The sequence below is a fragment of the Promicromonospora sp. NPDC090134 genome, assembly GCF_044746965.1.
In the GTDB taxonomy this organism is placed as follows: Bacteria; Actinomycetota; Actinomycetes; order Actinomycetales; family Cellulomonadaceae; genus Promicromonospora.
This window is the reverse complement of sequence record NZ_JBIVCZ010000004.1, coordinates 393,720-449,989: the sequence shown is the minus strand read 5'-3', so window position 1 is coordinate 449,989 and position 56,270 is coordinate 393,720. Positions and strand designations below refer to the sequence as shown.

At 70.5% G+C, this 56,270-nt stretch carries 55 protein-coding genes and 1 pseudogene (2 of these 56 cut by a window edge); 27 read left to right on the top strand and 29 right to left on the bottom strand.

Annotated features, from left to right (window positions below):
• Window positions 1–662: the 3' portion of a MobF family relaxase gene (gene mobF, locus ACIPN7_RS14335; protein WP_400543049.1), read on the top strand. Its footprint begins 4,675 nt before the window's first position; the window shows 662 of its 5,337 coding nt (coding positions 4,676–5,337); the start codon falls outside the window, past its left edge; its stop codon occupies window positions 660–662.
• 86 nt (window positions 663–748) lie between these two features.
• Here the strand turns inward: mobF and ACIPN7_RS14330 are convergent, their stop codons facing one another.
• From ACIPN7_RS14330 to ACIPN7_RS14275, 12 genes are all read right to left on the bottom strand, one after another.
• The gene (locus ACIPN7_RS14330; RefSeq protein WP_400543046.1) at window positions 749–4,510 is read right to left on the bottom strand and encodes a hypothetical protein; all 3,762 of its coding nucleotides are present in this window, start codon (window positions 4,508–4,510) and stop codon (window positions 749–751) included.
• Between the two features lie 451 nt (window positions 4,511–4,961).
• Window positions 4,962–6,131, bottom strand: coding sequence for a hypothetical protein (locus tag ACIPN7_RS14325; RefSeq protein WP_400543043.1), 1,170 nt, complete (start codon window positions 6,129–6,131; stop codon window positions 4,962–4,964).
• A 54-nt stretch (window positions 6,132–6,185) separates the two neighbouring features.
• Window positions 6,186–6,473 carry a hypothetical protein gene (locus ACIPN7_RS14320; RefSeq protein WP_400543040.1) on the bottom strand — a complete coding sequence of 96 codons (288 nt, stop codon included), beginning with the start codon at window positions 6,471–6,473 and terminating at the stop codon, window positions 6,186–6,188.
• A gap of 22 nt (window positions 6,474–6,495) precedes the next feature.
• Entirely contained in the window at window positions 6,496–7,407 is a 912-nt protein-coding gene (locus ACIPN7_RS14315) for an IS5 family transposase (protein ID WP_400543267.1), read from the bottom strand.
• Between the two features lie 38 nt (window positions 7,408–7,445).
• On the bottom strand, window positions 7,446–7,814 hold the full coding sequence (locus tag ACIPN7_RS14310; RefSeq protein WP_400543037.1) for a hypothetical protein: 369 nt from the start codon (window positions 7,812–7,814) through the stop codon (window positions 7,446–7,448).
• Window positions 7,815–8,564: 750 nt separating this feature from the next.
• Window positions 8,565–9,713 carry an AI-2E family transporter gene (locus ACIPN7_RS14305; RefSeq protein ID WP_400543034.1) on the bottom strand — a complete coding sequence of 383 codons (1,149 nt, stop codon included), beginning with the start codon at window positions 9,711–9,713 and terminating at the stop codon, window positions 8,565–8,567.
• A 5-nt stretch (window positions 9,714–9,718) separates the two neighbouring features.
• Window positions 9,719–10,054 carry a carboxymuconolactone decarboxylase family protein gene (locus ACIPN7_RS14300; RefSeq protein ID WP_400543031.1) on the bottom strand — a complete coding sequence of 112 codons (336 nt, stop codon included), beginning with the start codon at window positions 10,052–10,054 and terminating at the stop codon, window positions 9,719–9,721.
• A 156-nt stretch (window positions 10,055–10,210) separates the two neighbouring features.
• Window positions 10,211–12,229 carry a beta-galactosidase gene (locus ACIPN7_RS14295; RefSeq protein WP_400543028.1) on the bottom strand — a complete coding sequence of 673 codons (2,019 nt, stop codon included), beginning with the start codon at window positions 12,227–12,229 and terminating at the stop codon, window positions 10,211–10,213.
• A 51-nt stretch (window positions 12,230–12,280) separates the two neighbouring features.
• Window positions 12,281–13,171 carry an aldo/keto reductase gene (locus ACIPN7_RS14290; RefSeq protein ID WP_400543025.1) on the bottom strand — a complete coding sequence of 297 codons (891 nt, stop codon included), beginning with the start codon at window positions 13,169–13,171 and terminating at the stop codon, window positions 12,281–12,283.
• On the bottom strand, window positions 13,168–14,067 hold the full coding sequence (locus ACIPN7_RS14285) for a carbohydrate ABC transporter permease (protein ID WP_400543022.1): 900 nt from the start codon (window positions 14,065–14,067) through the stop codon (window positions 13,168–13,170). The genes ACIPN7_RS14290 and ACIPN7_RS14285 overlap by 4 nt, the downstream gene beginning before the upstream one ends.
• Entirely contained in the window at window positions 14,064–15,002 is a 939-nt protein-coding gene (locus ACIPN7_RS14280; RefSeq protein WP_400543019.1) for a carbohydrate ABC transporter permease, read from the bottom strand. The genes ACIPN7_RS14285 and ACIPN7_RS14280 overlap by 4 nt, the downstream gene beginning before the upstream one ends.
• A 77-nt stretch (window positions 15,003–15,079) precedes the next feature.
• Entirely contained in the window at window positions 15,080–16,390 is a 1,311-nt protein-coding gene (locus ACIPN7_RS14275; protein ID WP_400543016.1) for an ABC transporter substrate-binding protein, read from the bottom strand.
• Between the two features lie 221 nt (window positions 16,391–16,611).
• On the opposite strand from ACIPN7_RS14275, the gene ACIPN7_RS14270 reads away from it, so the two are divergent.
• Window positions 16,612–17,658, top strand: a complete 1,047-nt coding sequence (locus ACIPN7_RS14270; RefSeq protein ID WP_400543013.1) for a LacI family DNA-binding transcriptional regulator — start codon at window positions 16,612–16,614, stop codon at window positions 17,656–17,658.
• Between the two features lie 52 nt (window positions 17,659–17,710).
• Here the strand turns inward: ACIPN7_RS14270 and ACIPN7_RS14265 are convergent, their stop codons facing one another.
• On the bottom strand, window positions 17,711–18,073 hold the full coding sequence (locus ACIPN7_RS14265) for a DUF4267 domain-containing protein (RefSeq protein WP_400543010.1): 363 nt from the start codon (window positions 18,071–18,073) through the stop codon (window positions 17,711–17,713).
• 86 nt (window positions 18,074–18,159) lie between these two features.
• Between ACIPN7_RS14265 and ACIPN7_RS14260 the strand changes: the two genes are divergently transcribed.
• Window positions 18,160–18,741, top strand: a complete 582-nt coding sequence (locus ACIPN7_RS14260; protein WP_400543007.1) for a TetR/AcrR family transcriptional regulator — start codon at window positions 18,160–18,162, stop codon at window positions 18,739–18,741.
• Between the two features lie 50 nt (window positions 18,742–18,791).
• Window positions 18,792–19,550 (top strand): hypothetical protein, encoded by a 759-nt coding sequence (locus ACIPN7_RS14255; protein ID WP_400543005.1) that lies wholly within the window; start codon window positions 18,792–18,794, stop codon window positions 19,548–19,550.
• A 21-nt stretch (window positions 19,551–19,571) separates the two neighbouring features.
• On the opposite strand, the gene ACIPN7_RS14250 is transcribed toward ACIPN7_RS14255, so the two are convergent.
• On the bottom strand, window positions 19,572–19,721 hold the full coding sequence (locus ACIPN7_RS14250) for a hypothetical protein (protein ID WP_400543002.1): 150 nt from the start codon (window positions 19,719–19,721) through the stop codon (window positions 19,572–19,574).
• A gap of 292 nt (window positions 19,722–20,013) precedes the next feature.
• Window positions 20,014–20,994, bottom strand: a complete 981-nt coding sequence (locus ACIPN7_RS14245) for a cation-transporting ATPase (RefSeq protein ID WP_400542999.1) — start codon at window positions 20,992–20,994, stop codon at window positions 20,014–20,016.
• Between the two features lie 168 nt (window positions 20,995–21,162).
• Here ACIPN7_RS14245 and treY point away from each other — a divergent pair, with 168 nt between their 5' ends.
• The 4 genes from treY to ACIPN7_RS14225 are packed head-to-tail and all read left to right on the top strand — an operon-like array spanning window position 21,163 to window position 26,482.
• Window positions 21,163–23,667, top strand: a complete 2,505-nt coding sequence (gene treY / locus ACIPN7_RS14240) for a malto-oligosyltrehalose synthase (RefSeq protein ID WP_400542996.1) — start codon at window positions 21,163–21,165, stop codon at window positions 23,665–23,667.
• Entirely contained in the window at window positions 23,664–25,475 is a 1,812-nt protein-coding gene (treZ, locus tag ACIPN7_RS14235) for a malto-oligosyltrehalose trehalohydrolase (protein ID WP_400542993.1), read from the top strand. Before treY ends, treZ begins: the two co-directional genes overlap by 4 nt.
• Window positions 25,476–25,516: 41 nt before the next feature.
• Window positions 25,517–25,900, top strand: a complete 384-nt coding sequence (locus ACIPN7_RS14230; protein ID WP_400542990.1) for a hypothetical protein — start codon at window positions 25,517–25,519, stop codon at window positions 25,898–25,900.
• Between the two features lie 45 nt (window positions 25,901–25,945).
• Window positions 25,946–26,482, top strand: coding sequence for a hypothetical protein (locus ACIPN7_RS14225; protein ID WP_400542987.1), 537 nt, complete (start codon window positions 25,946–25,948; stop codon window positions 26,480–26,482).
• Between the two features lie 239 nt (window positions 26,483–26,721).
• Here the strand turns inward: ACIPN7_RS14225 and ACIPN7_RS14220 are convergent, their stop codons facing one another.
• A complete protein-coding gene (locus tag ACIPN7_RS14220; protein WP_400542984.1) occupies window positions 26,722–27,549 on the bottom strand; it encodes a tetratricopeptide repeat protein in 828 nt (275 codons plus the stop codon).
• Between the two features lie 42 nt (window positions 27,550–27,591).
• Between ACIPN7_RS14220 and ACIPN7_RS14215 the strand changes: the two genes are divergently transcribed.
• Together ACIPN7_RS14215 and ACIPN7_RS14210 are read left to right on the top strand one after the other, a co-directional pair.
• Window positions 27,592–28,638 (top strand): hypothetical protein, encoded by a 1,047-nt coding sequence (locus ACIPN7_RS14215; protein ID WP_400542981.1) that lies wholly within the window; start codon window positions 27,592–27,594, stop codon window positions 28,636–28,638.
• 60 nt (window positions 28,639–28,698) lie between these two features.
• Window positions 28,699–29,661 carry an ADP-ribosylglycohydrolase family protein gene (locus ACIPN7_RS14210; RefSeq protein ID WP_400542978.1) on the top strand — a complete coding sequence of 321 codons (963 nt, stop codon included), beginning with the start codon at window positions 28,699–28,701 and terminating at the stop codon, window positions 29,659–29,661.
• A gap of 4 nt (window positions 29,662–29,665) precedes the next feature.
• On the opposite strand, the gene ACIPN7_RS14205 is transcribed toward ACIPN7_RS14210, so the two are convergent.
• The 5 genes from ACIPN7_RS14205 to ACIPN7_RS14185 all read right to left on the bottom strand — a co-directional run bounded on the left by ACIPN7_RS14205 (window position 29,666) and on the right by ACIPN7_RS14185 (window position 35,400).
• Window positions 29,666–30,517 (bottom strand): YwqG family protein, encoded by an 852-nt coding sequence (locus ACIPN7_RS14205; protein WP_400542975.1) that lies wholly within the window; start codon window positions 30,515–30,517, stop codon window positions 29,666–29,668.
• A gap of 102 nt (window positions 30,518–30,619) precedes the next feature.
• Complete coding sequence (locus ACIPN7_RS14200) at window positions 30,620–32,287, bottom strand: alpha/beta hydrolase (protein ID WP_400542972.1); 1,668 nt, start codon at window positions 32,285–32,287, stop codon at window positions 30,620–30,622.
• Window positions 32,288–32,389: 102 nt separating this feature from the next.
• Window positions 32,390–33,088 carry a response regulator gene (locus tag ACIPN7_RS14195; RefSeq protein WP_400542969.1) on the bottom strand — a complete coding sequence of 233 codons (699 nt, stop codon included), beginning with the start codon at window positions 33,086–33,088 and terminating at the stop codon, window positions 32,390–32,392.
• Window positions 33,085–34,260: a sensor histidine kinase gene (locus tag ACIPN7_RS14190; protein ID WP_400542966.1), complete on the bottom strand. Its 1,176-nt coding sequence runs from the start codon at window positions 34,258–34,260 to the stop codon at window positions 33,085–33,087. Before ACIPN7_RS14190 ends, ACIPN7_RS14195 begins: the two co-directional genes overlap by 4 nt.
• A gap of 81 nt (window positions 34,261–34,341) precedes the next feature.
• On the bottom strand, window positions 34,342–35,400 hold the full coding sequence (locus ACIPN7_RS14185) for an aldo/keto reductase (RefSeq protein ID WP_400542963.1): 1,059 nt from the start codon (window positions 35,398–35,400) through the stop codon (window positions 34,342–34,344).
• 72 nt (window positions 35,401–35,472) lie between these two features.
• Between ACIPN7_RS14185 and ACIPN7_RS14180 the strand changes: the two genes are divergently transcribed.
• From ACIPN7_RS14180 to ACIPN7_RS14160, 5 genes are all read left to right on the top strand, one after another.
• Window positions 35,473–36,009 carry a TetR/AcrR family transcriptional regulator gene (locus tag ACIPN7_RS14180; RefSeq protein ID WP_400542960.1) on the top strand — a complete coding sequence of 179 codons (537 nt, stop codon included), beginning with the start codon at window positions 35,473–35,475 and terminating at the stop codon, window positions 36,007–36,009.
• A 149-nt stretch (window positions 36,010–36,158) separates the two neighbouring features.
• A complete protein-coding gene (locus ACIPN7_RS14175) occupies window positions 36,159–36,719 on the top strand; it encodes a hypothetical protein (protein WP_400542957.1) in 561 nt (186 codons plus the stop codon).
• Window positions 36,720–37,187: 468 nt separating this feature from the next.
• Complete coding sequence (locus tag ACIPN7_RS14170; RefSeq protein ID WP_400542954.1) at window positions 37,188–37,508, top strand: hypothetical protein; 321 nt, start codon at window positions 37,188–37,190, stop codon at window positions 37,506–37,508.
• Entirely contained in the window at window positions 37,484–38,131 is a 648-nt protein-coding gene (locus ACIPN7_RS14165) for a hypothetical protein (RefSeq protein ID WP_400543273.1), read from the top strand. The genes ACIPN7_RS14170 and ACIPN7_RS14165 overlap by 25 nt, the downstream gene beginning before the upstream one ends.
• Window positions 38,031–38,258 carry a DNA/RNA helicase domain-containing protein gene (locus tag ACIPN7_RS14160; RefSeq protein ID WP_400542951.1) on the top strand — a complete coding sequence of 76 codons (228 nt, stop codon included), beginning with the start codon at window positions 38,031–38,033 and terminating at the stop codon, window positions 38,256–38,258. Before ACIPN7_RS14165 ends, ACIPN7_RS14160 begins: the two co-directional genes overlap by 101 nt.
• Before the next feature lie 202 nt (window positions 38,259–38,460).
• On the opposite strand, the gene ACIPN7_RS14155 is transcribed toward ACIPN7_RS14160, so the two are convergent.
• Complete coding sequence (locus tag ACIPN7_RS14155; RefSeq protein WP_400542948.1) at window positions 38,461–39,591, bottom strand: PrsW family glutamic-type intramembrane protease; 1,131 nt, start codon at window positions 39,589–39,591, stop codon at window positions 38,461–38,463.
• A 231-nt stretch (window positions 39,592–39,822) separates the two neighbouring features.
• Window positions 39,823–40,869, bottom strand: a complete 1,047-nt coding sequence (locus ACIPN7_RS14150) for a hypothetical protein (protein ID WP_400542945.1) — start codon at window positions 40,867–40,869, stop codon at window positions 39,823–39,825.
• 238 nt (window positions 40,870–41,107) lie between these two features.
• Here ACIPN7_RS14150 and ACIPN7_RS14145 point away from each other — a divergent pair, with 238 nt between their 5' ends.
• The 8 genes from ACIPN7_RS14145 (at window position 41,108) to ACIPN7_RS14110 (ending at window position 46,673) form a co-directional block, all read left to right on the top strand.
• Window positions 41,108–41,419, top strand: coding sequence for a hypothetical protein (locus tag ACIPN7_RS14145; protein ID WP_400542943.1), 312 nt, complete (start codon window positions 41,108–41,110; stop codon window positions 41,417–41,419).
• A gap of 77 nt (window positions 41,420–41,496) precedes the next feature.
• Entirely contained in the window at window positions 41,497–41,979 is a 483-nt protein-coding gene (locus ACIPN7_RS14140; protein ID WP_400542940.1) for a hypothetical protein, read from the top strand.
• Between the two features lie 179 nt (window positions 41,980–42,158).
• Window positions 42,159–42,791, top strand: coding sequence for a hypothetical protein (locus ACIPN7_RS14135; RefSeq protein ID WP_400542937.1), 633 nt, complete (start codon window positions 42,159–42,161; stop codon window positions 42,789–42,791).
• A gap of 41 nt (window positions 42,792–42,832) precedes the next feature.
• A complete protein-coding gene (locus tag ACIPN7_RS14130; RefSeq protein ID WP_400542934.1) occupies window positions 42,833–43,363 on the top strand; it encodes an NUDIX domain-containing protein in 531 nt (176 codons plus the stop codon).
• 121 nt (window positions 43,364–43,484) lie between these two features.
• Entirely contained in the window at window positions 43,485–44,453 is a 969-nt protein-coding gene (locus ACIPN7_RS14125) for a phosphotransferase (protein WP_400542931.1), read from the top strand.
• Between the two features lie 36 nt (window positions 44,454–44,489).
• On the top strand, window positions 44,490–44,918 hold the full coding sequence (locus ACIPN7_RS14120; RefSeq protein WP_400542928.1) for a DUF4259 domain-containing protein: 429 nt from the start codon (window positions 44,490–44,492) through the stop codon (window positions 44,916–44,918).
• A gap of 69 nt (window positions 44,919–44,987) precedes the next feature.
• Entirely contained in the window at window positions 44,988–45,722 is a 735-nt protein-coding gene (locus ACIPN7_RS14115; protein WP_400542925.1) for a hypothetical protein, read from the top strand.
• Between the two features lie 168 nt (window positions 45,723–45,890).
• A complete protein-coding gene (locus ACIPN7_RS14110) occupies window positions 45,891–46,673 on the top strand; it encodes an SDR family oxidoreductase (RefSeq protein ID WP_400542922.1) in 783 nt (260 codons plus the stop codon).
• A 10-nt stretch (window positions 46,674–46,683) separates the two neighbouring features.
• On the opposite strand, the gene ACIPN7_RS14105 is transcribed toward ACIPN7_RS14110, so the two are convergent.
• The gene (locus ACIPN7_RS14105; protein WP_400542920.1) at window positions 46,684–47,496 is read right to left on the bottom strand and encodes an NAD-dependent epimerase/dehydratase family protein; all 813 of its coding nucleotides are present in this window, start codon (window positions 47,494–47,496) and stop codon (window positions 46,684–46,686) included.
• Between the two features lie 153 nt (window positions 47,497–47,649).
• Between ACIPN7_RS14105 and ACIPN7_RS14100 the strand changes: the two genes are divergently transcribed.
• Together ACIPN7_RS14100 and ACIPN7_RS14095 are read left to right on the top strand one after the other, a co-directional pair.
• On the top strand, window positions 47,650–48,201 hold the full coding sequence (locus ACIPN7_RS14100; protein WP_400542917.1) for a hypothetical protein: 552 nt from the start codon (window positions 47,650–47,652) through the stop codon (window positions 48,199–48,201).
• Between the two features lie 180 nt (window positions 48,202–48,381).
• Window positions 48,382–51,339 (top strand): glycoside hydrolase family 43 protein, encoded by a 2,958-nt coding sequence (locus ACIPN7_RS14095; protein ID WP_400542915.1) that lies wholly within the window; start codon window positions 48,382–48,384, stop codon window positions 51,337–51,339.
• A 155-nt stretch (window positions 51,340–51,494) separates the two neighbouring features.
• Here ACIPN7_RS14095 and ACIPN7_RS14090 read toward each other — a convergent pair whose 3' ends face one another.
• The 4 genes from ACIPN7_RS14090 to ACIPN7_RS14075 form a co-directional block, all read right to left on the bottom strand.
• Entirely contained in the window at window positions 51,495–51,803 is a 309-nt protein-coding gene (locus tag ACIPN7_RS14090; protein ID WP_400542912.1) for a hypothetical protein, read from the bottom strand.
• Between the two features lie 148 nt (window positions 51,804–51,951).
• Window positions 51,952–52,611 (bottom strand): response regulator, encoded by a 660-nt coding sequence (locus ACIPN7_RS14085; RefSeq protein ID WP_400542909.1) that lies wholly within the window; start codon window positions 52,609–52,611, stop codon window positions 51,952–51,954.
• Window positions 52,608–53,807 carry a sensor histidine kinase gene (locus tag ACIPN7_RS14080; RefSeq protein WP_400542906.1) on the bottom strand — a complete coding sequence of 400 codons (1,200 nt, stop codon included), beginning with the start codon at window positions 53,805–53,807 and terminating at the stop codon, window positions 52,608–52,610. Before ACIPN7_RS14080 ends, ACIPN7_RS14085 begins: the two co-directional genes overlap by 4 nt.
• Window positions 53,804–54,637 (bottom strand): lysostaphin resistance A-like protein, encoded by an 834-nt coding sequence (locus ACIPN7_RS14075; protein WP_400542903.1) that lies wholly within the window; start codon window positions 54,635–54,637, stop codon window positions 53,804–53,806. The genes ACIPN7_RS14080 and ACIPN7_RS14075 overlap by 4 nt, the downstream gene beginning before the upstream one ends.
• Before the next feature lie 187 nt (window positions 54,638–54,824).
• Between ACIPN7_RS14075 and ACIPN7_RS14070 the strand changes: the two are divergent.
• A pseudogene (locus ACIPN7_RS14070) lies at window positions 54,825–54,995 on the top strand (uracil-DNA glycosylase family protein); the annotation flags it as partial.
• A gap of 183 nt (window positions 54,996–55,178) precedes the next feature.
• Here ACIPN7_RS14070 and ACIPN7_RS14065 read toward each other — a convergent pair.
• Window positions 55,179–55,490 carry a hypothetical protein gene (locus tag ACIPN7_RS14065; RefSeq protein WP_400542900.1) on the bottom strand — a complete coding sequence of 104 codons (312 nt, stop codon included), beginning with the start codon at window positions 55,488–55,490 and terminating at the stop codon, window positions 55,179–55,181.
• Window positions 55,491–55,703: 213 nt separating this feature from the next.
• Here ACIPN7_RS14065 and ACIPN7_RS14060 point away from each other — a divergent pair, with 213 nt between their 5' ends.
• Window positions 55,704–56,270: the start of a DNRLRE domain-containing protein gene (locus ACIPN7_RS14060; RefSeq protein ID WP_400542897.1), read on the top strand. Its footprint extends 8,592 nt past the window's final position; 567 of the gene's 9,159 nt are visible here — the first part of the coding sequence; the start codon lies at window positions 55,704–55,706; its stop codon lies off the right edge, out of view.

Here is a 56,270-nt window from a genome sequence, read left to right as displayed (position 1 = left end):
CCCAGACCATCGGCCACACGCCCGGCGCCGACAACCCCAAGCAGCTGGACGTCGCCGCGGTGCGCAAGGTCATGACCGACCACCTCGCCGACCGCATCAGCGACCAGGCACAGGCCGACGCGGCCGTCGACATCGATCGTGCGGCTGAGGCGGGCGCTGCACCGGTCGGCCGGGACCGGCCGGTGACCGATCCGCTGGTTCGGGCGTGGCTGTCCCGGCAGTCCGACCTGATCTCTGCCCGCCTGGACGCCCTGGTCGAGGACGCGATGACGAACCCGCAGCTGTGGATGGAGACCATCACTCCGCCACCTCCGAACGGGCCAGCCCGCGAGACGTGGAAGGCGGCGATGCGATACGCGGTGGCCTACCGCGACCGGTACCAGATCACCGATCCTGTCTACCCGCTCGGGCCCGGTCCTCAGGAGGGCGAACGCGGCGACGCGCAGGCCATCGCGGCTCGAGCCCTGGGAGCCATCACTGTCACCGGCGCGCAAGCCCGCCCTGTGGCGCGGCCTGGACCGCGGCCTATGGAACGTACCCGGGTGGTACTGACCGCTGCACGCACACGAACCGCTGAGCGCTTGCGCCGAGAGACTGACGAGCGTCAACATCACGAGCACGGACAGCCCTCGCAGGAGCCGGGTCACGTGACTGGTCCATAACGCCTCTATGGGCAGGCCTCACTTGGCACGTGGAATCCGTGATGTGGGTAGCAGGGGCCGTTTTTGGGTTAGGTGTGCGTGCCCAGTTACTCCTGTGTTCGGATCCGGTATGCGACCAACTGGCGGCCCTTGCCTTTGAACTCTTTATGCTCGACCCGCCTGATCGTGTCTCCCACAAGTCTTCTCAGAATGCTGGCGTGGGAATCGGTTTCGTTGAACGTCGGACGGCCTCGTCCGCGGTCGGCAACTTGTGAGTAGGGCGCTTTCATGGCGCGCAGGAGGGTCTTCAACTGTGAGATGTCGAGTTCGTTGCCTTTGCGCGCAATTAGTTGCACGAGGGCCTCGTTGCTGGCTCCAGCGGCCCGAAGTGCCTCGATGAGCTCGTAGCCCAACTTCCACCTACGTTCATTGAGCGCTTTGGCAACTTCTTGCACCCGCGCCCATTTTGCTCCAGCGAGGTAGTCAGCGATGTTCCGTACGACAGCGCGGGCGACTTCCGTGGGGACGGAGGTGCTGTGTAGCAGGATCGGGACCTGGGACACATCGAGCAAGTCAGGTGAGACGAAGTTGGCAAATTTCTTGGACGCTTTGATTGCTGCCTCGTATGTGGGCCAGTCCACCATGAGGTCGCGTGAGAATGCTGTTGAGTCGTCTGCGAGCAGTCCCTTCTTGATTAGCCGAGCAACCAGGTCTCCGCTCTCGGGTGCGATGCTTGTCGCCGGGATCCGTCCTGGTTCGAGACTAACGGCAAGGCTCACACGGACGATCGCCCGGATGTCCCGTCTGGCTGCAAGAATCGCAATTGCGACCTTGAGCCGCTCGTCGACCGACCCGCGTTTCGCCCCCGTGATCTTCCTATGCTTGGTGAGCAGAATGCCGAGAGGCTTGTCGACGCCGAACCGGGCGATGTAGGCTTTGACGTTTTCGAACGTCGGATCGGTGCGGTCACTAGCGACTAGGAACGGCCAGGCTTCTTCCGGGCAATCCGTGAGCGCAGGGACGCGGCACGCGGGACTGGCCGATGTGATGAGCTCACTGAGGAGGCCACTACCTGAGATCCTCGCAGCGTCAGTCAGGATAGTCGCGAACAATTTCGGATCGGTCACTGCGTAGACGGTCGAGGTCGAGGCTTTGAACGCCGTCAAGTAGTCCGCGATCCGTTCCACGGCGTACTGGTAGATGCGAAGGTCGACTCCGCGCAGGACGTCAAGTTCGATCGAGCTTTCCGGCGCCAGTGCGCGCAGGTTTTGCTCGGTGATCGGGAAGAGCCTCAGCTTGATAGCGACATCCCGTGCGTGGTCGTCCAGTGGTTCAACCGAGTCGAGGACAGCCCCGCTGGCGTAGACGACTCCAAGGGCAATGCTTGCCGTTCTGGTCGAACCAGGTTGCGTGATGGCGTCCAAGTCTCGGTAGGCAGTCTCGATGAGCTGGCGCACGTCGTCGTCCACCTTGTAACCGCTGTTGGGCAGGGCGCGCAGGGTTGTGTTGAGGAGGCTGATCCTCGTCGACGCGTCGACGGGCCCTTCAACGGCCGCGTAGTGAACGACGTCCAGCCAGGTGGGCGTCATCGCAGCGAGCAGCGCGCCGGGTTGTACGCCCTGGACCATGTAGGTGTCGACGAATCCGCGTTCGTCCTCTCCCCATTGGGACAGCTTGTGCGCGACGGTGGTCGCGGCCCCAGGCCGGTTCTGCAGCAGGAAGTCCAGGATGCTGACGTTGTACACACCGACGTCACTGAACAGGTACGCGTCGTCCCTCTTGTCGGCTCCCTGCTCTCGCAAGACCTGGACTACGTCGTCCTCGCCAAGTTCGAAGCTGAAGTCGGGTGTCCCTGGTTCGATGATGCGTCTGATGTACTCCAACGCGGCCGGCCCGAGGTGGCCGCCGTAGTAGCTGGATGCGTACAACGCGAAATGCGACGTGAGGAATCCGTGGCGCACCAGGTCACGCGCCAAGTCGGACTCAAGTACATGTTCCACAAGAACGTCGAAGCTGAGGGCACCTTCGGGTGGATCGCTGGCCCGCGCCGTAGGCGAATCCGATTCGGCCGGCATCGTGAACTCAGGGTGATCGCAGAGCGCTTCCCAAGTGTGGTGTCTGAGGAACCTGATCTTTGCCTCTAGGCTCGCGATCTTGCTCTCGACGTCGTGAATAGCGGAGGCATCCCATTCGGCGGGGTCGACACTTGCCCCTAGCAGCTTGGCGAGTTGGTCAGGTGCGAAGTTCAGGGTGGTCGTCCTGGTCCCGATGAGTGTGATCTTCTGGGCTTGGCCCGATGCGATCGCGACCCATGTCTCTCGGTCACCGACATTCTCTTCCGTAGCGGGCCCGGCCAATTGAACCGTCACGTTGCCCGCGTTGCTGGACTGGTACCCAGCTACGACTCCATCGGCCAGCGTGTCACGGAGTTCCAGGAGCAATTCGCCGAGGTGAGCTGCCCGTGCTTTCGCAGTCCGTTCAAGGTAACTGGCTTGCCGATGGGCAGTGAGGCTGTTCGTTGCGGTCGCAAGGTTTGTGCGAACGAGTTCGCGCCATTTGTCGTACAGTCGGTCGAGGCTGCTGTCCTGATGGCGGATTTTTTCGAAGTCGGCCAGGTGGGTGTTCTTGAACAGGACGATCGCGAAGACGAGGTCGTCGTTGATGCCGGGGACGCGGTCTTTCGGGACGACGAGTCGGTTGCGGTAGACCTCGAATTCGTTGCGGATGTTGTGGATCAAACGCATATCGGCAACGTGTCGTGCAGCGAGCCGGATAAGCGCGGGATTGATTTCGAAGTCCGTACTTTTCATGGCTTCGGACATGACGTCGCGGGCGTTGTCAGCGCTGACAAATGGTACGACCGGAATGATGACGTCGAAGAACTTGGTCCTGTTGGCGCGTTCAAGGGTGGCCTTGGCACGGTCGGTCTTGGGTGCCGGGTTCTCGGTCCCGGCCTGGGGGACCTTCTTCTTACGGGCACCGATCTGTTCGAAAACGCTGTCCCGGATCGCGTAGATGAACACGATGCGCTGGCCGATCTGGTCTGAGCTGTTCAGCAGGCTGTTCAGGGCGCGAAGGGTGTCGAACACCTGGACATCCTCGAACCTGTCTATGTCCTCGATGAGGACTAGATTGCGCTTGCTCGCCTGGAAGAAGTAAACGATCTCGTCGAGGTACTCATCGAAGTAGGTCTCTGATGCCTTTGAGAGCGTGACGGTCGCTGGCCCGGTCTTTACCGATGCGGTCAGCGCAGGTCGGCTGCGCAGCAGGCTCGCGATGATCCAGGCGACAGACACGACGCCACCGGCGAGAATTGCATATGCCGCAGCCTGTCGCCAGATCTCGGCAAAGAGGGACTCGACGAGTGGATGGACCACTCCCATTAGGAAGATCACGCCTGAAATCAACAGGCCCCAGCGCACGGCGGGGAACCACTGCCCTGCCCGGTCGGGAACGCTCGTGCGTCGAAACCCTGAGCGCGGCACAGTACTCGTTGGCACTCGGTACAGGAGTTGCTTGACGATCTCCTTCTGGATTCGGTTCGTGCGAGACTCGGTGCCCGTTGCGGCGTTCTCTTGGTCGGTCTCACCTGCCTCGTGGGCCTCGGGAGCGATCGTAGACAGCGACAACTCAACCACGTGGCGGGGACGGTCGGACCGCAATTGGTCCAGAATGCTGCTTTTGCCCGTACCGTAGGCGCCCGTCAAGGCGACGTTGAACGTGCGGTAGGTATCGATCGCCCGCACCAGCAGGTCGTAATAGAGCTGGTGGCGTTCGCCATCGAACCGCGGGGACAAACTGGTCAGGCGCAAGTCTTGACCAGGGCGTGGATCCTGCTCGGTCGAAGCCGCAATGAGATTCGAAGGCACAACGGGATCGTATTGTCCACCACTGACACGAACGACCTGATCGCGGGTGTCTCGTCGAAATCTCACCCCCGAGGCGGCGCCTTAGTAGCGTGCCGACTCCCTTGAGAATCGCGGTCGGGTGTCGACAGGTAGACGACCACGCCTACGTTCTGGGGAGGTGTGGTTCGTGACGATGTCGATCCGTAAGGTCTCAGCCGGGGATGGCTACGCCTACCTCCTGCGGTCTGTCGTTCGTGGGAAGCTCATCCGGAGTCCGCGCGCTCTGCGGACGCCATCGAGAACGAACTGTTCCGACTCGGGGTGAAGATGCCGAGGCCGTCGGACTAGATCGAGGCTGCGACCGGGATCTGTTGCCAGGCGCTGAACAGGAGAGCGGTCTCGGCAGGCCGGGCGTTGGTGTTGTGGACGGTCCAGAATCATCCGTCGGTGGTTCGGCTGGTGAATGAGCGGACTATTTGCCGATGCGTCGCGCTTGATTGCCCAAGACCTGGCGCAGTCGATCTGGATTGGCAAGGAGGTCCAGGAGGTATAGCCAGCTGAGCAGTCCGACGTCGTGGTGTACCACTCCGGTATGAGCGGCGAGCAGCGCTGCCCCGTCCTTCCCGAGAGCCCTTCCGCCGGTGAAGCCGTGGGTCGAGTTGCGTAGGAGGTACATGTACTTCGCCGTTGCCTCCCCAGGATCCAGTGCCGGCCTGTCGGAGCCGACGGGGATCGCGCCGTCCGGATTGCGGAGATAGAAGCCAGAAGCGACGGCTTCCAGGGCGGCCGTTGCCCGACGCGCTACGGGCAGGAGGATCTCAGCGGCCGGACCGTTAATCGTCGACTCAAGTCGAGTGAGCGTCTTGCGCGCGTGCGAGGGCGTAAGCATCAAGGTGACGTTCTGCCCAGTCAGTCCCTCGAAGGCATCGATGGCATTGAACATCGCCGCTCGACGGCCGATGAGGTCGCCGTCGGCCATCTGGCTGGATCCCACCCGGCGAAACACTTGCTCAACCGTCGCAGCCGCCTGGAACGCGAGGTCGAGTTCGAAAACGGCGGACCGGTTCGCAAAGGTCACAGGGTCGGTGACAACGCCGAACATGCGGTTGAGGGCGTTGGCCCACCAGTGAAGCGCCAACTCGGGTGCGCTCGGATCCACGAATTCTCTGACCTCCACGGGGTCGTGCCGGCCCGGGATGTAGAGGGCGTCGAGGAGCCCTGACTTGCTCTCGCTGGTCCCAGGGACGGCCCTACCGAATGAACAGACGAGGATTCCCTCGACGCGGGGGATCGGGAAGCCCCACACGTGCGGCGTTAGCGCGGCCATGAGCGGGTGCAGGTAGGCGTCGAACATCATCACCCCGCCAGTGAGGTCGCTACCGGCGCCGAACACGACCTCTCCTCGCCCCAGTAACTTCCGTAGCTCTGCTTGATCGCCATCGCGCAGGCGTTCATCGTTGGCGACTCGCAACAACACGGAAAGGAGCTTGACTCGGTGCACCAGGGACTGCGACCGGCGGAGACCCAGAATGCTCGCCCTGGGGAAGACCTCCTCGCCCGAGTCTTCGAAGACCACCTTGTGCCTCAACGCGTCCCAGACAGCCTCGGCCTGCTCAAGGAGCCTCGTACCCGGTATGAACATCGCCGCGCGCTGCGCCCACTGGACGATCTCGACTAGGGCGTGTTTCGGAATGGGTCAGCGGCGGCTGGCCCATTCCAGGACATCGGTAGCGATGGTGCTCGGGTCAGCGGCGGTGGTCGTGGTGTGTTCGCCGGTGCCGGGGTCCTCGCGTTCGATCTCGTAGCCGCCCAGGAGCCCTCGGCGGGTGTGGACCGAGATTGCCCACCCAAGGTCTTCGTCGTCGGGGAACACGACGAAGAACGTGTTGTCGCTGGAGTTCAGCTCGCGGACGAGTCCTACCAGGTCGGCGTGGTCGGGATCAGCGACGTATCGGCCGCCCTCGGCGTCGGCGTAGTAGTCCACGAGCCCCAGGATGCCAGCCCGGTCAGGCCGCCCCGGCCCGCACGAGCGCGGCGAGCCAGTCGTCGATCGCCGCGACCATCACCGTGGCCTCGTAACGAACCTGGAGCTTGTCGAACCTCGTGGCGACCGCTCGCCAGCGTTTGAGCCGGTTGAACATGCACTCCACCGCGTGCCGCTTCTTGTAGTCCTCGTAGTCGACCTTCGGTGGCCGTCCACCCGCCGAGCCCTTCGCTACCCGGTGCGCGGCGTGGTCCTTCTTGTCCGGGATCGTCGCGCGGATGCCCCGCCGACGCAGCAAGCGACGGTTGCCCGCGGAGGCGTAGGCCTTGTCACCCCGGACCCGGTCCGGACGAGTGCGCGGCCGCCCCACCCCACCGGGACGCTGGACACGAACCTGCTCCAGGACCGGGCCGAACTGCGGGCTGTCACCCCGCTGCCCGGCCGTGACGACCATGCCCATCAGCTTCTGCCCCTGCTCCGCAGCGGCGTGGACCTTCGTGCTCAACCCGCCCCGTGACCGGCCCAGTCCGTGATCAGCCGGCTCGGTGCTCACACCACCGGGCGGTTCCTTCTGCAGCTCCGGATGCTTCCTGGCGCCGGCCGCGTGCTGATGCGCTCGAGCGATCGTGGAGTCCACGTTCAGGTCCCACTCGATCAGCCCAGCCCCGTCCGCCACGGTCCGCAACCGGTCAGCCAGCACCGCCCACGAACCGTCGCGCTGCCAGTCCCGGAACCGCCGATAGACCGACATCCAGGACCCGTACCGGTCCTGCGGGACGTCCCGCCACGAGCACCCCGCCCGGGTCCGCCACCGGATCCCATCGATCTGCCGCCGCAGAAACCGGGCCTTGCGCCCTCGCCTCTTGACCGGCAACAGCGGCTCCAGGACCGCCCACGCCTCATCACTCAGGTCATGCCGTCCCGCAACGTCCACCACGACCCCGCAGCATGCCGAACCCGCAGGTCAACCCACTAATCCGAAACACGCCCTAGAGGGCTGGTCGATGCTGGCGGAGTGGCCCACGACGGATGGCCCTTGATCTTCTCGTACACCGAGGACTCGATGGATGGGTTATCGAATGACCTCAGCCACTCGGCACTCCCTTGGGGCTTGCCCGCAGCCGAGAGAACCGGCCCGGATTCGACGAGAACCGGGGCCTGGCGCAGGTAGGACTCCTTTGTCTGGATCTCGGAGTAGCCCGTACCGTTCGCTCTCGAGCGGCGCAGGTCGGCTTCAACGAGAAAACCTGAGGTGTCGTTGCCCCAGATCCACTCAGGTACCTCCACCCGGACGCGCTTGATGGCGGACGCGGCAGTCGTTGGGCGCGAGACGCTACTCATGGCTTCTATTCTGTGGCCAGGTGAGCAGTCCTTTTCAGCGCCACGCTGCCTACGGGCGCCGACAGGTCGGGGCCAAGGACCCGACGGGCTCTTAGGGTGCTTCTCGCGATCGATGCGAGATGTCGTTCGCGCCGGTCCACGACGCGTTCTTGCCGCGGTAGTCACCAGAAACTCACCACTTGAGGGGCCTAGAATCCACGAGATTCCCCGAGAGTCCGGGGCAGTATCGGGTCACGCGTATCAGCCCGATTTCGGGGTAGTCCGAGGTCAGGGACGTTTCTCCGAGAGTTGCCGAGGCCTGCCACCGAGTCTCGTGTGAGAGCACCTCATGCAGGGGGCCGGCGGTTCGGGTAGGTAGTTGAGCTCGTTATCTGGTTTCGGACCAAGGCGCTCCGGCAGCGGCCACTCTTCTCGATCCTGTACGAGGACCGCGGCACCGATGACGGGGTTCTCGTGGGTGATGCCAGGTGCTGCGAAGCTCTGGATCGCCATCTGCTCGGATGGCTTCGGGGTCGACCCTGCAGGACGGGGTGATGACGTCGCGGGCGCTGGACCAGCGTGGGACTCTGTCCTCATGATTCAGCACACCAGCCTCGAATGCCCGTGGGATGCCCACGAGGGTACTTTCGAGGGGCGTCTGTGCAGTTCAGGGCACCTTCCACGGTTTACACCGTGGATGTCGGGGGTTCGAATCCCTCCGGGCCCACTCGCTGCAGAGATACGACGATGCGAATCGGTGCTGGATCGGGGCTACCGGAGCATCCGTCGCACCGCGGGCTCGGCGCGGGTCGCGACGCGGTCGAAGAAGCCGTGGCGCCGCAGCCTCGCGATGCCCTCGGTGGCGACAACCCAGGCGGGAACCGCCAGGATGAGGCCGACGATCCCGCCGACGAGCCCGCCGAGCGCGGTCACCACCAGGACGACCAGGGGGTGGATGTCCAGCGTGCGGCCCATGACCCGCGGCTCGACGAAGTTCTCCAGCAGCAGGTTGGACGCGACGACGACGACGAACATGATCGCGGCAGTCGTCAGGCCGCCGTCGCCCAGCGCGATGACGACAGCCAGGCCACCGCCGAGGAATGCCCCGATGTACGGGATGTAGCCGCCGACGAAGTTCACGACGACGATGGTGAAGATCAGGGGCAGGCCGAGCAGGAGCGCGGCCAGCCCGATGACGACGGCGACCACGGCCGACATGACGGTGCGCCCGCGCCCGTAGTCGCGCAGCGTCCGGGCGGAGTCCCCGACGAAGCCGTCGACCTCCCGCCCCGTGTCGTCCTCGAACAGCGAGATCACCGATCTTCTGAGCTTTGCGCCGTCCTTGAGGAGGTAGTACATGATCAGCGCACCGAGGATCAGCCCGCTGGCCAGCCCGACGATCGTGCCGACGCCGCCGAGCAACCCGGTCACGACGCCGGTGGTCACGGCCGGCGCGGCGTCCTCGACGGCCTGACGTACGGCGTCCAGCGACGCCTCGTCGATGTGGACCTCCGTGACGAGACGATCGATCGCTACGTCGACGGACTGGCCCAGGTCGGCGGACTGCTGGACGACGCCGCGGACGGTTGCGACGACGACGACAAGCCCGACGGCGATCAGGCCGAGCACGATCAGCGTCGCCGCGATGGTGTCCCTGACCCCGTGCCGTCCCAGCTGTCTCGCCAGCGGCATGAAGCACACGGCGAGCACGGCGGCGAACGTCAGCGGCAGGACGATCTCGCTCACGGCCGAGAGCACCAGGACCACGATGGCGACCGCGATGACGACGCCGACGAAGCTCCAGGCCCAGACGCCCAGCCGCGGCCCCCAGGAGAGCAGGGCCGGCAGGCCTGAGCGCGTTCCTGCCTCCGCCTCGGAGACGTCCGCGGCCGGGTCCGGGCCGTCGGCGTCGTCAGGCACGCGACCTACACCTCGTCTTGTTCCTCGGCGTCGGCGAGCGCGACCGCGACCTCGAACGCGAAGGACTCCGCGATGCCGCTCGCGGCGGCGACGACGCGGGGTGTGCCGACGATGGGCGCGACCGCGGTGAGCACGCCGGTGACCTGGTCGGCGTCGATGCCCGCCCCCACCGCCGCCTCGAGGTTCAGGAGGTAGGAGCTCGGCGGGGCTCCGACCGCGACGAGCGCGGCAAGGCGGACGAGCATCAGCGTCTCCAGGTCCAGGCTCGATGCTTCGACGGAGTCTGTCGTCAGCTGCACGAGCAGGTCGACCACGGGCGTGCCCTCCGACGGTTCGCTCATGATGTTCGTCCTTCCAGCTCGGTCGGTCCGGTGATGACGCGGTGATCCGGGGGTGCAGGTTGCCTGCGCCGCCGGGTCGGGCGTCACTCTCATTTGACCGTCGCCGGGCCCGATCGTGCGTCACCCAGTTCAGGTGAACCGCCTCCACGTGCCTGGCTATGAGCTGATCGTCCAGCCACCCCTGCTCTCACGGATGACGGCGACGGCGCCCGCACCGAGCTCCAGCACGTCCTCCGCACCTGTGATCAGGTCCACGCCCGCACCCTGGGCGCGCACCGGGCGGGTACCGTGGTTGAGGAGGAAGAGGTAGTCGGCTCCCGCTCCACGGCGTCGCACCGCCTCGACCTCGGAGGCCGCCGCCCCGGCGACGACGGGCTCGATGCCGGCGGCCACCGCGGACTCGGCGATGAAGGCGTCCAGAGACGTCTGCGTGAGCTTCGCCGACACGTAGGTCGCACTGCCGCGTCCGAGGTCGCGACGCGTGACGGCAGGCAGCCCGGCCATGGCGCCCGTCTCGTAGCGGACCACCGCGCTCGCGGACTCCAGGCGCAGCTGCTCGGTCCAGGTGCCGGCACGCCAACCGTTGCTCAGCTCGACCGCGTCATCCTCCGCGAGCGGGGAGATCTGCTCGGACCGCACGCCGAGCAGGCCACGCAGCATGCCGGGGTAGCCGTCGGCGACGACACGCTGGTCCTGATCCGCCAGGCCCGAGGCGAACGTCACGACGAGGTGCCCACCTGACTCGACGTACGACTCCAGCCACCGGGCGGTCTCCCGGGTCATGGCGTAGAGCGCGGGAACGACCAGGAGCCGGTAACGGGAGGCGTCCGCGCCCGGGCGGACGAAGTCGGTGGCGTACCCGCCACGCCACAGGGCGCGATGTGCCGCACGGACCTCGTCGCGGTAGGTGATCGCGTCGGTCGGGAGGTGCGGCGTCTCGAGCGACCACCAGCCCTCCGCGTCCCAGACGATCCCGATGCCGGCGTCCAGCACGACGCCGTCCGCGGGCGGGTCGGCGACCTCACCGATGCGCTCGAGGATGTCACCCAGCCGCACCACCGCCTCGAAGGCTGCGGAGTCCGCACCGGCGTGCGGCACCATCGCGCCGTGCCAGACCTCCGACCCGGCGGCCGACGCGCGCCACTGGAAGAACAGGGAGCTCTGCGACCCCCGCGCGATGTACGCGAGCGAGTTGCGGATCATGCGGTCGGGACTCTTGGTGAGCTGCCGGTCGCCGACGCGGATACCGGTGGCGCTCTGCTCCATGAGCACCCAGGGTCCGCCGGCCCAGGACCGGGTCAGGTCCGACCCGTAGGCGACGTGCGCCTCGCCGTCAGGCCCGGTCGTGTCCAGGTAGTGGTCGATCGACACGATGTCCTGGGCGTCGCTCCAGCTCCACTGGTCCAGGTGGTTCCACGTGGGCAGCATGAAGTTGGTGGTGATCGGTGCGCTGGATCCGGTGGCCCGGATCGCCTCCTTCTGCTCCGTGAACGCCGCGAGCATCTCGTCCGAGCAGAAGCGCTTGAAGTCGACCAGGTGCGCGGGGTTGTGCAGGTACTGCGTCTGCATCGGCGGCAGGATCTCGTCCCACGCGCCGTAGCGCTGGGACCAGAAGGCGGTGTACCAGGCCGCGTTGAGCCGCTCGAGCGTGCCGTACTTGCGCTCCAGCCACTCGCGGAAGGCGCGGGCCGCGTGCGGGCCGTGGTCGACGGTGCCGTACTCGTTGTGGATGTGCCAGCCGCGCAGCCCGGGATGGCTGCCGTAGCGCTCGGCGAGGAACGTCGCGACCCGGCGTGCGGCCTCCCGGTAGGCCGGGGCGCTGATCGCGTAGGTGTCGCGCGAGCCGTGCAGCACCCGGGTGCCGTCGGGCCGGACCGGGAGCGCGTCGGGGTGGGCGACCGTGAACCACGGCGGAGGTGACGCCGTCGGCGTCGCGAGGAAGAAGCCGATGCCGGCGGAGTGGAGGTTCTCGATGACCTCGTCGAGCCACGCGGCGTCGTACTCGCCCTCGCGGGGTTCGAGCTCTGCCCACGAGAACACGCCGATCGTCGCGGTGTTGACCTTGGCGCGCCGCATCAGCGCGATGTCCTCGGCCCACGTCTCGCGGGACCACTGCTCGGGGTTGTAGTCGCCCCCGAAGAGGAAACGTCCCGGGGAGTACGGCTGGTTCGGCATGGCCTTCCTTCGTTGATCGTGGCTCGTGCTGCAGGGTGGACGGCGGGCTGCTCAGCGCCCGTGCGGGCCGGTCTGGTGCTCGGGTGCGGGGAGCGCGGCTGCGAGGTCGGCCCAGACGTCCGGGAGGTCCATGGCCGCCCAGTCGAGGAGCCGGTCCAGGGACGCGGGCCTGCTGGCCCCGACGATCGTCGCCGTGATGCGCGGGTCGCGGGCGCCGAGGCCGAGCGCGAGCGCGCCGAGCGGCACCCCGGCCTCCCGCGCGATCCGCCGCAGCTGCTCGACGGCGACCCGCTGCGCGTCGTCGACCGCCCGGTAGTGGTAGTCGCCGACGGGCCCCTCGTCGGCGGTCAGCGCCCCGCCGCCGAAGGGTGCCGCGTTGAAGACGCCGATGCCCCGTTCGGCGCAGTCGTCGAGGAGGGGCTCGGCGGAGCGGTCCAGGAGCGTGAACCGGTTGTGGGTCACGACGAACTCGAACTCGCCGGTCGCGACGAAGCGCTGCAGCAGGGCGACCGGACCGCCGGCGACACCGATGTGCTCGATCACACCCTCGTCACGCAGCTCGACGAGCGCCCGCACCGGACCGTCCGGTGCGACGGCGTCCTCGAACGTGATGCGCTCCGGGTCGTGCAGGTGGACCAGGGGCAGCCGGTCGGTGCCGATCCGCTCGAGCGACTCGAGCACCGACGCTCGGACGCGAGCGCCGGAGAAGTCCGCGGAGCCCTCGACGGGGTCGACCTTCGTGAAGACCTGGACGCTCGCGCGGTCCAGGCCGTCCAGCGCGCGCCCGACGTACTCCTCGGCCCGGCCGTAGTTGTTGCTGGTGTCCCAGTCGCGCAGGCCGGCCGCGGCCGCGCGGCGCAGCAGCCGCGCGGCCTCCTCGCCGTCTGCGGACCGCCCCAGCTTGGAGGTGCCGAGCACGAGGGGAGCCACGGAGAGTGTCATCCCTTCAGCCCTCCGCTGACCAGGTCCAGCCGCCAGTAGCGCTGCAGCACGAGCATCATCACGATCAGGGGGATGATCGAGATGGCAGCACCGATGATGGCGAGGCTGTAGAGCGACGGCGTTCCGGAGCCCTTGGACAGCAGGGTGTACAGCCCCACCGTCAGGGGGTACATCCGCTCGTCCGACAGCATGATGAACGGCAGCAGGAAGTTGTTCCAGATGCCGACGAACTGCAGCAGGAAGATGGTCACCATCCCGGGCACCATCATCGGCAGGACGATCGAGGTGAAGATGCGGAACTCGCTCGCGCCGTCGATCCGGGCCGCCTCCATGGTGTCGGTGGGGACCGCCGACGACGCGTAGACGCGTGCCAGGAAGATGCCGAACGGCGAGATGAGCACCGGGAGCAGCACCGACCAGTGGGTTCCCGCCAGACCCATCTGCGACATCAGCAGGTACTGCGGGATGGCGAGGGTGATGCCGGGCAGCAGGATGCCGGCGAGGATCGCGTAGAACCAGACCTGCCGCCCGGGGAAGTCGTACTTCGCGAGGGCGAATCCCGCCATCGTGGAGATGAGCGTCGAGAGCGCCGCGCCGACGCCGGCGTAGAGGAGGCTGTTGAGGGCCCACAGGGAGAACTGGCCGCCGCCGTAGGCGAACAGGTCGGTGAGGTTGTCCAGCAGGCCGGTGCCGGGAAGGAAGGTGAAGGTGGTGAACAGCTCCGGGTTCGACTTGGTCGACGCCGTGATGACCCAGAGCACCGGTACGAGGCAGTAGATCGCCCCGAGGATCAGGACGGTCGATGCGATCACCGGCCGCCGCGGACGCCGGCGCGGCGAGATGCTGGACTCCGGGGAGGCCCGGCTGGTCCTGCGGTCCGAGACGAGCGTGCTCATCCTTCTCCTCCCAACGACCGCCGCTGCGTCACCCGCAGCAGCACCACCGACACCACGAGCGTCCCGATCGCGAGCACCACCGACGACGCCGCGGCGAGCGAGAGGTCGTCGCGCACGAACGCGTCGCGGTAGATCTTCATGAGCGGCACCCAGGTCTGCGAGATCTCGTTCGTCATCGGCCGCAGCGTCGTCGGCTCGCCGTACACCTGCAGCGTGCCGATGAGGGCGAAGAGCCCGGTGAGCACCAGGGCGGGAGCCACGAGCGGGATCTTGATCCGCCACGCGATGCTCCACTCGCCGGCCCCGTCGATGCGGGCCGCCTCGTAGATCTCCCCGGGGATCCCCCGCAGCGACGTGTAGATGATGATCATGTTGAAGCCGACGCCGCTCCAGATCGCGATGTTGGCGACGGCCGGGTAGAGCGAGGAGCCGCTCAGGACGACGACGTCCGGCAGACCGAGCTGGCCCAGCACCCAGTTGAGGGGGCTCGTGGACGGCAGGTAGAGAAAGCCCCACAGCAGCGACGCGATGACGCCGGGCACCGCGTACGGGATGAAGATCGCGGTGCGGGAGAACCGCGCCGCGCGCACCCGGGGCAGGTCCAGCAGGAGGGCGAAGAGCAGGGCGAGCCCGAGCGTCAGCGGCACGGCGATCAGGCCGTAGATCGCCAGCCGGCCGAAGCCCGCGAGGAACTCCGCGTCGCTGAAGGTGCGGACGTAGTTCTCGAAACCCACCCAGGTCTCTTCGCGGACCCCGAAGATGCCCGAGCCGGTCACGCGCAGCCCGCGGAAGCTCAGGACGATCGCGTAGCCGATCGGGACGGCGAGGAACGCGATGAACAGGAGACCTGCCGGCAGCAGGAAGGCGTAGGGGGCGACCCAGGTACGCCGACGTCGGCGCGCCGTGCTGGTCGCACGTTCGGTCAGGGTGCTCATGCGCGCACCTTTCTTCTCGGATCTTCGACGATCGGAGGCGCGCGGGTGCCGGGGCAGTGCCCGGCACCCGCACCGCCTCACTTCCGGGTGACGGTGAACCCGGAGGTCTCCATGTCGTCGAACACGACGTCCTCGGTCGCGGTCAGCGCGTCGCGCAGCGGCGTACCGTCCGTCACGGCGGCGGACATCGCGTCCTGGAAGGCGCTCGAGGCCACGTTGACGTTCGGCCCCCAGCTGAGGTCCGGGATGGTGGTGCCGGCGATCTCGGCCGCGATCTCCCAGTAGTCGTCCTGCTGGGGCATCAGGGCGGGCGGGTCGCTCTCGAGCGTGAGCTCCTGGCCCAGCAGCGAGGCCGGGTACTGCCCCTCCTTGATCTGGATGCTGGCGCTCTCCTCGGCGGTGCCCATCCAGGCGGCGAACTCGGCGGCGGCCTCGGCGTTCTTGCTCGAGGACGTCACGACCATCGCCGACCCGCCCTGGAACGCGACCGCGGGGTCGCCCTCGGTCCACTGCGGCAGCGGAGCCATCGCCCAGTCCCCGGCCATGTCACCGGCCACGCCGTTGATGACGCCTGCGGCCCAGAGGCCCGCGGGCCACGAGAGGATGTTGCCGTCGTTGAGCGAGGCGTTCCACTCGGGCGTCAGGAGCGGCTCGGCGAGCACGAGGTCCCGGTCGATCAGGTCCTGCCAGTAGTCGGCCACCTCGACGGACGCCGGGTCGTCGAACCCGACGGTCCAGTCCCCGCCGTCGACCGTCCACCACTCGGCGCCGGCCTGCTGCGCGAACGCGGCGAACCCGCCGAACTCCGCCGGGGCGAAGGTCGTGATGTAGGCGTCGGGGTCGGCCTCGTGGACGGCCTCAGCGGCGTCGGCGAACTCGGCCCACGTGGTCGGCACCTCGATGCCGAGCTCGTCGAACCGGGCCTTGTTGTAGGTCAGCGCCTGCGGCCCGGCGTCCTGCGGAACGCCGTAGCTCGCGCCGTCGAACGTCGACTGGCTCCACACGCCCGGCGCGAAGTCACCCTCGACGTCGCTGACGTACTCGGTGATGTCCGAGGCGACGCCCGCCACGATCATCGCGGGGAGGGTGTTGTACTCGACGAGGGCGACGTCGGGGGCGCTGTCGGCGCGTGCCGCGGTGACGAGCTTCGCGGACGAGTCCGAGCCGCCGCCCGCGTCGGTGTGCTTCACCTGGATGTCGGGGTGGGTCCGGTTCCATTCGTCGACCAGCGGCTTCTGCGCGGTGCCCCAGGCCCAGTACTCCAGGGTGGTGACACCGCCGTCGTCCGAGCCGCCCGACGCGTCGCCCGCACCGTCATCGGCGGCACACGCGGACAGGAGCAGGGCCGCGAGCGCAACCGTCGCGCCGGCCATCAGGTTCTTTCTCATTGCACATATCTCCTTCGACATGCTTGCGGTCGCGGCCATCGTCAGTCGCTGTCGAAGCGCTTCGCGTAAACGCTTCGACCGCGACAGTACGGGGATCCTCGCGGTCCTGGCAACCCCTCGGGAGCGGCGCGTCCCGGCGAGGCTTGCCGTGCGCGGACTGCTCGCGTAACTTCAGGTCGAAGCGCTTCGTACCGCGCTGTGCTGCTGACGTCGGAAGGTTCATGGCAAGGATTCACGAGGTCGCGCAGGCAGCGGGCGTGTCGATCAGCACGGTGTCCTACGCGCTGAGCGGCAAGCGGCCCGTGGCGGCAGAGACGCGTCGTCGCGTCCAGGAAGCCGCGCAGGCGCTGGACTATCGCCCGAACGCCGGAGCCCGCATGCTCGCCGGGACCCGGACGCACATCCTCGCGGTCACCGAGCCGCTGCGCGCCGACACGCACGCCCCGACCCACATGGCCTTTGTCCTCGCCACCGCGGTCGCCGCACGGCGTGAGGACTGCGACGTGCTGCTCCTGACGGACGAGCAGGCGTCGACGGGGATGCACCGGGTCGCGTCGAGCGGCCTGGTCGACGGCATCATCGTGCTGGACGTCGCGCCCGACGACGAGCGGGTGGACCTCGCGCGCCGCATCTCGACCCCCTCGGTGTTCGTCGGGGTCCCGGACGACAACGAGGGTCTGCTGTGCGTCGACCTCGACTTCGAGGGCGCTGCCGCCCTCGCGGTCGACCGCCTCGTGGCGGCCGGGCACCGCCACCTCGGGCTGATCGGCCAACCACCCGGCGCCTACGAGCTGTCGAACTTCCCTCCGCGGGTGCGCGACGGGTTCCGCCGAGCGATCGAGGAGCACGACGTGGACGGCGAGTTCCGGATGCTGACGGGACCGGGACGGCCGGACGCCCAGTCACGCCGCGCCGCGGCCGAGCTGCTCGACGACGGTGTGACCGGCATCCTCCTGCACTGCAACGACGAGGCCCACAGCGGGGTGCTCGCCGAGATCGCCGCGCGCGGCCTCGAGGTTCCCCGGGACGTCTCGGTGGTCTCGGTGGGGTCGACCTTCGACACGGCGGCGTTCGCCGTGCCGCTCAGCGCGATCCCGCTCGTGCCCCAGGAGTCCTGCGACGCCGCGGTCGAGCTCACCATGAAGTGCCTCGCGGGCGAGGCCCCCGAGCCAGGCGTTCGGCTCATCCCACCGCGATTTGTCGATCACGGCTCGGTGAGCGCCGGTCCGGCCGGCCTCCGGCCGGGATCGTCTCGCGCTTCGTCCTGAGGGGCCCACCACCACGCGTCGCGTTCGAGACGCATCCGGATCGACGACTCGTTCAGACGGCGAACAGCAGGCCCGCGCTGATCAGCACGACGACGGCCGTGGCGAAGTGGATCCCGAACGCGACCGCCTTGCGCCCGCCGTGCCGCAGGACGATCACGGTGTCACCGAGTGGCGCCACCGCGACGGCGAGCATGAACCAGGCAGCGGCGTGCGCCCCGGCGAACGCGAGCAGCGTCAGGCCCACGATCCCGAACGTGGCGTCCCGCAGGCCCTTGATCTCGAGGTAGGCCCGGTCCTGCGTGGCCGGGATGCCGTAGCCGGCCGCGGCGGGAAAGGGGCTGAGCAGGAACCGCGCCCCGATGAAGAGGATGAACAGGTTGAGGACCACGGCCAGGGCGTATGCGACGACAGTCATGTCAGGTCTCCTTGCTAGCGCTGATAGGTGATATAGCAACGCTAGCAGAGCAAGGACAGATTTCCTAGCAGTGCTAGGATCGGCGCATGGCAACAGGGACGCGCCGCGAGCGCGAGCGGGCTCAGCGTGAGGAGCTGATCGTCCGGGCCGCGCGCGAGCTGGCCGAGGCGGAAGGCTGGGACGCGGTCACGACGCGCCGGCTCGCCGCCGAGATCGAGTACAGCCAGCCTGTCCTGTACAGCCATTTCAAGGGCAAGGACGCCATCATGACGGCGGTGGCCGCCGAGGGGTTCGGGGAGCTGGCGAACGAGGTGCGCGCCGCGCGCACCGCAGCCACCGGCGCGTCCGAGGTCCTGGCCGCGGTCGCGGCGGCCTACACGGACTTCGCCCGGAAGCGCCCCGCGCTCTACGACGCCATGTTCACGCATGCCGTCGAGGTGCAGTTCGCCAGCGAGGACGGCCCGGCCTACCTCCGCGAGGGGTTCGGCGAGCTGCTCGCGGCCGTCGAGCCGCTGGCCGGGGACGACGACCCGGGCGTGCTCACCGAGACCTTCTGGGCGAGCCTGCACGGCCTGGCCATGCTGGAGCGCAGCGGGCGGCTTCCTGCGGCCTGGCACGACCAGCGACTGGGGCTGCTGATCGGGCGGTTCGCGGGCGTGAAGGGCTGACCTGCTGGGTGCCGCCCGGCGACGACCAGGTCGTGCCCTATCTTTCTGGCGTGACCACTCTGACGGCGCTGCACGAGTCGCTGCACGAACCTGAGTTCTGGGCGCGGTACACCTACGCCTACGCGGACGGGCCCGGCGCGGACCGGCTCGGTGGGCTCCAGGACTTGCTGGACTCTGAGGACGACGACGCGGACGACGACGAGGGCGACGACGACTCGTCGTTCGACGTGGCCTTCGAGGTCGGTGCCGGCCACCACGTCGTCCTGAGCATCGACGTCTGGACCGACTCCTACAGCCTGGGTGTCACCGTCCCCGGCGCGGACGAGCCGGCCGAGCTCGGCTGGGACGACCTCGCGCACTGGCACCCGCACGCGTTGCGCTGGTCGGAGCTCGACCTGATCCTCCGCGCGATCATTGCGAGGAACCCGGGGCAGTGGCCCCCGGGCGCGGCGCTGGCCCTGCTGTGCCGGTTCGCCGCCGTCTTCGACGACGACGACGTGGCCGGTGCCGTCGCCGCCGTCGACGAGGCGTACGCCGCGCTGCGCCCCGAGCACTGGGAGGGCTACTGGCCGCGCGGCGCCGACTGGCTCGACCGTGCCGACTTCCGTGGTGAGGACGTCCGGTGGCAGAGCGACGATGCCGGGAACCGGTGGGTGAGCGAGCGTGATGCCGACGCCGAGCCGTTCTACAGCACGCGGCTCGCGCCGGATCCGGCGGCCGGCGACGGCTTTCCGCACGCTCAGCTTCGGGCCGTGCTGGACGCCGCCGCGGTGACGGTTGCTGACCGGGCGGAGCCTGACAGGACCTGAGTTACGACGAGCGGCGTGCGCTCACCACAGGCCGCCCTTGGAGCGCTTGGTGCTCTTGCTGCTGCCCCACACCCGCTTGGCCAGGTTCTTGCTGCGGCCCTTCGTCGTGCTTCCCCACAGGCCGCGCTTCCAGCTCTTCGCGCGAGACTTCCTACCCCACAGACCAGCCATCAGCGAGACCCCCTCGTGTGCGGACAGGGCCTCAGGCTACGCAGGTGTCGCCGGCGGGTGAATCACGTGGCCTGATTGACAACGCCATGTGACCGCCGCAAGCGCTCGAATCGGCTCTGGGGCTGGCCGGAGCCGCGATCGCAGTGCTCGTGTCGCTGAGCCTGCTGGGGGCGCTCGTGGTGTTGGCCATCCTGTACTTCGTGTCCAACATCAACTGGGAGGGTTGGGGCGTCTGACCCGTGCGGGACGGCGCCCGCACCTCGTGCGGGCGCCGTCATCGCGTCGGGACGTCCTAGAAGAAGTTGCGCGGGTCGAACTTCTCCGCGATGTCCGAGAGCGACTGGCCTGCCTCCGAGACCTGGTCGCCGACCCCGGAGACCTGGTCCCCGACGCCGGACACCGCGCCCTCGGCCGTGCCGGCGAGGTCCTCGACGCCCGTGGTCGCCTGGCCCAGAGCGTCCGCCCCGTAGCCCTCGATACCCGCCGTGGCCTGGTCGACGGCGTCGGCGCCGAAGCCCCCGACGCCGGCCGCGGCCTCGCCCAGGGCACCGGTCCCGAACTCGCCGGCCGCCGCCGTCAGCCCCTCGACGTCGACACCCGCGGCGAGCGACTCGAAGTCGACGCCGAGGTTCGCGGCGTTCTCCAGGAGGGGCCCGGCGACGCTGCTGACGACCGCACCGGACGCGACGACGCCCAGGATGCCGACCGCACCCACGGCGACTCCGGCGACAGCGCCGCGCGTGCCGACCTTGGCGAGCACGGACCGCATGGAGCCCGGTCGACGGGCCTCGCTGCGGCCCGCTGCCCGCGACAGCTCGACCGGGTCGGCGGAGCGGGGCTGCTCGTGCGGCGGGAGCTCGGTCTGCATGCGCCGCAGCACCTCCTGGCGCTGCGCCGGCGTCAGGCGCGCGAAGGCCTCGGCGTGGATCCGCTCGACCTGGTGCGGGTCGGCGGTCTGCATGAGGTAGTCGTAGCGGGCGATCGCCTGGCGGTCGGCGTCGGTGACTCCCGGCGCACCCGGGTAACCGTGCCGTGTAGCCGGGTAGCCCTGGGGAGCGCTCGGGTAACCGTGCTGCTGGCCCGGGTAGCCCTGACCCGGCGCTCCCTGCTGCTGATCGCGCCCGGTCACCGCCCCGGCGATGTCCTGAAGGGTCGACTGCCAGGACCTCTGGCCCGTGGAACCACCCTGCGGCGCGCCCTGTTGCTGCTGCTGCCCGTTCTGCGAGTCGAGCATCTTCTTGGCCAGGCCGATCATGTTCGTGAGCTTGGACATGCGGTCCGTTCCTTCCGTCGGGCGGAAGGACCACGCTTCCAGGCCATCATGAGAAGTATGTGAGACCAGGATGAGAGATTCACCCGGTGGCCTGGCGATATACCCCGTGATCAGCCATTGTGTGGACCAGGCGGGACGGCCGGACGACCACCGAACGACGGAGGCACAGTGCATTCCCATCTCCCTGGACCCGGCCGCCGCACCCCGGTGAGCACCTACCGGCTGCAGCTCGGCCCCGACCTGACGTTCGCGGACGCCGAGAAGGCACTCCCGTACCTCGACACCCTCGGGGTCACCGACCTCTACCTCTCGCCCGTGCTGCAGGCGGCGCCGGGTTCCACGCATGGGTACGACGTCGTGGACCACACGCGGATCAGCGACGTGATGGGCGGTCGGGAGGGGCTCGAACGGCTCGCGGCGGCGGCGCACGCGCGGGGGATGGGCGTCGTCGTCGACGTCGTGCCCAACCACATGGCCGTGCCGACGCCGGCCTGGCACAACCGGGCCCTGTGGTCCGCGCTCAAGTACGGCCACGAGTCCCCGTATGCGAGCTGGTTCGACCTCGAGATCGCCGCAGGTGAGGGGCTGCTGATGCCGGTGCTCGGCGCGCGGATCGGCACGGTGCTGGCGGCGGGGGAGCTCGCGCTCGACCACGTCGTCGTCCCCGGGGACGACGACGGCCTCGGTGGAGGTGAGGCGCAGCCTGTGCTGCGGTACTACGACCACCTGTTCCCCGTGCGGCCCGAGACCGAGCACCTGCCGCTCGCGGAGCTGGTGGGGCGGCAGCACTACCGGCTCGCGTACTGGCGTGTGGCCGACGAGGAGCTCAACTACCGGCGCTTCTTCGACGTCGGCACGCTCGCGGGCATCCGCGTGGAGGACGCCGGCGTCTTCGACGCCACGCACGCGCTCCTGTTCGAGCTCTTCGACGCGGGCGTGATCGACGGCTTCCGGATCGACCACCCCGACGGCCTGGCCGACCCGCGCGGCTACCTGCGCCGACTGCACGAGGCGACCGGCGGGGCATGGGTCGTGGCCGAGAAGATCCTGGAGGAGGACGAGGCGTTGCCGGACGACTGGCCCGTCGCCGGAACCACCGGCTACGACACGGCCTGGCGGCTGCACGCCCTCCAGGTCGACCCCGACGGCGTGGCCCCGCTCGCCGCCCTGATGCAGGAGCTGTCGGGCGGGCAGACGAGCCTGGACGACGTGATCGAGCAGGCCAAGCGGCAGATTGTCGAGACGTCCCTGTACGCGGAGATCCACCTGCTGACCACCATGGTCGCGGACATCTGCCGCGAGGACGTGCGGCTGCGCGACCACACGTTCCGGTCGTTGCAGGAATGCGTGGTCGAGCTGGTCGTCGCGTTCGGCCGGTACCGCGCGTACGTCGTGCCGGGGGAGGCGGCGCCGCCCGAGGCGGAGCGCGTCGTGCGGGAGGCGGCCGACGTCGCCCACTCGCGCCTCGACCCGGACCGGCACGACACGCTGGACCTCGTGGTCGACCTGGTGCTCGGGCGCGAGGCCGGCTCCGCGGGGCGGCGGGACGAGGAGCGGCGGGCCGAACTCGTCGTCCGGTTCCCGCAGGTGTGCGGCGCGGTGATGGCCAAGGGCGTGGAGGACACCGCGTACTACCGGTGGACCCACCTGGTCAGCCTGTGCGAGGTGGGCGGGGCGCCTTCGCGCTTCGGTGTGGGGCCGGACGAGCTGCACGAGCACGCGCGGCACCTGGCCGAGTCGTGGCCCGCGACGATGACCGCCGGATCGACGCACGACTCCAAGCGCGGCGAGGACGTGCGGTCCCGGATCGGGGCTGTTTCGTCGCACGCGGACTCGTGGGCCGGGCTGGTGCGACATCTTCGTGACGTGACGGCGGACGCGCGGCCTGCCGACCTCGACGGGCGGGCCGAGAACCTGCTCTGGCAGACGCTCGCCGGGACGTGGACCCCGGACGGGCCGATCGAGGCCGAGCGGCTGGCCGCGTACCTGGTCAAGGCGTCGCGGGAGCAGAAGGCGTGGACCACCTGGACGGCGCCCGACCTGGCCCGTGAGGCGTGGCTGGTGGAGTACGCGACCTTGCTGCTGAACCAGCCTGCGGTCGTCGCCGCTCTCACCGACTGGGTCGAGCAGGTGACGCCGACCGTGCGGCGGTCGGTGCTCGCGACCAAGCTGCTCCAGCTCACGGTGCCCGGCGTCGCCGACGTCTACCAGGGCACCGAGGTGACCGGGACCTCGCTCGTGGACCCCGACAACCGGCGGCCCGTCGACCTGGAGGGGCTCGCGGCCGTCCTCGGGTCGCTCGATGCGGGGCGGACGCCGTCGAGCCTGGCGGAGGAGAAGCTGGCCTTGACGGCCGCCGCGTTGCGGCTGCGGCGGGCGCATCCCGGGGCGTTCGTCGGCGAGGACGCGGGGTACGAGCCGCTGCCGGTGACGACGGGGCGTGCCGTGGGGTTCGTCCGGCTCGACGCTGCCCGGCCACGGGTGGCGGTCGTCGCCACGCGGCTGGGGGACGTCTCGGGGCTCGGTGAGGCCTCGGTCGTGTTGCCGCAGCCGGACTCGGGGGAGAGGTGGCGGTCCGTGCTGACCGGTTCGTTCTTCGCCGGCGGAGCGGTACGGCTCGGGGAGCTGCTGGGGCCGTGGCCGGTCGCGCTGCTCGTGGCGGAGCCGGCATGACCGCGCCCCTCCGGGTCTGGGCGCCGTTCGCGTCTCGCGTCCACCTCGTGCTGCCGGCAACCGACGCGACGGAACCCATGGTGGCCGACGTCGGCGGGTGGTGGACATCCTCGAGCAGCCTGCCGCCCGGAACCGACTACGCCTTCTCGCTCGACGGCGGACCGCCGCGCCCCGACCCGCGCAGCCCCTGGCAGCCCGCCGGGGTGCACGGACCGTCGCGCACGTTCGACGCCCTTGCTCACTCCTGGGCCGACGGCGCCTGGGCCGGCCGTGACGTGCGCGGGGGCGTCGTCTACGAGCTGCACGTCGGGACGTTCACGCCCGAGGGCACGCTCGACGCCGCCGTCGGGCGCCTCGACCACCTCGCCGACCTCGGCGTCGACATGGTCGAGCTCATGCCGCTCGCCGCGTTCGGCGGGCGGCACGGCTGGGGGTACGACGGCGTCGCCCTGTGGGCCGTGCACGAACCGTACGGCGGCCCGGCTGCCCTCCAGCGCTTCGTCGACGCCGCGCACGCCCGCGGGCTCGCCGTCTGCCTCGACGTCGTCGACAACCACCTCGGTCCCTCCGGCAACTACCTCGGCGAGTTCGGCCCGTACTTCACCGACCAGCACCAGACCCCGTGGGGCGCGGCCGTGAACCTCGACGGCGACGGCTCCGCCGAGGTGCGGGCCTTCGTCGTCGAGAAGGCCCTGCGGTGGTTCCGCGACTTCCACGTGGACGCGCTGCGGCTGGACGCCGTCCACGCGCTCGTGGACGACTCTCCGCGGCACGTGCTGGCGGAGCTGTCGGACGCCGTTTCGTTGCTGGCCGGGAAGATCGGGCGGCCGCTGTCGCTGGTGGCCGAGTCGGATGCCAACGATCCGAGGACGGTCACGCCTACTCGTGGAGCGTTCCAGGGCCGGTCCGGGTACGGCATGACGGCGCAGTGGGCCGACGACGTCCACCACGCCCTGCACACGCTGGTGACCGGGGAGCGGCAGGGGTACTACGCCGACTTCGGCACGCCCGAGACGCTCGCCAAGGCGCTGACCGGCGTCTTCGTGCACGACGGCGGCTGGTCCACCTTCCGCGGCAAGAACTGGGGCGCGCCCGTGCCGCCCGACATGGACCGGCGCCGCTTCGTCGTCTGCTCCCAGAACCACGACCAGGTTGGCAACCGGGCGCTCGGCGACCGGCCCTCCCGCGTGCTGCCGCCGGGGGCGCTCGCGGTGAGCGCGGCCGTGGTGCTGCTCGGGCCGTTCACGCCGATGCTGTTCATGGGCGAGGAGTGGGGCGCGACCACGCCGTTCCAGTACTTCTCGGACCACGAGGAGCCGGAGCTCGCGGCGGCGATCTCGCGCGGACGCGCGGCGGAGTTCGGCGGGCACGGGTGGGCGGAGCTGTACGGGGCGGACGTCGTGGTGCCGGATCCGCAGGCGGTGTCGACGTTTGAGGCGTCCCGGCTGGACTGGGACGAGGCTTCGTCGGAGGGCGGGGCTCGGATGCTGGAGCTGTACCGGGGGTTGGTGGGGCTGCGGCGCGCGGAGGCGGCTGTTGCTTCGGGGGATCCGGGTGGGACCTCGGTGCGGGTGCGGGACGGCGCGGTGGTGATGACTCGTTCGGGCGGTGGCGCCGATGGGCGGGTGGATGTGGTGCTCGTGGTGGGGGAGGGGCCGGTTTCGGTGGTGGTGGAGCGTGAGGGTGAGCCGGCGTCGGTGGTGCTGGACTCCGGGGTGGTGCTCGGGGGTGAGGCTGCGCGGGTGGAGGTCGGCCCTGGTGGGACTGTGGTGACGGTGTCTGGGCCGGGAGTCGTCGTGCTGCGGTAAAAGGGACGCGCGCATCCGCGCGAGGTCCGTAGCCTCCCGGCATGCATGTACATCGGAGTTTCTACAACCCTCCAGCGCTGCCGCACGACGAGGTGGCCGAGACGCTGGAGCGGGCGCTCGGTAACCGTGACCATGAAGGAGAGGCGGCGGACGCCCTGGTTGGCAGCGCCTTGAGCGACGACGATCGGGAGTTCGTCGAGCACTGGTGCGTGCAGGTCGGGACGCGGGCCGTGCCCGGCAGCCCGTTGCTCGGGCTGGCCGGCCTGTGCCTGGGACACACTGCTCGAAGGTTCGGACATCTCAGTGCTGAAGCTGTCACGCTGGTGCACTCCTTGGCGGCGCGTGCCGAGGCGGATCCCGTGGATGTGGACAGCCGGGCGCTCGACGGTCTCGACGACGTCAAGGACTATCTGCATCTCTGGTGAAATGACGGGCAACGAGCTTTCGAAGTCCCTCGGTAGTCTCACGCCGTGACCGGTTATGAGTCTGTCGAAGTGCGCGATGGCGAGTACGACGGCGGGCAGCACTACAACCGTCTCCGAGACGAGATCCGTGAACTTCCGACCCGCGAACTTGAGCAGTATCTGCTCGTGCTGTGGCGCCTCATCGATCAGCGAAGCGCGCGTTCCATGGACGAAGTACTGTTCTTCGACCTTCTCCGCAGCGCGTTCACGGCCGAAGCCCCTGAGTTCGATGAACGTTGGCTGGCATCGGTGAAACCTCCGGGCTGGCCAACGGATGATGGCTTCGCCGACGGCGGGCTCGAATACACGCGTGCAGTCATACGCTTCCAGGCTGCGGAGCTGCACCGCATGCGTGGCAAGCAGCTCGCGGACGAGATGCGGTTTTTCGGCGTGTGGTCCGAGACACGTCACCACTGGTACAACTTCGACCCTCACTCGTTGCTGGAGTGCGGTGCCGCCGGCCTGTGGGACGGGGAACAGCCGGTCGCATGGAGTTGGGGCCTGATCGGTGAACTTCTCGAAACTGGCCGCATCTACGAATGACTGTCGCCTTGAACGGGCCGTGATCACCCGGTGATGGGGGAGCCCTCTCGGCGTCGGTTCTTGTCGTCCGGTCGAGTCGGGTAGGCCTGTTCGAGGCTCCTGAGCGGCCGGCCGCGCTGCTCGACGAGCCTGGAGGCTCGGTGGGCTGAGGATCGGCGGAACGCGCACCTAGCTCGCGGAGTAGAGGTCGACCCACACCTCGTCCGGCTGGTTCCACTCGTCGTCGTGGTGGCTGACGACTACTCGGGTGCGGACGCCGGGGGCGGGCAGGAGGATCTCGCCGTCGGCGTCATCGAGGCGCACGACTTGCTCGGGGTCTCCAGCATCGTGTCGACGACGACGGCCCGCTGCGGTCGTGCGAACGCCGAAGGGTGGTCGAGGTGGATGGTGACGAGCGCCGGTCCTTGCTCGTCGGCTCCTTGTTCGTCGGCCTGCCAGTCGATGTCCGAGGCGTTCCGGACCCGGATGCAGAGTCCGAGCGGCGACGTGATGACTGGGGGCTCGTCGTCGATATCGGGGATCTCGCCGACGACGGGGTCGGTGAGGAAAGCGACGCCCCAGCCCCAGTCCCGGGTGTGAGTGAGCGGCCACGGCACGAGAGCCAGGGCGCGGTCCAGCGCCATGCGCGAAGCGTTGATGCAAGAGGAGTCGGCGCCGGAAGCAAGCCGAAGGTCGAGCGCGCGCCGGAAGCGGGCGGCGGCGTGCGGGTAGTCCCCGACAGCGAACAGCGCCTCGCCCAGATGACGGACCGCGACCTCCTCACCTGGCTTGTACTCGTGGCTGCCGACGAGCAGCTCGAGGATCTTGATCGCGGTCGAGGTGTCGCCGCGGGCGCGGATCACGTCCGCCACGAGTACCTGGAGGTGCAGCGCCGTCGGATCGCCGTCGATCAGTGGCTTGAGCAGGGACGCCGCGCGGTCCGGATCTCCCGACCACAGGGCGACGAATACCTCCAGCGCCGGGTCGGTGGCGTTCGCCGCGCGGAACGCGGCCTCGTCGTCGAGCACGGGCTGCAGGGTGGCGGGGTCGGTGTGCCAGCCGGGCCCGCCGGCGATCGTGCTGGTCATGGCGGTTATTGTGCTGGACGGCGGCCGGTAGGGTGCAGGTTCGTGACGCAGCGACCCATCGTGTTCCTGGACATTGACGGCACCCTTCTGCCGCTCGGGCCTGGCGACCGGTGGCGATCCGTGGATGACCTTCAAGCGTGGCGGGCACCGTCCAACCCGCAATTGGCCAAGCTCCGTCGCGGGCCTGGCCACGACTTGCTAGGGCTCGGGGCCGAGCTGGTGTGGGCCACGGCGTGGGGGCCGGACGCGAACGACGTCGTGGCGCCGATCTTGGCGCTCGGCCGGCTGCCGGTCGTCGACTTCGACGAGGACGACGGCGTCCCGGTGCCCGACGGGTTGCACTGGAAGGCGGCGTCGCTAGTGAGGTACGCCGCGGGGCGTCCGTTCGTCTGGCTCGACGACGAGATCCGTGACGTCGACCTGCAGTGGGTCGAGGCGGCGCATCCCGGTCCGGCGCTGCTGCACCGGGTCAGTCCGACGTCGGGCCTGACCGAGGACGACGTCGCCGCGGTGGAAGCCTGGTTGCGGGAGGTGGCTGGCCCGCTCGCTCGCGACGACGCGCCCCCGCCACTGCGCGCGATCATGGACGCCGACTACGACTACGACGACGGGCGGGGCATCGCCTTCGAGCCCTACCCCGAGCTCGAGCCTGTCGCGGAGACCGGCTGGTGGTTGCGGCACTGGACGGGAAATCCGGAGGTCACCGGCCAGGAGTTTCGTTCGTTCGGGCAGGACGGCGGTGGCGGCTACGTCTGCTCGTGGATGATCAGGCCGGGTGTGGTCCTGGCGGACCAGCCGGTGGTCTATCTCGGGTCGGACGGCGACGTCGCCATCCTGGCCGCCGACGCCTGGGACGCCCTGTGGTTCTTCGCGCACGGGTACGGGCCGCACGACGTCCCGAGCGAGTTCGAACCGGGGGAGCGCTACTTCCAGCCCGAGCCGGACCGGGTGGTGCGCGCCCATGCTGCGCTCGTGCGGACCGCTGAGCAGCTCGCGCCGGGACGCCGTCGGCCCGTGGAGCAGATTGTTGTCGAGGCGCCGGCGGGACTGCCTGACCTGCGGATTTGGGTCGACGGCCTCTGCCGTTGACCGCCCCGGCGGTCGTGATTGCTGCTGGCCGCGACGTCGCACTCCTGACAGGATCTGCGGGTGCCACGCAGCCTTGACCCGACCATTCGTCCCGGGCAGCGAGTCGCACTGTGCGCCAACAGCCTTGCCGGATTGTCCGTCGGCGACGCGTTCGGTGCCCAGTACTTCGTCCCGACCAACGATCCGGCCTCGCTCGTCGGGGAGGGGACCGTGCCGGCCGGACCGTGGCCCTGGACCGATGACACGGACATGGCGTGCACCGTCGCTGCGGAGCTGATCCACCACGGTGAGATCGACCGCGACAGGATCGCTCAGAACTTCGCGCAGCGATGCGATCCCTACCGCGGCTACGGCGCCGGCGCTGTCCAGGTGCTGCACCAGATTCGCGACGGCGTTCCGTGGCAGAAAGCCACCGTCGCCGCGTTCCCCGCCGGGTCGTTCGGCAACGGCGCGGCCATGCGAATCCCACCGCTCGGCGCCTACTTCGCCGGTGACCTGGACCGTGCCGCCGGGCAGGCGATCCGCGCGTCGGAGGTTACCCACGCGCATCCGGAAGGGATCGCCGGCGCGGTCGTCGTCGCGGTGGCCACGGCGTTCATTGCCGATGCGTCGGTTGCGCACGTCAGCCCGAAGCCGGAGGAGGTTCTCGACACTGTCGAGCCGTACCTGCTGTCCGGCGCAACGGCCAGGGGCGTGGCCGCCGCGCGAGACCTGCTCGGTGCGTCGGTGGGCGAGGCTGCCTGGAAGCTCGGGAACGGGTCACGTGTCTCGGCCCAGGACACCGTGCCGTTCTGCCTGTGGACCGCGGCCACCTATTTGACCGACTACCCCGCGGCGATCAAGGCCTGTGTCGAGGCGGGCGGGGACGTCGACACCACCGCTGCGATCGTCGGCGGCATCGTCGGCGCGTACACCGGGCTCGGCGACCGGGACGGCGTTGTCGGCGTGCCGAATGCGTGGCTTGGTCAGCGGGAAGCTCTGCCTGGCTGGGTGCCGACCGAGGTGTTGGTCTCCGTGGGTTGAGGGCTCAACAACACTGCATGACGAACCGCGTGTTGGACAGATCGCCGCGGGCGAGGTCCTCGGTGCGGGCTAGCCAGTAGAGACTGCCGACGTCGCCCCACTGGGCGCCGTCGTAGGAGTCGACCTGGAACAGCAGCACCCATGGGTCGTTCTCGTTGGCTGCGCCTGCTTCCGGTTCGAGCGAACGACGTCGCGCCTCCGCGCGCGCCGCCTCGACCTCTACCGGGCCCTGGACCGCGATCGCCCACCCGCCGACCTGGTGCCGGGGGAGCGAGCCACGCAAGCGCTCGAGGGCGTCGGAGAACGCCGGCGCCTGCACGGGGTGGTCCAGCCAGGCCCGGTAGTCGGCGTCGGCGTCGACGGCCAGAGCCACCGGCAGCGCAGGGTCGAAGATGTCGGGAGCCGTGACGACCTGCCGGGCCGTCAGCGTCTGCTCGGCGTAGGTGGACGCGCCCGGAGGCGTGGGGCGGACCGTGCCGTCCGCCGTCAGGTGCAGGACGCGGTAACTGTCCGGCTCAGAACCGTCGGCGAAGTCGTAGTCATCGCTCTTGTCCAGCACGAAGAACGCGAAACGCCCCACGGCTGGTAGAGGGACGCCCGGGTCGTACCCGGTCGCGGCCAGGGCCGCCAGGTCCAGCTCGCCGACGTACGACAGCGGACCGACCGGATCCCATCGCGGCCACGGCGTTCCGTCCGGAAGCCGTGGCCGGCCACCGAGCCGGGCGACGACGGCGTCGTCCGGCTCGGCCGGGACGAGGGCAACTGACGGGCGCACGATGCGAAGCCACGCCTCAGCGGTTTCAGCGTCGAGATGCTGGTGGGCGAGCCTGGCGACGTCGTCGAAGATTCCGGACACGACGGGAACGGTATCCGGTGGATCCGGGGGACGGACGGGATCAGTTCCGAGGTTGCAGGTGACGGCGGAGCGACGCGAACACTACGCGCCGCTCCGCCGCCGTCACTCGCCGACCGGCGCCGCCGGCACCCGCGTCGTCCCCGCCGGCACCGCCTCGCAGACCGTGCCCTCGGCGGGCAGCACGCCGTCGATCAGCGCCGCATCCACCGCGGAATCGATGCACGGCCCGCTCGTCCGGTAGGAGGTGTGGCCCACGCCCGTCCGGGTGAGCAGCACGGCGTCCTCCAGGCGCTCCGTCATGGCCTGCGCCCAGTGGTACGGCGACACGTTGTCCACCTCGCCGCCGACCACCAGGATCGGCGGGGCGCCGGCGCCGGTGAGCTCGTCGGTGAACCGGTCCTCGTTCGTCGTCGGCCAGAACGCGCAGTTCAGCGCGCTGTAGGCGGCGCGGCTGCCCAGGCGCTCGCCGCGGGCGGAGATCTCCCGGGCGGCGGCGCGGTGCTCGCCCAGGTTCCGCAGGGACGGCCAGTCGGCGCAGCGGACGGCGGTGTGCGGCTCCTGGAGCGTGGCGAACGGGCCGCCGAACGGCGCGACCGTGACGTTCGAGACCAGGAAGTGCAGGAACGTCCCGTTGCCCTGCTGGGCGGCGAGCAGGCCCGCGGTGAGCGAGGGCCACAGCGTACGGACGCCCGCCGCGGCGCGGATGCCCTCCAGCGCCATGGCGCCGTCGAGCCTCCCGCCGGGGGTGAGGCCCTCGGTGGGCGGGACCTGGATGGGCTCCCGCTCCAGGTCGGCGATCAGGGCGTCGAACGCGGCCTCGGGTTCGCCGTCCCCGAAGGGGCACGCCTCCACACCCTCGGCGCGGCACGTCTCGAACCAGAGGTCGAGCGTCTCCTCGTTGGACCGGGCGACGTCGTCAAGCAGGCGGAGCGGGTCGTTCTGCCACAGGTCGGTGTCGACGGGGGCGTCGATCACCATCTGGCGCACGCGCTCGGGGAACAGCGTGGCGTACATGGGGCCGACCACCGTGCCGTACGAGGCGCCGTAGAACGTGATCTGCTCCTCGCCGATCGCGGCGCGCACCTGGTCCAGGTCGCGAGCCACGTTGTCGGTGGACATGCTCGCCAGGAACGCGCGGTCCTGGTGAGTGGCGCAGCCCTTCGCGAAGGTGCGGGCGTCCTGGAGCAGGTGCCCCAGCGGCTTGCCGCCCGGGATGGTCGGGTCGCGGTCCTCGGCCGCCTGCGCGGCGCGCTGCTCGTCGGTGAGGCACCGGACGGCGTCCGACTCCCCGACACCGCGCGGGTCCATGCCGACGACGTCGAAGCGCGCCACGACGTCGGGCGAGAACGGGCTGGTCTCGCCGGCGGGGTCGATGGACCGGACCATCTCGGACGCGGGCACACCCGGGCCGCCGGGGTTGATGAACAGGCTGCCGATGCGGCGTTCGGGGTCGGTGGCGCGGTGCCGTACCACCGCGAGCGGGATCTGCTCGCCGTCGGGCTCGGCGTACTCCAGCGGGACCTCGACGGTGGCGCAGTCCAGGTTCGGGCCGCACTCGGCCCAGTCGATCGGGTCGGGGGTGGGGGCTGCGAATTTCGGGGAGGCGGGCTCGGCGCTCGGCGAGGCGGGCGCCCCGCCGGCGGCGGACGCCGCCAGCGCGCCGCCCGCGCCTGTGGCGCACCCGGACACGGCCAGGGAGACGACGGCGAGCACCGCGGCGACGTGCAGGGCAGCGTTCGGGGAACGGGTTCGTCGTGTGGATGAAGGCATGCGATCGACCCTAGGAACGCCGTCCGACCTGGGCTATCGGCCGATCGGTCCGGACCTGCCGACCGAAGTCGGAGCCGCTGGGCCGCTACCCGGTCACTCCGGTCATTCCGGTCCGTCGGGGGAGTCGAGCCCCGCCTCCTGCACCAGCAGCGCCACCTGCACCCGGTTGTTCAGCCCCAGCTTGGCCAGGATCGACGACACATGGGTCTTCACCGTCGTCAGGCCCAGGAAGAAACGCGCCGCGATCTCGGCGTTGGACCGCCCCGCCCCGATCTCGACGGCGACCTCCCGCTCCCGCTCACCGAGCGCGCCGAGGCGCTCGCGGGCCGTGGCGCGGCGGCCGTCGTCGTCCGACTCCGCGACCTTGGCGATGAGCCGCCGGGTCACCTCGGGCGAGAGCACGGGACGCCCCTGGGCCGCGTGCCGGATGGCGACGACGAGCTCGTCCGGCGGGGTGTCCTTGAGCAGGAACCCCGCGGCCCCGGCGCGGAGCGCGCGCAGCACGTGGGCGTCGGCGTCGAAGGTGGTGAGCACCATGACCTGCGGCGCGGGGGAGTCGCCGCGCAGGATCTCGGTGGCGGTGAGCCCGTCCGTGCCGGGCATCCGGATGTCCATGAGCACGACGTCGGGGTGGTGACGCCGGGCCAGCTCGACCGCCTCGGCGCCGTCGCCCGCCTCGGCCACGACGTCGAGGTCGGGGGCGCCGTCGAGCATCATCTTGAGGCCGAAACGGACCATGGGGTCGTCGTCGGCGATGAGGACGGTGATGGCCGGCTCGTCGCCGGGCGTGGGATCACTCACGTCGGCCAGGGTAGGCGCAGCCGGACGCGCCAGCCGCCCCGGTCGGTCGGGCCGTGGTCGAGCGTGCCGTTGACGAGGCGGGTGCGTTCGTCGAGTCCGCGGAGTCCGGTCCCGGAGCCCTGGGGGTGTCTGGGCGTGGCTGTGGGGCGCGCGTTGGTCACCTCGGCGGCGACGACGTCGTCGGGCCGCCCGGTGATGCGGACGGTGACGGGCGCGCCCGGGGCGTGCTTGCGCGCGTTGGTCAGCGACTCCTGCACCATGCGGTAGAGCGTGCGCCCCTGCACCTCCGGGATGGTTCGTTCGCCGGTGGTGAGTCCGGCGTCGTCCTGAAGGTCTACTTCCGTGCCGGACGAGCGGGCCTCCTCGATCAGTTCCAGGACGTCCTCGACGGCGGGCATCGGCAGCTCGCCCACGGGGGCGCGGAGCACGCCGATGACGTCGCGGAGGTCCTGGAGGGCGCGGTGCGCGTTCTCGCGGACCACCTCGGCGGCACGCCCGACGTCGTCGGGCGGCGCGGTGCGCGCGTAGGCGAGGGCGCCCGCGTGGACGCTGAGCAGGGACAGGCGGTGGCCCAGGACGTCGTGCATCTCGCGCGCGATGCTCTGGCGGGCTTCTCGTTCGGAGCGCTCGGCACGGAGCTGCGCCTCGACCTCGGCAGCCGCGGCGCGTTCGCGCAGGGAGGTGACGAGGGCTCGTCGGTTGCGGATGGACAGGCCCCACGCCACCGTCGCGAGGTTGCCCAGGGCGATGATGGTGAAGATGGTGACGGGTGGGGCGGTCTGGTCCGGCCAGAGGAGCTGGTAGGTGCTCAGGGCGGTGACGCTGATCGCGGTCACGGCTGCCGTGGCGCGGATCGAGCAGTGCACGGCGACGGTGAACAGCGCGACGATCGCGGCGCCGGTGACTGTTTCGGAGTAGACGCTCGCCGCGGCCAGGACGACGCCGATCTGGACCGGGAACCTGCGGCGCCACCAGAGGGCGAAGCAGCCGAGGAGGCCGGTGAGGCGGTCGGCGGTGAGGAGACCGGTGGGGAGCGGGTTCGGCTCGTTGGTCTGGATCTGGAGGGAGACCAGGGCCAGCACGAGGGCCATCGCGATCAGGGCGGAGTCGACCAGGCGGGTGCGGAGCGTGTTGTTGGGTGGGGGCGCGTGGGCGGTCGTCGGGCCGTTCATCGTGCTGAGCCTAGGACGGGGCGGGTCGCGTCGTCGGCTCGGGCGTGCGTTGCGGGGGCCAGGCGCCGGGATGTCGGGCCGTCAGACCGGCGGGACGACCGGGCCGTCGAGGAGGGTCCGGTCCCCGTCGGTGCCGTGGGCCAGCGCGCCGGCGGCGTCCTCGTGAGGAGCGCCGAGCTTGATGGCGCTGACCTCGTCCAGCAGCCGGTAGTGGTGCTCGTCGAGGTCGACATCGAGGGCGTCGAGGTATTGCTCCAGGTGGGCCAGGGTGCGTGGCCCGACGACGGGGATCATCGACGTCTGGGTGTGCTCGGCCTGCCGGCGCAGCCAGGCCAGCGCGACCTGGACCGGGCCGGTACCGATCTCGGCGGCCACGGCGAGGACGGCGTCGACCAGCGCGGCGCGCTGCCCGCCGTCCTCCCCAGCCGGGCCGTGCGCCGTGGCCTGTGCGCTGAGCCGTCCCTGCTCGCCACGCCGGTACTTCCCGGTGAGCAGGCCACCAGCCAGCGGCGAGTAGAAGAGGACGCCCAGCCCGTGCGCGCGGGCCATCGGGAGCAGCTCCCGGTCCGCGGAACGTTCGGCCAGGCTGTACTCGGTCTGGATGCCCACCAGCGGCACGTGCCCGGTCAGCTCCGACCGGACGACGGCGCCCGCGACGCGCCACGCCGGGAAGTTCGACAGGGCGCCGTACCGGATCTTTCCCGCCCGGACCAGATCCTCCAGGCCGGCCAGGATCTCCGGCATCGGCGTCACCCCGTCGGGGAAGTGCGGCATGAAGACGTCGACGTAGTCGGTCTTCAGGCGGCGCAGGCTCTCCTCCAGGGACCGGACCATGGTCTTGCGGCTGTTGCCCGTGGTGCCGGGGCGGATCTGGGCGCTCCGGCTCCCGGTGTACTTGGTGATCACCACGTAGTCGTCGCGCTCGTGGCCCAGGAGGTCGCCCAGGACGGTCTCGGCCTCACCGGCCTGGTAGAGGTTCGAGGTGTCGATGGTGGTCCCGCCGGCGGCCACGAACGCCTCGAAGATCGACCTGGACCCCTCGATTCCCGCCGCGGTCGGGGCCGAGCCGAAGGTGGACGTGCCGAGCGCGTACTGCGAGACGCGCAGCCCGCTCTGTCGTCCGAAGGTCTGGTAGCGCACGGAACTCTCCTCATGTGACGGCCTGGGGTATGTTGAGCGAACCTACCACGTAAAACGAACGGTCATTCTTTTATGCCGAAGGTCAGCCCAGCCCACCTCGACGCACGCCGCCAGCAGATCCTCGACGCCGCCCGCGTCCGCTTCGCGACGCACGGCTTCGCACGGACGTCCATGACGGACCTCGTCGAGGCATCCGAGCTGTCCGTCGGTGCGATCTACCGGTACTTCAAGAGCAAGGACGAGATCATCACGGCGATCTGCGTGCAGGCGAGCCTCGGCCTGCCGGCCACGCTGACGCCGGCGTCGATCCTCGACTTCCTCGAACACCTCCGCGCACTCGAGCGCGAGAGCGGCCACGCTCGGCTGGTCGCCCAGATCTACGCCGAGGCTGCTGTCTCTCCGGAGCTCGCGTCGCTTGTTCGCGAGCAGCTCGACGGTCTGCGTAGTGCTGTGGTCGCGCTCCTGCCTGACCACGAGCCCGCGGAGGCGGCGCGAATCGCTGAGGCGTTCGTGGCGATCTGTCACGGGTACGGGCAGCAGCTTGCTGTCCGGGGGGATGTGGCGCCTGAACCTTTTGCTGCTGCGATTGTGGCGGTGATCGGGGTGTGAGCGGTCAGGCCTTTGCGGGTCTGAAGGTTCGTGGTGGGGGCCGTCCTCTTTGTGCGGTGGCGTGGGAGGATCTCGGACGTGTGCGAGGGTGAGGTCGAGATGCACCGGACCGCGGCGTCGCGGCCGATCCCGTGGCGGCGGGGCCGGCGATGAGGTACGTGACCCGCGTGGAAGAGGCGTGCCTCGAGGTGCACGGCGTGACCTGGCTGTCGCCGCGTGACGCAGGCCTGATCAGGGGGTTGGTGCTCGACGTGGGTGTACCGCTCTCGAATTCCATGCCGGTGTTCGCGCTCATGGGATCGGGGCGGCAGCACCTGGCCGAGGGCCGCGTGCCCATCGGCGGGTTCCCGAATCTGGAGCGGGCTCCCACTGTTCGAACCGGGATTTCGATGGGGCCGGTCTCCGTCGAGGTGTCTGAGGTTGGATCGATGCCCGCCCTTGAGGTGTCTGGCTGGGAGGACGTGGCCGAGTTCAGCGTGCTCGTCCGCGACAGGCCTGCCTATCTCGGCGGGTTCAGTCAGGACGATCGGGACGTCCCGCGCATCGGAACGGCGGGTCCGGGCTGGTACCGGCTGCGCGTCCACGCGCGGGGGCGGTCGGTGGCGCCGGACCTGGTGGTGGACGAGCCGACCGAGGAGTACCTGGTCCAGGTGTGGCGGGCGGGGCCTGGGGAGGCGGTGGCGCTTTCCGAGTCGGTTGTCGATTCGTAGGGCTGCCGGCTTTGAGCGGAGGGTGGTTGGTGCTGGTCACCGTGGGTGTCGGCGCGTCGCTACGCTCCGTCTTCGTGAGGCGACGTGACCTGGCTCCGTGGAGCGACATGATCTGCTCATGAACGACGTAGACCTGCTCATGGCGCAGTGCCCGCGGCTTGCCGGGGGAGGGCACCGATGTCGGCGTGTCTGAGCCGCATCAACCAGTCGACTTGGCCGGCATGCCTGTCCTTGCTGGGTTGCTTTCTGCGGCGACCGTCACGCCGGTCCGGCTCGACGGCGTCGATCACGAGCTGTTGGCGTGGGGACCGCTTGCGGAACGTCGCGGCTGGTTGTGCCGACCGCCCGTGCAGGATGGTGACGCGGATGTACCGGAGGCGTTGCGGGCCGTGTGGGCCGCCACGGGTGGGGATCGTCTAGCACTTCGGGGCTGTCTCCGACTCGTGGTGGTGGCTCAACTGCGGCGACGTGCTGACTCGCGAGGCGGCCGGCTGGCCGGTGCGACAGATGCTCGGCGCATACGAGTGGATGTGGGCCGACGAAGGGCTCCGTATCCCGATCGAGGCAGCCGACTATGTGCCGGTCGCCGGAGAGGCGAACGGGAATCTCACCCTCGCGCACCGCCGAACGGGGGAGGTCGTCTGGTTCGCGCCGGACCATGCTGCGTCAGGCGTCACCGTGTTGCAGGGATGCCCCGAGTACTCCCTGTACACCTTCGATGGCGCTCCGGACCTGGCCTTGTGGGTCGAGGCGGGCGCGAGCCAGTGGGCGAGGTCGTGGTGTCGCTGAGTGAGCTGGAGCAGCGGCTCGTGGCGCCGTTCTACCTGCCGATGATGGGTGTCGGGGCCACTGACCTGGAGCCGGAGCTGCTTGACGAGCTGGTGCGGGTGAGCGCGACCGTGACACTTGACGAGGTGCGTCGGCTGCTCGGGTCAGGATGGCGGCCCCTGGTCGTGGGTACGTGGTTGGCGCTGGCGATGCCTGGTGACGAGATCAAGGACGGTGTGGTGACCGCGATGACGTCCTCAGCCGGCGGGCTGACGGCGCCGCCACTCGCCGCGGTGAGTGCCCTGCTCGCCGGGGTCGAGGCGATCAGCGCCATGCAGACCTACGTGGAGTGGATCGGCGACCCGGCACGCAGGGACGGGTCGTATGAGGTCGTTGCTGCTGCGATTACGCACCTCGGCGGCACACGCCGCCTGTCGCTGCGTCGCCTGCTGCTGTTTCTGCCTTCCGAGAGCTGTACCAGCGTGCTGGCGAGCTGCGTTCCGGGCTGCCCGGGGAGGGATGACGCTGCCTTGATCGACGACGATGGCGAACCGGGGTGGGAATGCGGTGATCCTCGGCCCCGACCTTGTGTGGCGGCAGGCTGCCGATGCGGGTCGAGGGGCGTGGGTCGTGCGGCGGGCTGAGGGTCGCGACGGGGAGCTGGCCAAGAAGAGTGTCACCGATGCTCAGTTCGAACGGCTGACTCGGAACACCTACAAGGTTCTGCTCATGCGGGGGGACGGTCGGGGCGCTGATCTATTCGACGGATGAAGAGACGCGGGAGTTTCTTCGGTCGCTTGTGTGTACGACGTCGGGTCAGATGATCAACCTCTGATCGTCGACCGCATCGACATGCGACGAAGCGGCGTTCAGCACGTCCCTCACGGCTTGGACCGTGGATGTCGCGACCGGATGCCTGTGAGGCTCGTTTGCCGCCGCCAACGCGCCGTCCGCCCCAAGCCCGACGGGGACTTTACGACCGCGCTGTTGGTTCCTGACTTGTCGTCCCAGATCTTGCTCGCGCTGCTCTCCTGGCCAGGTGCTTTGGCACCCACCCCCGACTCACCACGCCAACCAGCTGCGGAGGCACCGACTTCCGAGCCCACGCCCGGAACACCACGTACATCACCACCACCAGCACCCACCGCAGCACCACCGCACCAGTACTAGCCGCGGGATCGTCGCAGAACGCCGTCGCCGAGCTGTCGTTGAGCGAGTGCACCACCATTACCAGCGCGATCCCACCGAGCGCGCCCCACGTACCGCGCCCCCCGTACAGGTGCCACAGCCGCCACGCAATCGCCGCAGCGATGCCGGTCCAGAGCCAGTGCAGGGGCGACACCGTGAACACCCGGAAGATCTGCTCCTGCACCACCGCGGCGGGCGTCGCGTCAAGGGTGCCCGTCCCGCAGAAATTGGGTCCGGACGCCGTCTCCGTCGCGTAGGCGTACTGGGTCGTCTCGGTGATCGCGAAGCCAAACCCTGAGGCGAGGCCCACCGCGATGCCGGCGCGCGGGTCGCGGTAACGGCCCGCCACGAAGAGCAGCAGCGGGACCAGGAGCTTGGTCCCCTCCTCGACGACGCCGACCCACGCGGTCGCCGTCACGATCCCGGCGCCGTTGATGATCCAGGAGTTGATGTTCGCCGCGACCAGCAGCACGGCGCCGCTGGTGCCCACGGCCACCGCCAGGACGGTGACCGGGCCTACGACGTCGTCCAGCGCGAGTTGGCGGTTCACGAACCGGTAGAAGGCCCAGCAGACGCCGGCCATGCCGAGGAAGCTCGCCACGCCCATGACGTGGATGTTTCCCGACGACTGGTACACGACCGACCCGGCCGCCAGGACGACGACGGCCGCCACGAGGTACCAGACCCACGTGCCCCAGAACCGTCCGCGGAAGTGCCGACCGCGTGCCGCAGCCGGGCCGCCGTCGGCCACCTCGCCGGTCCAGGCGCGGCTGTCCCAGAACCGCTGCTGGGCCGCATGGGTGCTCGGGTCCGGGTACCAGCCGGCTGCGGGAACGCCGTCCCTGGGTCGGGCGGCGACGAAGGCACCCGCCGTGCCCACCAGGAACAGGATCGCGCCCACCACGACGAGTGTCATGACTGGAGGGAATCAGCACAGGTGCTGAAGCGCCATCGGAAGCATCATCGGCGATGGCGAGGTGGCGGTCCTTTGAGACCGGGAAAGGCAGCACTGTGTTGTTGTCGTCGCCAGCGCTGAGCGGCCCCGTGCGTGTCGGGCGCTCGTCCGTCGAAGCGGCACGCTCAACAAGCCACGCCCGCAGGCCAGCACGAAACCGGTGCCAGAGCGCGGTCCCGGTACTGTCCGGGCTCACGCATCGCCCGAGGCCGCAGGTCGCGGGATATCCCGCCATCGACCCGGCATGAAGCGGCTCAGGTCGGTCTCGCCGGCGACGATCGCGGCCGCCGCGGAGCGGACGACCTCGTCAAGGGCGCGCACCTGTTCCGACCTGTCGGGGATCTCCCAGTAGCCGGGCACCTCCTCGAGCATCGCGTACTCGTCGTCGAGCCGGACGAGGGCGAGCAGTTCTCGGGGCCCCTCGTGCCCGACACGTCGATAGGCCCACACGGTCAATGCTCCGGGGGTTTCCTGACCCCGCAGGATCTGACGGGCATGACGTTCAAGTTCCGCGCGCAGAGCGAGTTCGTTGGTCGGCCGCGGGAGGTGCAGCTCGACGGCGGCCTGCAGGATGAGGCTGTCGACGTCGCCCCAGTCCACCGCGTGATCGAGCCCGGCGAGCTCGCGCAGCCCCGGCGAATCCAATCCGAGGACCAGCGCGTCGGTGGCCGAGCTGACGATGCGATCGCGATCGCGGTCGACGCCGTCAAGCCACAGCCCCCACGCGATCAGCAGGTCGTCGGACATCGCAGCAGCGGCGTCATGGTCGACGGCGACCAACGGCCACCAGTGCCGCTCGGACAACTGGTCGACGTCCCACACGGGATGGAGCCAGACCCCGTCCACGGCGGGAAGAACACCCGACGAAGCGGGACGGTGGACCGTGAAGTGCGCGACCGGGCTCGGCCACTCGTACACGACTCCCTCCGGCACGGTGTTTCGAATGAAACCCACGAGCGTCGTCTCGCACGCCTGCCCAAACACCGCACGGGTGAGGCGGTCCAGCGCGGCGGCCGTGTCGCCGTCGGTCACCGCGGTCGTCGGCAGGTCCACGCCGGGTCGGCCGCCGGTTCGCGGCACGCAGAACAGGCGCCCGCTCTCGTCGTCGACCAGGAGCCGGACCAGACCCACCGGGGTGGGAACGGGGGCATTGGGAGCGGCGAGTACCGCCTCGGCCCGTCCACCGGGCGGAAGCCACGACGCGCCCTCCAGGCTGGTGAGCAGCCGGTCGCCAGTCATCGACGAGGCCGCTCTGTGGCGGGTGCTGCATACGCGTGGATCACGAGGCTCATTGTGCCGGGGCAGGCACAGGGGTTATCGGCGGGTCCGACATGCACGGCCCGCGTGGAAACCAGGAGTGCGCCGAATTCTCGTGCGTCCCCCAACCCCGCCGACCTACAGTTCACACATGGTGAGCAGCGCAGGCGGGTACCGACCCCGCCCACTCAGGCGGGAGTTGTCCTGAGACGAGGTACCCATGGCGTTCCGACGCTTCTACCGCCGCACGTTCCTGAACCGCCGCGGCCACCACGCCGGCGCCTATGCGCTGGCCGACATCACCACCGAACCCGGCTTCACCCCGGACGAGCAGGCCAAGCGCGTCAGCGCACGCCTGACCATCGCTGACTGCGGCCGCGTCGTCACCCTCGACCTCGACGCCGACACCCCGGCCGAGGCACGCAACGCCCTGCACAAGGCCCGCCTGCTGCGCGACATCCTCGACGAGTCCGTCGACGCCCTCGAACGGGCGGTCGACGACGCCGGCCTGTCCGGCGAGCGGAAGGGGTAAGCAAGGCGCCCCCGACGATCGAGCGATCAGGAATCTGCGGCAACAGAAGCGGAAGACGTCCACTACGCTCACGAGCCGTGACCGTCTACCGGATCCGACAGGACCTCGCCCTTCTCCTTGTCCTGCCGATCCCGATCCTCACGGCCGCGATCTCGCTCGTCCTGATCACGACGCAGCGACCGGTCCTTGTTGCGCTGGCCGCCGTATACGTCGTGGTGGCCATGGTGCTTGCGATCCGGATGTACCGGCGGGTACGCCGTCGGACGCTCACGGTCTCGGAATCCGGCCTGACGGTCCAGCGCGACGCGTACAGGGTCGAGGCGCCCTGGTCCGAGGTGGTGGGGATCGACCGCAAGCGTCGCCAGGGCCTTCTTGCTGACGAACTCGTGCTTGCCAACCCCGTCATCACCTTCGTCGATGCGGCGGGCAAGTCGACCCGCGTCCCGAAGGCCGCGACCGGACACCCGGCCCTGCACCGGATCCAGGTCAGCTTCTACGACAAGAACTGGCGCGAGGGGCCGATCGGCGATCGTCTGAGGGCTCTGCTGCAGCCGTCGTAGCACCGTGGTGTTCGACGGAGCTACGGGTTCAGGGCATGCGGGCCCTTCGCTGCCGCGCGTCGGGTGAACAATCGGCCAGACGCGGGACTCGCCAAGTGGCGTGCTGGTCTCTGACCTAGCATCGAAACCATCGGGACCCTGGCAACGGTGGAATCAATAACGCTCGACGAGGAGCGATCATGTCTGATGAGACCAACACGGAAACCGACCCGCTCACCCGGCTGAGAGAGATCACCTCGGTTCGTGCCGACGGCGACGTGCTCGACCGGCTCACAGCGGCCGGACTGGTCGACCTGGGAGACGGCCTTCCCGAGCGCGACGTCCTCTACGAGGCCGAACGCGACGGCACGAATCTGACCGCCACCTTCGTCGTGGAGGAGGACGAGCGCGAAGACACCACCGCCCTCGACGCCACACCGATCGGGCAGCTCAACCCGCGCCAGTCCCGCCGGAGGCTCTCGGCCGGGCGGGTGCTCGGCATGTACGTCCAGGACTGCCTGATCAACACGGAGGCGGAGCCCGCGTACCACCGGCTCCCGAGCTTCTCCTCGCACAACCCGTACCACATCGTCTATCTCTTCAAGTTCCCGCCGAACCAGGCGCGCACCGTCAACGTGACCCTCCAGGTCTACTCGGCGGGCACGGTCCGCATCTCGGGCACGGGCAGCACGGCCGTGCTCACCGTGGGGCAGAGCTCCATCCCGATCACGGTGCCGGTCGGCGTAAGGACGACGAACGAGGGCTTCGCGAGCATCTTCATCCAGCGCAACGGCGAGGTCGGGTTCGACTGGTTCTCCGCCGTCGTCTTCTGAGGCCGGCTTCGGGTAGGCGCAGACGGTCTACGTTCGCCACCATGGCGACCACTCCCGACGAACGACCCCAGGACATCGGCTCGGCTGAGCACACGCACACCATCCCGCGGAAGCGCATGGCGGCGACCGTCCTGTTCACCGATCACACCGGCCGCGTGCTCCTGTGCGAGCCGACGTACAAGCAGGTCTGGGAGGCCCCGGGCGGCGCCGTCGAGCTCGGGGAGTCGCCCCGCGCCGCCGCGGCGCGCGAGGTGCGCGAGGAGCTCGGTCTGGCGATCGACCCGGGGCGCCTCGTCGCCGTCGACCACGTTCCGCCGGTCGGCGGGCGCACGGAGGCCCTGGTCCTCGTGTACGACGGCGGCCGACTGGTCGAGCAGCAGGCCGCGGCCATCCCGCTCGCCGATGACGAGCTGCGGTCCTGGGCGTGGTGCACCGTCGCCGAGGCACACGAGCGGATGCGTCCGCTCGTCGCGCGCCGGATCGCCGCCGCCCTGGACGCGATCACCGACGGCGGCGTGGCCGAGCTGGAGAACGGCCGTCCGGTCGCCGTGCGGCCCGGCGTTCAGGGCTGATCCGACTTCGGCCTGCTGCACCGGCGCCGGCCCGCGCCGTCCGTCGATCGCGGAGACACGAGGTACGCGACGAAGAAATACCGTTGGTGCCGCCCCGACCGCTCCGGCAGGCTGCTCTGGCATGACCCGCGTACGCCCCACCTGGCCCGACCTGCCCGCCGCGATCCGGACGGCGATCGAGGACCGCCTGGGCGCGAAGGTCACCTCCTGGGTCTCGCACGACGGCGGATACTCGCCCGGCCTGGCCAGCGTGCTCACCACCGAGCGCGGCCAGGTCTTCGTCAAGACCGCCAGCCCGGACCAGACCGAGGCCCTGCGGCTGCACCGGAACGAAGCGGTCAAGGCGGCGCGGCTGCCGGCGACACTCCCGTCGCCCGCCTTCCTGTGGTCGCTCGAGGTGCCGGACGACGGCGGCGTCGCCGGCCCGGACGCGCCCACCTGGGCCGTCCTCGCCTTCGAGCCCGTGCACGGGCGCGCGGTACGCACCGACCCCTGGGACCTGGACGACGTCGACCTGCTGGCCCGCCTCGCCCTCGAGATCGGCGAACATCCGGCGCCCGACGGCGGAGTGTTCCTTGACGCCGCCGACAAGCCGCGGCCCGATGCGCAGGCCCTGGCCGACGAGCGCCCGCAGGGGCTGGCGACCTACGACCCCTGGCTCGCCGCGCACGTCGACCTGATCGCGCAGGTCGCTTCCCCGGAGCGGCAGGCGGAGGCCTCCGGTGGCGACCGGCTGGTGCACGCCGACTTCCGCGCGGACAACGTGCTGGTCCTCGGTCCCGACGACCGGCCGCGCGGCGTCGTCGTCGACTGGCCGCACGCGGCGCGCGGCGCGGCGTTCCTCGACCTCGTCGGGATGCTGCCGGCCATGCACGCCCTCGGCGGGCCCGCGCCGCAGGAGGTGCTGGACCGGACGCCGCTCCCGCGCGGGACCGAACCCGAGGCCGTCGCGACACAGGTCGCGGTGCTGACCGCCTACTTCGTATACGGCTCGCTGCAGGAGCCGCCGCCCGGCATCCCGCACCTGCGCCAGTTCCAGCGCGTGCAGGCGGAGGCGTGCATCGCCTGGCTGCGGGAGCTGCTGCCGTAGGTCGGAGTGTCAGTGACTCCGCGTAGGTTCCCGGCCATGGGTACATGGAGCACTGACATCCTGGGCAACGACGCGGCCCTGGACACGCTGGGGGCGCTCGCGGACCGCGACCTCTCCTTCACCGACCTCGCCGACGAGCTGCGGGGCGACTACATCGAGAGCGACTCCGGTGCGGCCGTCCTCGCCCTCATCGAGGTCGCGCTGGCCGCGCGCGGGCTGCGCGAGCTGCCGCACGGCGAGGCGGTGGAGGCGGCCCGGGACGTGCTCGACGACGAGCGCGCCGCCTGGCTGCTGGAGCAGACGGACCGGGTGCTCGGCTCGGGCTCCGAGGTGTACGAGCTCTGGCAGGAGGCGAGCGAGCAGTCGCTCAGCGAATGGCTCGGCAAGGTCGAGGCCTCGATCGAGGACCTGCGGCAGGCCCTGGCAACGACGGCGCCCGCCGGTGCTGTGGGCGCGCAGTCCTAGCCAGGCCCGTCCCGGCACGGTCCGTCCAGGTACTCCCGGAGCCGCTCGGACTCTGCCAGGATTCCCCTCGTGACCAGTTACTTCGCCCGGTACCAGGCCGGGGAGCACGACGACGTGTGGCGCGACCTGCGCGCTCTGGGCCTGACGGCGTTCGACGAGCCGCACCGCGAGGACGCGCAGGCCGTGGCCCGCGAGATGGCCGTGCGGGCGCGCCGGAACGTGGAGACCATCGTCGACCGGCTCCAGGCCGACGGCTTTGTCGCCGCCGACAACGACTTCGAGGCCGCGCCCCGTCCGGCGCACCTCCCGCCGTCGGACGGCGCCGCCGACCTCGCCGACTGGCTGGAGGAGACGTTCGCACCGTTCCCCATGACGGTGTCGGCGTGGATCCGCCAGGTCGGGGACGTCTGGCTCGTCGGCCAGTACCCGCGGTGGCCCGAGAGCGTGCTTGCCGACCCGCTCGTGGTCGAGTTCGAGCACAGCGCCTACGGCGGCGGCGCGCGTGAGTACTTCGAGTCGGAGCTGACCGGCTTCAGCGCGGACGCCGACCCGGACGACGACTACCAGCTCGATTTCGCCCCCGACGCCCTGCACAAGGCCAACATCAGCGGCGACGGTCCATACGGGATCCAGCTGCCCGGTGTCGGCGTGGACGGGCTGGTCGGTCCGACGCTCTGGTTCGTCGACGACCTCAACACCGCCTTCGCCGCCGGTGGCTTCCCCGAGGCCTTGTACGCGGAGGGCTACGCGGATCCGCCCGCTGGGCTGCGCGAGGGCCTCGCCCGGGACCTGCTGCGCCTCTGACCCGCTCCGGAGTGCCACCTCCGGCTCGCGGTTCCAGCTCCGGCCGGCGCGAACACAGAGCCGGACAACAAGCCGATCACCGGCTCCCGGTACACGATGGTTCCCTGGGCGGTCAGCACTGGTCACGCCGCAGCGCCGCGGCAGACCGGCCGGAGGGGAGAGTCGAGGATGACGACGATCGTTGTGCTGGGCGGCACGGGCACCATCGGCACCCAGGTGGTCCGGCTCCTGCGAGAGAGGGGCGACGACGTCCGGGTCGCGTCGCGTGCGAGCGGCGTCGACCTGGTCACGGGGCAGGGTCTGCGCGAGGTGCTGGACGGCGCCTGGGTGGTGGTCGACACCGCCAAGCCCGGCTCGCTGGACCCGGCCCGCATCGACGAGTTCTTTGCCCGGGCGGGGGAGAACGTCACGCGGTTGGAGCGAGAGGCGGGCGTCGGGCACCACGTCATGCTCTCCATCGTCGGGTCGGACCGGGCGCCCGACGTCCCGTTCTACGCGGCCAAGGTGCGCCTGGAGGACGCCGTCCGCGGCGGCGACGCGCACTGCACCATCCTCCACGCGACCCAGTTCTTCGAGTTCGCACCGACCATCGCCCGGGCCTCGACGGCGCCGGAGGGCGGGCCCGCCCGGATCGCCCCGCTGCTGGTGCAGCCCGTCGCCGGGGCGGACGTCGCCGCGGAGCTCGTCCGGCTGGTGAGCGCGCCGCCGGGCATGACCGACCTCGACCTGGCGGGACCCGACCAGTACGAGCTCGACACCTTCGTGCGCGAGGCGCTCTCCCGGCTGGGCGCGGCCCACGCCGTCGTCCGCGACCCAGGCGCGACGTACTTCGGCGGCGTGGTCGACCGCCGCGCGCTCCTGCCCGGGCCCGACGCCCGGATCGCGCCGACGGCGCTGCGGGACTGGCCGGGCGGGGCCGCACGCCCCGCCCGCATGGCCGCCCACGGCTGAGGTCAGCCGGTCACCACTCGCCGCCCAGCGGGTGGGCGTTGTCGGCGAAGATGCCCGCGAGCGCCCCGTCACGCTCCGGCACGGGCGGTGCGACGCCGTCGCGCTCCGTCGCGCGGCGCACCCCGTCGTCCTGCGGGTGGAAGCCGATCGCGTGCCCGGGGCCGAGCGGGAACCAGCCCGGTGCGTTGTCCGAGACGCCCCAGACGATGTGGTGCCCGGGCCGGTCGAGGGCGGCGGCGGCCTCGACCAGCCGGGCGGCGTCGGCGGGGGACAGCCACTCCGCGACCGACCGGCCCTCGCGGACGTCATCGCTGAAGGCGCAGATCCGCGCGCTCACCACCGTCATGCCGAACCGGTCGGCGTAGACGCTGCCGAGGGCCTCGCCGGCCGCCTTGCTCACGCCGTAGAACGTGTCGGGGCGCGGGACGAGCACGTCGGCCGCCCCGGCCTCGTCGGGCGTCGCGTAGCCGACGGCGTGGATGGTGCTCGCGAGCAGCACGCGCGGGACGCCCCCGCGGTGCGCGGCGTCGAGCACCTTCTGGGTGCCGTCGATGTTCACGGCGAGGATCTCGGGCCACGGCCGCTCCCAGGGGTGGGCCGCGAGATGCACCACCAGGTCGGCGCCCCGGACGGCGTCGTCCAGGGTGGCAGGGTCCGTGATGTCGCCCGCGAACCACCGGTCGCGTTCGTCGTGCTCGGCGGGCACCGCCCGGTCCAGCAGGCGCAGCTCCCGGCCCTGGCGGCGCAGAAGGGGCGTGATCGCGCGGCCGATCCGGCCCGCCGCTCCCGTGATCGCGACCACCTGCGGTGCGTCGTTCGACATGCTCGGGCTCCCTCGTCCGGTCGGCGTTCTGACGAGAGGGTAGGGGATCGGAGCGCGCACGACCGCGCCGACCTGCGGTGACACGCGCGAGCGGCGAGCGGGCGGCACGGGGCGGCACGGGGCGGCACGGGGGTGGCACGACAGAATGGCCGCATGAGCACCCCGCGCCGCGTCGCGCACCCGGACCCCGAGACCCGCGCCGCCAACTTCACCCCCGAGGAGCGGGAGGACTTCGCCGAGCGCCTGCGCGAGCGCGTCTACGTCACGTTCGCCTCGCTCGCCGTCATCCTCACGCTGCTGGCCCACGCGCACGGGCTCGGCGCCGGGACCGCGGCGGCGTCGCTGACCATCACCGCCGTCGGCACCGTGGCCGCCGCCTGGCTGGCCGAGCTCATCTCCCACCTCGCCGCGCACGGCGGGTTCCCCGACCGGCACCACCGCGCGGCCATGACCCGCACCAGCGGCGGCGCCCTCCTGACGCTCGTGATCCCGCTGCTCGCCCTCGCCGCCGCCGGCCTCGGCTGGTGGGAGGTCACCACCGCGCTGCGCGTGGGCGTCGGCGTGCTCATCGCCACCCTGGTGCTCATCGCCTGGCTCGGCATCCGCCGCACCCAGCTGCCCTGGCTCGCGCGCATCCTGGCGCTCGGCGTGCTCGCGGCGCTCGCGGTCGGCGTGGTCGGGCTCAAGCTGCTCGCGCACGGCTGACGTCGGGACCGGTGCCCGAGTCGATCACTTTCGGACATCTTGTTGACGTGAACATTTCGCGGGTGCCAGCCTGTTGCGTGGCGGTCCCGCAGGGCCCGCCGGAACGCAGGGTCGCGTTCCACGAGGCCGGCGCCGTCCGTCCTCGCGCGTCCACAGACTTCGAGGATGAAGGAGACGGACATGGGACTTCGCCGCGCTCGGCGCACCAGCCCCTCCGCACCACCCGCTCGCCCGGCAGCAACTCGCCCGGCACCCGTTCGCCCGGCACTCGCCGTCGCGCTGGCCGCGACGCTCGCCCTGCCGGCACTGCCCGCCGTCGGGCACGCGGCCGTGCGCGACGCCGCGCCCGCAGCCGCCGCGCCGGCGTCCGCCCCGGCTGCCGCCGCGCCTGCCGCGACGGACGCCGCCTACACCGCCTACCCGCCCATCCTCGATCCCGGCTCCGGCGCCGCCGACTACTTCACGCCGTCCTGGCTCGATGACGCCGGCAACCACATCCAGGCCCACGGCGGCCAGGTCGTGCCCGTCTCGGCCGAGGCGCTCGGCGTCGACGCCGGGTCCGTCGTCCAGGGCGAGGAGGCCGGGCAGACCGTCTACTACTGGTACGGCGAGGATCGCAGCAGCGGCTACTACGGCAGCCCGGGCGTGCACGCGTACAAGTCGTACGACACGAAGAACTGGACCGACGAGGGCGTCGTCCTGCGTTCGGTGTCCGACGCCGCGGAGCTGGAGTCGGAGTACTTCGACGCCCTCTACGACACGGTCGACGACGCCGGCGAGCCGCGCGCGGACCGGATCGCCGAGGTGAACTACCACCTGAACACCAACGAGGCCGCCGACTACACGACGATCTTCGAGCGCCCCAAGGTGCTGTTCAACGAGCGGACGAACCAGTGGGTGCTGTGGTGGCACTCCGACGGGCAGACCACCGTGGGCGGCAGCATGTACGCGCGCTCGATGGCGGGCGTCGCGGTCTCGGACAGCCCCACCGGGCCATTCCGGATGACGGGCGTGTACCGGATGCCGAACCGGACCAACTACCAGGCGTGTATCTCCGCCGCGGTGCCCGGGCAGGCGCGCGACATGACGGTCTTCCAGGACGACGACGGCACCGCGTACATCGTCTACTCCTCCGAGGAGAACCGGTCCCTCTACATCGCCGAGCTCGACGCCGACTACACGAACGTCACGCACACCACCGACGTCGACATGGCGGACGCCGGGCAGTACTCGGAGGACGGCCGCTTCCCGTACCTGTTCGCGGACGGCACCGCCGCCGCGCCCGTGCGCGGCGAGGACTTCCAGATCGTCAAGGAGTGCGGCGTGCTGGAGGCGCCCGCGTTGTTCCAGCACGGCGGCAGGTACTACACGGTGGCGTCGGGCGCGACGGGCTGGGCGCCGAACCCGCAGACCTACTACACGGCCGACAGCATCCTGGGGCCGTGGATCCGCGGCGTCGAGGCGGGCGACCAGCACGAGAACGTCGCGTACAACGCGATCCCCGAGGGCGGCGACGGGCTGCTGTCGGTCGGCGACACCCGGCGGACCACCTTCGGCTCGCAGTCGACCAACGTGCTCGACCTGGGCGGCGGCCGGTTCGTCTACATGGGGGACCGGTGGAACGCCGGGGCCGCGAACTCGAACTACGTGTGGCTCCCCGTCACGATCGGCGAGAACGGCCGCGCCGAGATGCGCAACCCCGCCACCGAGGACCCGGCGCGCTGGGGCGCCGGCTGGGACGAGAGCTACTGGGACGACAAGGGCACCGGCACGGAGATCTGGCGCGTGACCGAGGACGGCGTGCCCGATCAGGTGGCGCCCGGCGAGGACTTCGGCGCCGTGTTGCCCGACGCCGTCCCGGTCGAGGTCGACGGCGTCACGACGGATGTCGCGGTGACCTGGAGCGCCACGTCGTTCGACGAGCGCGGCACCCAGACCCTCACGGGCACGCTCGCCGCCGGCGACGGCTTCACCGCGGGCCGCACCTTCACGCGCACCGTCGAGGTGCACGAGGACGGCATCACCAACCTCGCGCCCGACGCGTCGGTGACGGCCTCGAGCCGGGCAAACCTCGCGCCGACCGTGGTCGACGGCAACGTCAAGGGCAAGGGCTGGGACGACTGGACGTCGTCGGGCTACCCCCGCAACAGCTGGCTGTCCTTCACTTGGCCGCTTGCGCAGGACCTGACGGAGGTGGTGGTGCACACCTACAAGGACGGTTCGGGCGCGACCTGGCCGTCCACGGTCGCGGCGGAGTACCTCGACACGTCGGGCGCCTGGACGACGACGGACGTCAGCGTCGACCTCGTGCAGGACGCCGCATCGCCCGCTCCGGTCGCGACCCTCGACGTCTCCGGCCTGCCGCGCACGAACGGCCTGCGCCTGCGCCTGACGACGGCGACGAACACGTGGCAGTCGATCTCGGAGGTGCAGGTCTGGGGCGCGGACGACGTGGTCGACCTCTGCCGGGCCGAGGGCACCACCGTCTCGGCGAGCTTCCACCAGACGGAGTGGGAGACCCTGCCGGCGGCCAACGCGTGCGACGGCAACGCCTCGACCTCCTGGTCCACGTGGTCCGGCAGCGCGGGCCGGGACGAGGTGACGTTCACGGTCGAGCCGGCCGAGGCGCGCGCCGTCGACCGGGTCGGTTTCACGACCACCGAGGGCACGATCGCGCACGTGGGCGTGGAGTACCGGGACGCCGCGGGCACCTGGCACCCGACCACGGCCCAGGACGTGGTGCCCGGCGCGACCGGGACGCCGGTGTCGGTCGAGTTCGAGCCGGCCTGGGCGTCGGCGGTGCGCCTGACGTTCGCGACCCCGGGCTCATACCTCAAGATCCCCGCGCTCGGCGTCGGGGCACGCACCACCGCCGTCGTGCCCGAGGTGGCGGCGCGCTGCGTGGGGCGCGACCAGGTGCAGCTGGTGACCACGGTGCGCAACACGGGGGACACGAGGGCGGACGTCGAGATCCGGACGCCGTACGGCACCCGCGTGGTGCGCGACGTCGCGCCGGGCCGCACGGGATCGGCCGCGGTCAGCACGCGGTCCACGGCGCTGGAGGCCGGGACCGTCACCGTCGCGGCGCGGGGCGAGCACGGCCTGACGGCGGGCTACCCGGCCGCCGACTGCGCGTAGCGGTCAGCCTCCTTCTCTCTGAGGCCCGGGTTTCTTCGCTTTCGGACGGTCGAAAGCGAAGAAACCCGGGCCTCAAAGGTGAGGGCGGTCGCTGGACAGGACGCCGGCCGGCGTCCGGGGATCGCCCCCAGGCACCGGCCGGTCGTGCGCCGACGTCAGCCCTCGAAGTCGACGTTGCCGCGGCAGGCCTGGCCAGGACTGGGCACGGCGTCCTTGAGGCCGTGGCTCACGTACTTGCCGTAGCTCTGGACCCGTCCGTCGGTGACGAAGTCGTCGTCGAACTCCGGCGGCTGGTTCTCCTCGGCGTCGGGCAGGTCCCGGCCCGAGAACGCGCACGCCGAGCTGGCGTTGTGCGCGCCCGGGATCGGGTCGCCGTTGCCGTTGGTCTCGCCGGCCATGGCCGACATCGCGCCGCCGAGGGTCAGCCCCGCCGTGACGACGCACGTCAGGAAGACGCGCTTCATGCTCACCACCTCCTTGTGGCGAAGGGCGTCCGGGTAGGTCGGGCGAACCCGATCCGCCCTCCGGAATCTCCAACGTACGTCCGGGCCGCGGACGGGACCGCTCGGCACCGAGAGATCACCCGGACCCGCGGACTTCGGCCCCCGCCGGTCAGGTCACCAGGCCCGTGCGGTACGCGTAGACGACGGCCTGCACGCGGTCGCGCAGGTTGAGCTTGGCCAGCAGCCGCGACACGTAGGTCTTGACGGTCTCCTGGCTGATCACCAGCGTCGCGGCGATCTCGCTGTTGGACCGGCCGTCGGCGATGAGGCGCAGCACCTCCAGCTCGCGCGGCGTCAGGGTCGTGTCGGCGGGGGCGTTCCCGGCGGGCCGGATCCGGGCCGCGTACCGGCCCACGAGCTGCCGGGTCACCTCGGGCGCCAGCAGCGCGGCGCCGCTCGCGACCGTGCGGATGCCCTGCAGGAGCTGGCCCGCCGGGGCGTCCTTGAGCAGAAATCCGCTGGCCCCCGCGCGCAGCGCCTCGTACACGTACTCGTCGAGGTTGAACGTGGTCACCACGAGCACCTTCACGGGGCGTTCGACGCCGGCGCCGGCGAGCAGGCGGGTCGCCTCGATCCCGTCGAGCACCGGCATCCGCACGTCCATCACCACGACGTCCGGCTCCAGGCCGCGGGCGAGGTCGACGGCGGCGCGTCCGTCCGCGCACTCGCCCACCACCGTCAGGTCGGGCTGGGCGTCGATGATCGTCGCGAAGCCGGTGCGGATCAGGGCCTGGTCGTCGCACACCAGGACGCGGACGGGCGGGTTCACGGCCGACTCCCCGCCACAGAGTAGGTGCGGGGCACGCGTGCCCGGACGACGAAACCGCCGTCGTCCAGCCGCTGCGTGCCGAACTCGCCGCCCAGGGTCTCGACGCGCTCGCGGAGCCCGGCCAGGCCCCGGCCGCTGCCGCCGGGGACGGCGGGCGGGCGCGCCGCCCCCGGGGACCCGCCGGATCCCGCACCGCGCCCCGCTGTGCTGACCTCCACGACGATCTCCCTCTCCGTGTGCCGCACGACGACCGTCGTCGGCGCGCCGTGCGCGTGCTTGAGCGCGTTGGTCAGGGCCTCCTGCACCACGCGGTAGGCGGTCAGCCCGGCGCTGTCCGCCGATCCGGCCGGCTCGCCGTCCTCCACCAGATCGACGGGCTGCCCGGCCCGGCGCGTCTGCTCCACGAGGGTGCGCACCTCGCCGGCGGACGGCGTCCGGGCGGCGCCGTCGTGTCCCGGGTCGAGCAGGTCGAGCAGGTGCCGCAGGTCGGCGATGGCGCGGCGGCCGGTGTCGGTGACGGCGTCCAGACTCTGCTCCAGGCGGTCGGGCGCCGCCGTCAGATACTTCGCCGCCTCGGTCTGCACCACCATCGCGGTCACGTGGTGCGTCACGACGTCGTGCAGCTCGCGGGCGATGCGGGTGCGCTCCGCGGTCAGGGTGTCCTGCGCGACCCGGCGTCGGCGCTCGGCCTCGGCCGCCCGCGTGGAGCGCAGCCACGTGCCGATGCCCCACGCGAGGGCCATCGCCAGGTAGAACGTCACGAACTCGTCCACGCGCTCGGCCCCGGTCAGCCGGTCGAGCGCGATCGCGAGCGCCACGTAACCGACGGTCAGGACGGCGGCGACCGCGCGCCGTCGTCGGCCCAGGTGGGCGCCCGTGCTGACGAGCGCGATGCCCAGGGCGTTGCCCGCGAACGAGTGGTAGCCGAACACCTGGCCGGCGGCGAAGCCGGCCGCGACGAGCAGCATGCTGAGAGCCGGCCACCGCCGTCGGACGGCGAGGGGGAGGCACTCGAGGGCGATGACCAGCACCGCCCACCCGTCCAGGGGCCGGGCGGGCAGCTCGCCCACCTGGGTGCCGTAGTCGCGCAGCGCGGGCAGGAACGCCGCGCCGGCGAGCCCGAGGGCGAGCGGCAGGTCCCGGACGGTGACGTCGAACCGTCGCCACCGGTCCCGGACCTGCCTCAGCTCGATCACCGGGGGAGCCTAGCGGCCACCTCGGTGCGGGCGGCGCGGCGGACCGGCACGATGCGGCCGCGCCGGTGGGCGACCACGAGGAAGACGGCGGCGGTGACCGCGCAGAACACCACGGAGTAGAGGCTGCCCTCGGGGCCGAAGGCGCCGCCGGTGACCAGCACGTGGCCCTGCGTGGTGGCGTCGAGCAGGCCCTGCGGGGTGTCGTTGCCGGAGACCTCTGTGCTGAAGATCGCGCTGCCGGCGATGTTCCAGCCCAGGTGCAGGCCGATGGGCACCCAGAGCTTGCGGGTGGCCACGTACGCGGCGGTGAGCATGCCGCCGGCCTCGATGGCGATGGCGATGGCACCCCACAGGGTGGCGTTCTGGTTGAGCAGGTGCGCCAGGCCGAACAGCAGGCCGGTGATCGTCAGCGCGATCCAGGTGCCGGTCCAGCCCTCGACGATCCGGAACAGGACGCCGCGCCACATGAGCTCCTCGGTCACGGCCGCGGCGGCCATGAACCCGACCAGCCCCAGGGCGCCGAGCGGCGAGCCGAGGCCGTGCACGGTGTAGCTGCCGAGGAACGCAAGGTTGACGATGACCAGGCCGAACAGCCCGAGGCCGAGCAGCGTGCCCCAGGTCAGCGCGGGCGCCGCACCCTTGAGCTCCACCTCGATGACGGGACGGCGCTCGGTCAGCCGCACCACCCACGTGTAGACGACGACGCCGACCACGGCCGTGGCGAGGCCGATGGCGAGGGTCAGCCAGGGGTTGTCCTGGACCGCCACGAGGCCTTGGCCGCCGAGGAACGAGACCGCCACGATCGCGATGAGCTGCCACACCAGACGCACGATGACTCCTTGGGAAGGGGCCGCGGCCGGGTGCCGCGGGGTACCCCGAACGCTATGAATTCCCAGGTCAGCAGTCGTCACCGCGGGGTGGACACTCGCGGGTAGCTCGCACGGGGGACAGACTGGGCCGGTGGCCGGCACCCTCGACCTGACCTTCTACTAACCGGGCAAGGGGGCGTCCGGCGACCTGCCGCCGCGGAAAGATTTCGCGGAGCGGTGGCATCCGCGGATCCTCGCCGAGCTGCCGAGCCGCAGTCTCACGGTCCTGGTGGGCAGCTACGCCCAGAAGTACTACCTGGGCGGCCGGGCCAAGAAGAGCCTGACCGAGACCGTGCGGGCCTACCGGGAGTACCTGCCGGAGACCGTGCCACTGGTGCACCCGTCGCCGCTCAACTTCCGCTGGCAGGCCAAGACCCCTGGTTCGAGGCCGACGTCGTCCCGGAGCTGCGGACGGCGGTGGCGGGGGCGCTCGCGGGGACGCGACCGGGGCGCTGACCGGAGTGCGGCGGGCGGGCGTGCGCGGCCGCGGCCGGGCGTGCCGTCACGCCGCGTCCTCGGATGCCGGCACCGGCCCGGGCGGATCCGTGTCGTCGATTCCGCGGAGCGCCTCGTTCAGGAGGCGGGCCGACTTCGCGAGCTCCAGGATCTGCATGCCCTTGGCCGTCGGCTGCCAGCTGCCGTCGGCGTAGGTCAGCACGTCGTCGTCGTACGCCTCCCGCGTGGCCATGAGGTGGTACTTGACCGTCGCGGAGTCGCGTTCGAGAACATTGGCTGCCGCTCCGTACGAGCCGCTCTCGTGGAGTGTGAGTACAGCTAGCAGGTTCTCGCTGGTGGCCCTTTTGGAGCTCCCCATCGTGGCGGTTCCTTCCCCCAACCCTCAGCTTCGCGGCATGGACCGACACCGTAAGCAGGTCGACGAGCGGACGTCAAAGTCCGACATATCCCGATATTCAGTTTCACCCGTAGGTTTTCTTCCTCTGTTCGTCCTGGGCGGGCGCTGGTTCGCTACCGGAGGTTTCTTGACCTCTGCCTGGAAGTGGTGGGGGCGCTGCTCAGGGGAGTTTTGATGGTGCGCAGGACGACCGGTCCGGTGGCGGTTCCGACGACGATGCCCGGCTCGGGCGCGCGGTGGTGGGTGCGCGCGTCGACCGTGGCGGTGACCACGGCGGCGCTGGTCGGCGTCTACCTGGTGCCGGCGGCGCCCGCCCTCGCGGCGCCCGACGACGGGCTCTCCGAGGCGGATCGCGCCGCTGCGGCGGCGGCCGCGGCCCCGCCGTCCGACACCTCGCCCGACCAGGACCGGGACAAGGGCGGGAACTGGTTCACGGACCTGTTCGGCGGCGGTGACGACGAGCCCGAGGGCGACCCGATCCCCGCGGACGCCCCGCTCGCGACGCAGCAGCACCCGGTGGACGCGCCTGTCGTGACGGCCGGCGAGCCGGGCGAGCGAGTCCGCGAGCTGAAGGGCAAGCGCACCGTCAACACCCGGACGTTCCTGCTGGATGACGGCCAGCGCCAGGTCGAGCTGTCGTCCGAGCCGCTGTTCTACGAGACTGCGCGCGATGGTCTGGCCGAGATCGACACGGCCGTCGCCGCGACCGGCAAGGCCGTGGCCGGCGCGGAGGCCAAGGGC

Excerpts from the sequence above, each read along its gene's own strand:
- ACIPN7_RS14135 (WP_400542937.1), top strand. The coding sequence starts at position 42,159 with ATGTCTGATGAGACCAACACGGAAACCGACCCGCTCACCCGGCTGAGA.
- ACIPN7_RS14095 (WP_400542915.1), top strand. The coding sequence starts at position 48,382 with ATGGGACTTCGCCGCGCTCGGCGCACCAGCCCCTCCGCACCACCCGCT.
- ACIPN7_RS14180 (WP_400542960.1), top strand. The coding sequence starts at position 35,473 with ATGCCGAAGGTCAGCCCAGCCCACCTCGACGCACGCCGCCAGCAGATC.
- ACIPN7_RS14310 (WP_400543037.1), bottom strand. The coding sequence starts at position 7,814 with ATGAGTAGCGTCTCGCGCCCAACGACTGCCGCGTCCGCCATCAAGCGC.
- ACIPN7_RS14230 (WP_400542990.1), top strand. The coding sequence starts at position 25,517 with ATGCATGTACATCGGAGTTTCTACAACCCTCCAGCGCTGCCGCACGAC.
- ACIPN7_RS14090 (WP_400542912.1), bottom strand. The coding sequence starts at position 51,803 with ATGAAGCGCGTCTTCCTGACGTGCGTCGTCACGGCGGGGCTGACCCTC.
- ACIPN7_RS14300 (WP_400543031.1), bottom strand. The coding sequence starts at position 10,054 with ATGAGCGAACCGTCGGAGGGCACGCCCGTGGTCGACCTGCTCGTGCAG.
- ACIPN7_RS14125 (WP_400542931.1), top strand. The coding sequence starts at position 43,485 with ATGACCCGCGTACGCCCCACCTGGCCCGACCTGCCCGCCGCGATCCGG.
- ACIPN7_RS14190 (WP_400542966.1), bottom strand. The coding sequence starts at position 34,260 with ATGAACGGCCCGACGACCGCCCACGCGCCCCCACCCAACAACACGCTC.
- ACIPN7_RS14245 (WP_400542999.1), bottom strand. The coding sequence starts at position 20,994 with ATGTCCAAGCTCACGAACATGATCGGCCTGGCCAAGAAGATGCTCGAC.
- ACIPN7_RS14155 (WP_400542948.1), bottom strand. The coding sequence starts at position 39,591 with ATGACACTCGTCGTGGTGGGCGCGATCCTGTTCCTGGTGGGCACGGCG.
- ACIPN7_RS14280 (WP_400543019.1), bottom strand. The coding sequence starts at position 15,002 with ATGAGCACCCTGACCGAACGTGCGACCAGCACGGCGCGCCGACGTCGG.
- ACIPN7_RS14250 (WP_400543002.1), bottom strand. The coding sequence starts at position 19,721 with ATGGCTGGTCTGTGGGGTAGGAAGTCTCGCGCGAAGAGCTGGAAGCGC.
- ACIPN7_RS14290 (WP_400543025.1), bottom strand. The coding sequence starts at position 13,171 with ATGACACTCTCCGTGGCTCCCCTCGTGCTCGGCACCTCCAAGCTGGGG.
- ACIPN7_RS14065 (WP_400542900.1), bottom strand. The coding sequence starts at position 55,490 with ATGGGGAGCTCCAAAAGGGCCACCAGCGAGAACCTGCTAGCTGTACTC.
- ACIPN7_RS14105 (WP_400542920.1), bottom strand. The coding sequence starts at position 47,496 with ATGTCGAACGACGCACCGCAGGTGGTCGCGATCACGGGAGCGGCGGGC.
- ACIPN7_RS14130 (WP_400542934.1), top strand. The coding sequence starts at position 42,833 with ATGGCGACCACTCCCGACGAACGACCCCAGGACATCGGCTCGGCTGAG.
- ACIPN7_RS14120 (WP_400542928.1), top strand. The coding sequence starts at position 44,490 with ATGGGTACATGGAGCACTGACATCCTGGGCAACGACGCGGCCCTGGAC.
- ACIPN7_RS14145 (WP_400542943.1), top strand. The coding sequence starts at position 41,108 with ATGGCGTTCCGACGCTTCTACCGCCGCACGTTCCTGAACCGCCGCGGC.
- ACIPN7_RS14260 (WP_400543007.1), top strand. The coding sequence starts at position 18,160 with ATGGCAACAGGGACGCGCCGCGAGCGCGAGCGGGCTCAGCGTGAGGAG.
- ACIPN7_RS14220 (WP_400542984.1), bottom strand. The coding sequence starts at position 27,549 with ATGACCAGCACGATCGCCGGCGGGCCCGGCTGGCACACCGACCCCGCC.
- ACIPN7_RS14110 (WP_400542922.1), top strand. The coding sequence starts at position 45,891 with ATGACGACGATCGTTGTGCTGGGCGGCACGGGCACCATCGGCACCCAG.
- ACIPN7_RS14100 (WP_400542917.1), top strand. The coding sequence starts at position 47,650 with ATGAGCACCCCGCGCCGCGTCGCGCACCCGGACCCCGAGACCCGCGCC.
- ACIPN7_RS14160 (WP_400542951.1), top strand. The coding sequence starts at position 38,031 with ATGGCGAACCGGGGTGGGAATGCGGTGATCCTCGGCCCCGACCTTGTG.
- ACIPN7_RS14175 (WP_400542957.1), top strand. The coding sequence starts at position 36,159 with ATGAGGTACGTGACCCGCGTGGAAGAGGCGTGCCTCGAGGTGCACGGC.
- ACIPN7_RS14150 (WP_400542945.1), bottom strand. The coding sequence starts at position 40,869 with ATGACTGGCGACCGGCTGCTCACCAGCCTGGAGGGCGCGTCGTGGCTT.
- ACIPN7_RS14285 (WP_400543022.1), bottom strand. The coding sequence starts at position 14,067 with ATGAGCACGCTCGTCTCGGACCGCAGGACCAGCCGGGCCTCCCCGGAG.
- treZ (WP_400542993.1), top strand. The coding sequence starts at position 23,664 with ATGACCGCGCCCCTCCGGGTCTGGGCGCCGTTCGCGTCTCGCGTCCAC.
- ACIPN7_RS14270 (WP_400543013.1), top strand. The coding sequence starts at position 16,612 with ATGGCAAGGATTCACGAGGTCGCGCAGGCAGCGGGCGTGTCGATCAGC.
- ACIPN7_RS14200 (WP_400542972.1), bottom strand. The coding sequence starts at position 32,287 with ATGCCTTCATCCACACGACGAACCCGTTCCCCGAACGCTGCCCTGCAC.
- ACIPN7_RS14275 (WP_400543016.1), bottom strand. The coding sequence starts at position 16,390 with ATGAGAAAGAACCTGATGGCCGGCGCGACGGTTGCGCTCGCGGCCCTG.
- ACIPN7_RS14265 (WP_400543010.1), bottom strand. The coding sequence starts at position 18,073 with ATGACTGTCGTCGCATACGCCCTGGCCGTGGTCCTCAACCTGTTCATC.
- ACIPN7_RS14325 (WP_400543043.1), bottom strand. The coding sequence starts at position 6,131 with ATGTTCATACCGGGTACGAGGCTCCTTGAGCAGGCCGAGGCTGTCTGG.
- ACIPN7_RS14295 (WP_400543028.1), bottom strand. The coding sequence starts at position 12,229 with ATGCCGAACCAGCCGTACTCCCCGGGACGTTTCCTCTTCGGGGGCGAC.